At 62.6% G+C, this 53,876-nt stretch carries 60 protein-coding genes (1 of these 60 running past the window's edge); 22 read left to right on the top strand and 38 right to left on the bottom strand.

The window, feature by feature from the left end; all coding sequences use genetic code 11:
• The 12 genes from XB14_RS02750 to rfbC form a co-directional block, all read right to left on the bottom strand.
• Positions 1 to 419: the 5' portion of a phage major capsid protein gene (locus XB14_RS02750; RefSeq protein ID WP_077960088.1), read on the bottom strand. 748 nt of this gene lie to the left of the window's left edge; only the first 419 of its 1,167 coding nucleotides appear in the window; the start codon lies at positions 417 to 419; the stop codon falls past the left edge of the window.
• A 399-nt stretch (positions 420 to 818) separates the two neighbouring features.
• Positions 819 to 1,085 (bottom strand): hypothetical protein, encoded by a 267-nt coding sequence (locus XB14_RS32430; protein WP_143348200.1) that lies wholly within the window; start codon positions 1,083 to 1,085, stop codon positions 819 to 821.
• 510 nt (positions 1,086 to 1,595) lie between these two features.
• Positions 1,596 to 1,802, bottom strand: coding sequence for a hypothetical protein (locus XB14_RS02745; protein WP_077960087.1), 207 nt, complete (start codon positions 1,800 to 1,802; stop codon positions 1,596 to 1,598).
• Between the two features lie 14 nt (positions 1,803 to 1,816).
• Positions 1,817 to 3,463 (bottom strand): terminase large subunit, encoded by a 1,647-nt coding sequence (locus XB14_RS02740; protein WP_077960086.1) that lies wholly within the window; start codon positions 3,461 to 3,463, stop codon positions 1,817 to 1,819.
• Entirely contained in the window at positions 3,454 to 3,867 is a 414-nt protein-coding gene (locus XB14_RS02735; RefSeq protein WP_077960085.1) for an HNH endonuclease, read from the bottom strand. Before XB14_RS02735 ends, XB14_RS02740 begins: the two co-directional genes overlap by 10 nt.
• Positions 3,864 to 5,885 carry an AAA family ATPase gene (locus XB14_RS02730; protein ID WP_077960084.1) on the bottom strand — a complete coding sequence of 674 codons (2,022 nt, stop codon included), beginning with the start codon at positions 5,883 to 5,885 and terminating at the stop codon, positions 3,864 to 3,866. Before XB14_RS02730 ends, XB14_RS02735 begins: the two co-directional genes overlap by 4 nt.
• A gap of 470 nt (positions 5,886 to 6,355) precedes the next feature.
• Positions 6,356 to 6,988 carry a formyltransferase family protein gene (locus tag XB14_RS02725; RefSeq protein ID WP_179119513.1) on the bottom strand — a complete coding sequence of 211 codons (633 nt, stop codon included), beginning with the start codon at positions 6,986 to 6,988 and terminating at the stop codon, positions 6,356 to 6,358.
• Positions 6,989 to 7,339: 351 nt separating this feature from the next.
• A complete protein-coding gene (locus tag XB14_RS02720; protein ID WP_077960082.1) occupies positions 7,340 to 7,894 on the bottom strand; it encodes an OmpA family protein in 555 nt (184 codons plus the stop codon).
• A complete protein-coding gene (locus XB14_RS02715; RefSeq protein WP_077960081.1) occupies positions 7,891 to 8,580 on the bottom strand; it encodes a L,D-transpeptidase in 690 nt (229 codons plus the stop codon). The genes XB14_RS02720 and XB14_RS02715 overlap by 4 nt, the downstream gene beginning before the upstream one ends.
• Before the next feature lie 299 nt (positions 8,581 to 8,879).
• A complete protein-coding gene (locus XB14_RS02710; protein WP_077960080.1) occupies positions 8,880 to 9,194 on the bottom strand; it encodes a hypothetical protein in 315 nt (104 codons plus the stop codon).
• A gap of 227 nt (positions 9,195 to 9,421) precedes the next feature.
• On the bottom strand, positions 9,422 to 9,892 hold the full coding sequence (locus tag XB14_RS02705) for an aminoacyl-tRNA deacylase (protein WP_077960259.1): 471 nt from the start codon (positions 9,890 to 9,892) through the stop codon (positions 9,422 to 9,424).
• A gap of 82 nt (positions 9,893 to 9,974) precedes the next feature.
• Positions 9,975 to 10,520 (bottom strand): dTDP-4-dehydrorhamnose 3,5-epimerase, encoded by a 546-nt coding sequence (gene rfbC / locus XB14_RS02700; protein ID WP_077960079.1) that lies wholly within the window; start codon positions 10,518 to 10,520, stop codon positions 9,975 to 9,977.
• A gap of 189 nt (positions 10,521 to 10,709) precedes the next feature.
• Between rfbC and XB14_RS02695 the strand changes: the two genes are divergently transcribed.
• From XB14_RS02695 to XB14_RS02655, 9 genes are all read left to right on the top strand, one after another.
• Positions 10,710 to 11,462 carry a cephalosporin hydroxylase family protein gene (locus tag XB14_RS02695; RefSeq protein ID WP_077960078.1) on the top strand — a complete coding sequence of 251 codons (753 nt, stop codon included), beginning with the start codon at positions 10,710 to 10,712 and terminating at the stop codon, positions 11,460 to 11,462.
• Positions 11,463 to 11,496: 34 nt separating this feature from the next.
• Positions 11,497 to 12,222 carry a WbqC family protein gene (locus XB14_RS02690; protein ID WP_077960077.1) on the top strand — a complete coding sequence of 242 codons (726 nt, stop codon included), beginning with the start codon at positions 11,497 to 11,499 and terminating at the stop codon, positions 12,220 to 12,222.
• Positions 12,219 to 13,076, top strand: a complete 858-nt coding sequence (locus XB14_RS02685) for a phytanoyl-CoA dioxygenase family protein (RefSeq protein WP_077960076.1) — start codon at positions 12,219 to 12,221, stop codon at positions 13,074 to 13,076. The genes XB14_RS02690 and XB14_RS02685 overlap by 4 nt, the downstream gene beginning before the upstream one ends.
• Positions 13,073 to 14,224, top strand: a complete 1,152-nt coding sequence (locus XB14_RS02680; protein WP_077960075.1) for a class I SAM-dependent methyltransferase — start codon at positions 13,073 to 13,075, stop codon at positions 14,222 to 14,224. Before XB14_RS02685 ends, XB14_RS02680 begins: the two co-directional genes overlap by 4 nt.
• Positions 14,225 to 14,328: 104 nt before the next feature.
• Positions 14,329 to 15,438 carry a DegT/DnrJ/EryC1/StrS family aminotransferase gene (locus tag XB14_RS02675; protein WP_077960074.1) on the top strand — a complete coding sequence of 370 codons (1,110 nt, stop codon included), beginning with the start codon at positions 14,329 to 14,331 and terminating at the stop codon, positions 15,436 to 15,438.
• Positions 15,439 to 15,538: 100 nt separating this feature from the next.
• Positions 15,539 to 16,306 (top strand): glucose-1-phosphate cytidylyltransferase, encoded by a 768-nt coding sequence (gene rfbF, locus XB14_RS02670; protein ID WP_077960073.1) that lies wholly within the window; start codon positions 15,539 to 15,541, stop codon positions 16,304 to 16,306.
• On the top strand, positions 16,303 to 17,370 hold the full coding sequence (rfbG, locus tag XB14_RS02665) for a CDP-glucose 4,6-dehydratase (protein WP_077960072.1): 1,068 nt from the start codon (positions 16,303 to 16,305) through the stop codon (positions 17,368 to 17,370). The genes rfbF and rfbG overlap by 4 nt, the downstream gene beginning before the upstream one ends.
• Positions 17,371 to 17,378: 8 nt before the next feature.
• Positions 17,379 to 18,611 carry a class I SAM-dependent methyltransferase gene (locus tag XB14_RS02660; RefSeq protein ID WP_077960071.1) on the top strand — a complete coding sequence of 411 codons (1,233 nt, stop codon included), beginning with the start codon at positions 17,379 to 17,381 and terminating at the stop codon, positions 18,609 to 18,611.
• A gap of 192 nt (positions 18,612 to 18,803) precedes the next feature.
• Positions 18,804 to 19,541 carry a hypothetical protein gene (locus tag XB14_RS02655; RefSeq protein ID WP_234803934.1) on the top strand — a complete coding sequence of 246 codons (738 nt, stop codon included), beginning with the start codon at positions 18,804 to 18,806 and terminating at the stop codon, positions 19,539 to 19,541.
• Positions 19,542 to 19,616: 75 nt separating this feature from the next.
• On the opposite strand, the gene XB14_RS02650 is transcribed toward XB14_RS02655, so the two are convergent.
• The 6 genes from XB14_RS02650 to XB14_RS02625 are packed head-to-tail and all read right to left on the bottom strand — an operon-like array spanning position 19,617 to position 25,985.
• Positions 19,617 to 20,384 carry an ABC transporter ATP-binding protein gene (locus XB14_RS02650; protein ID WP_077960070.1) on the bottom strand — a complete coding sequence of 256 codons (768 nt, stop codon included), beginning with the start codon at positions 20,382 to 20,384 and terminating at the stop codon, positions 19,617 to 19,619.
• Entirely contained in the window at positions 20,381 to 21,214 is an 834-nt protein-coding gene (locus XB14_RS02645) for an ABC transporter ATP-binding protein (protein ID WP_034793982.1), read from the bottom strand. The genes XB14_RS02650 and XB14_RS02645 overlap by 4 nt, the downstream gene beginning before the upstream one ends.
• Positions 21,211 to 22,143 (bottom strand): ABC transporter permease, encoded by a 933-nt coding sequence (locus XB14_RS02640; protein WP_077960069.1) that lies wholly within the window; start codon positions 22,141 to 22,143, stop codon positions 21,211 to 21,213. The genes XB14_RS02645 and XB14_RS02640 overlap by 4 nt, the downstream gene beginning before the upstream one ends.
• Positions 22,140 to 23,201 carry an ABC transporter permease gene (locus tag XB14_RS02635; RefSeq protein ID WP_077960068.1) on the bottom strand — a complete coding sequence of 354 codons (1,062 nt, stop codon included), beginning with the start codon at positions 23,199 to 23,201 and terminating at the stop codon, positions 22,140 to 22,142. Before XB14_RS02635 ends, XB14_RS02640 begins: the two co-directional genes overlap by 4 nt.
• 42 nt (positions 23,202 to 23,243) lie before the next feature.
• The gene (locus XB14_RS02630; RefSeq protein WP_077960067.1) at positions 23,244 to 24,884 is read right to left on the bottom strand and encodes an ABC transporter substrate-binding protein; all 1,641 of its coding nucleotides are present in this window, start codon (positions 24,882 to 24,884) and stop codon (positions 23,244 to 23,246) included.
• A gap of 45 nt (positions 24,885 to 24,929) precedes the next feature.
• Positions 24,930 to 25,985, bottom strand: coding sequence for a dipeptidase (locus XB14_RS02625; RefSeq protein ID WP_077960066.1), 1,056 nt, complete (start codon positions 25,983 to 25,985; stop codon positions 24,930 to 24,932).
• Positions 25,986 to 26,322: 337 nt separating this feature from the next.
• Between XB14_RS02625 and XB14_RS02620 the strand changes: the two genes are divergently transcribed.
• Complete coding sequence (locus tag XB14_RS02620; protein WP_077960257.1) at positions 26,323 to 27,603, top strand: alpha/beta hydrolase; 1,281 nt, start codon at positions 26,323 to 26,325, stop codon at positions 27,601 to 27,603.
• A gap of 36 nt (positions 27,604 to 27,639) precedes the next feature.
• On the opposite strand, the gene XB14_RS02615 is transcribed toward XB14_RS02620, so the two are convergent.
• The 6 genes from XB14_RS02615 to XB14_RS02590 form a co-directional block, all read right to left on the bottom strand.
• On the bottom strand, positions 27,640 to 28,683 hold the full coding sequence (locus XB14_RS02615; protein ID WP_077960065.1) for a Gfo/Idh/MocA family protein: 1,044 nt from the start codon (positions 28,681 to 28,683) through the stop codon (positions 27,640 to 27,642).
• Positions 28,684 to 28,688: 5 nt separating this feature from the next.
• On the bottom strand, positions 28,689 to 29,480 hold the full coding sequence (locus tag XB14_RS02610; protein ID WP_419178558.1) for a ThuA domain-containing protein: 792 nt from the start codon (positions 29,478 to 29,480) through the stop codon (positions 28,689 to 28,691).
• Positions 29,481 to 29,587: 107 nt separating this feature from the next.
• A complete protein-coding gene (locus tag XB14_RS02605) occupies positions 29,588 to 30,616 on the bottom strand; it encodes an ABC transporter ATP-binding protein (protein WP_077960064.1) in 1,029 nt (342 codons plus the stop codon).
• Between the two features lie 11 nt (positions 30,617 to 30,627).
• Complete coding sequence (locus tag XB14_RS02600; protein ID WP_077960063.1) at positions 30,628 to 31,458, bottom strand: carbohydrate ABC transporter permease; 831 nt, start codon at positions 31,456 to 31,458, stop codon at positions 30,628 to 30,630.
• Positions 31,458 to 32,441 carry a carbohydrate ABC transporter permease gene (locus XB14_RS02595; RefSeq protein ID WP_077960062.1) on the bottom strand — a complete coding sequence of 328 codons (984 nt, stop codon included), beginning with the start codon at positions 32,439 to 32,441 and terminating at the stop codon, positions 31,458 to 31,460. The genes XB14_RS02600 and XB14_RS02595 overlap by 1 nt, the downstream gene beginning before the upstream one ends.
• Positions 32,442 to 32,556: 115 nt before the next feature.
• A complete protein-coding gene (locus tag XB14_RS02590; protein ID WP_077960061.1) occupies positions 32,557 to 33,819 on the bottom strand; it encodes an ABC transporter substrate-binding protein in 1,263 nt (420 codons plus the stop codon).
• Between the two features lie 178 nt (positions 33,820 to 33,997).
• On the opposite strand from XB14_RS02590, the gene XB14_RS02585 reads away from it, so the two are divergent.
• Positions 33,998 to 34,186, top strand: coding sequence for a hypothetical protein (locus XB14_RS02585; protein ID WP_077960060.1), 189 nt, complete (start codon positions 33,998 to 34,000; stop codon positions 34,184 to 34,186).
• Positions 34,183 to 35,202 (top strand): substrate-binding domain-containing protein, encoded by a 1,020-nt coding sequence (locus XB14_RS02580; protein WP_077960059.1) that lies wholly within the window; start codon positions 34,183 to 34,185, stop codon positions 35,200 to 35,202. The genes XB14_RS02585 and XB14_RS02580 overlap by 4 nt, the downstream gene beginning before the upstream one ends.
• 17 nt (positions 35,203 to 35,219) lie before the next feature.
• Here the strand turns inward: XB14_RS02580 and XB14_RS02575 are convergent, their stop codons facing one another.
• Together XB14_RS02575 and XB14_RS02570 are read right to left on the bottom strand one after the other, a co-directional pair.
• Positions 35,220 to 35,561 carry a DMT family transporter gene (locus tag XB14_RS02575; protein ID WP_077960058.1) on the bottom strand — a complete coding sequence of 114 codons (342 nt, stop codon included), beginning with the start codon at positions 35,559 to 35,561 and terminating at the stop codon, positions 35,220 to 35,222.
• A gap of 120 nt (positions 35,562 to 35,681) precedes the next feature.
• Entirely contained in the window at positions 35,682 to 36,242 is a 561-nt protein-coding gene (locus XB14_RS02570; protein WP_077960057.1) for a TetR/AcrR family transcriptional regulator, read from the bottom strand.
• Positions 36,243 to 36,371: 129 nt separating this feature from the next.
• Between XB14_RS02570 and XB14_RS02565 the strand changes: the two genes are divergently transcribed.
• The gene (locus tag XB14_RS02565; protein ID WP_077960254.1) at positions 36,372 to 36,761 is read left to right on the top strand and encodes a group II truncated hemoglobin; all 390 of its coding nucleotides are present in this window, start codon (positions 36,372 to 36,374) and stop codon (positions 36,759 to 36,761) included.
• Between the two features lie 2 nt (positions 36,762 to 36,763).
• A complete protein-coding gene (locus tag XB14_RS02560) occupies positions 36,764 to 37,132 on the top strand; it encodes a DUF423 domain-containing protein (protein ID WP_077960255.1) in 369 nt (122 codons plus the stop codon).
• A gap of 90 nt (positions 37,133 to 37,222) precedes the next feature.
• Here the strand turns inward: XB14_RS02560 and XB14_RS02555 are convergent, their stop codons facing one another.
• The 5 genes from XB14_RS02555 to XB14_RS02535 form a co-directional block, all read right to left on the bottom strand.
• Positions 37,223 to 37,537 (bottom strand): antibiotic biosynthesis monooxygenase family protein, encoded by a 315-nt coding sequence (locus XB14_RS02555; protein WP_077960056.1) that lies wholly within the window; start codon positions 37,535 to 37,537, stop codon positions 37,223 to 37,225.
• Positions 37,538 to 37,546: 9 nt separating this feature from the next.
• Entirely contained in the window at positions 37,547 to 37,816 is a 270-nt protein-coding gene (locus XB14_RS02550; RefSeq protein WP_077960055.1) for a hypothetical protein, read from the bottom strand.
• 29 nt (positions 37,817 to 37,845) lie between these two features.
• Positions 37,846 to 38,259 carry a DUF2325 domain-containing protein gene (locus XB14_RS02545; RefSeq protein WP_077960054.1) on the bottom strand — a complete coding sequence of 138 codons (414 nt, stop codon included), beginning with the start codon at positions 38,257 to 38,259 and terminating at the stop codon, positions 37,846 to 37,848.
• A 198-nt stretch (positions 38,260 to 38,457) separates the two neighbouring features.
• Positions 38,458 to 39,363: a cell envelope integrity protein TolA gene (locus tag XB14_RS02540; protein ID WP_077960053.1), complete on the bottom strand. Its 906-nt coding sequence runs from the start codon at positions 39,361 to 39,363 to the stop codon at positions 38,458 to 38,460.
• A gap of 78 nt (positions 39,364 to 39,441) precedes the next feature.
• Positions 39,442 to 39,879 (bottom strand): hypothetical protein, encoded by a 438-nt coding sequence (locus XB14_RS02535; RefSeq protein ID WP_077960052.1) that lies wholly within the window; start codon positions 39,877 to 39,879, stop codon positions 39,442 to 39,444.
• 161 nt (positions 39,880 to 40,040) lie between these two features.
• Here XB14_RS02535 and hemP point away from each other — a divergent pair, with 161 nt between their 5' ends.
• The 7 genes from hemP to XB14_RS02500 all read left to right on the top strand — a co-directional run bounded on the left by hemP (position 40,041) and on the right by XB14_RS02500 (position 45,293).
• Positions 40,041 to 40,268: a hemin uptake protein HemP gene (gene hemP / locus XB14_RS33895; RefSeq protein ID WP_143348197.1), complete on the top strand. Its 228-nt coding sequence runs from the start codon at positions 40,041 to 40,043 to the stop codon at positions 40,266 to 40,268.
• A 10-nt stretch (positions 40,269 to 40,278) separates the two neighbouring features.
• Positions 40,279 to 41,340 (top strand): hemin-degrading factor, encoded by a 1,062-nt coding sequence (locus XB14_RS02525; protein WP_077960252.1) that lies wholly within the window; start codon positions 40,279 to 40,281, stop codon positions 41,338 to 41,340.
• Positions 41,341 to 41,361: 21 nt separating this feature from the next.
• On the top strand, positions 41,362 to 42,312 hold the full coding sequence (locus XB14_RS02520; RefSeq protein ID WP_077960051.1) for a heme/hemin ABC transporter substrate-binding protein: 951 nt from the start codon (positions 41,362 to 41,364) through the stop codon (positions 42,310 to 42,312).
• Positions 42,299 to 43,417 carry a FecCD family ABC transporter permease gene (locus XB14_RS02515; protein ID WP_077960050.1) on the top strand — a complete coding sequence of 373 codons (1,119 nt, stop codon included), beginning with the start codon at positions 42,299 to 42,301 and terminating at the stop codon, positions 43,415 to 43,417. Before XB14_RS02520 ends, XB14_RS02515 begins: the two co-directional genes overlap by 14 nt.
• 8 nt (positions 43,418 to 43,425) lie before the next feature.
• The gene (locus tag XB14_RS02510; protein ID WP_077960251.1) at positions 43,426 to 44,217 is read left to right on the top strand and encodes a heme ABC transporter ATP-binding protein; all 792 of its coding nucleotides are present in this window, start codon (positions 43,426 to 43,428) and stop codon (positions 44,215 to 44,217) included.
• Between the two features lie 205 nt (positions 44,218 to 44,422).
• On the top strand, positions 44,423 to 44,788 hold the full coding sequence (locus XB14_RS02505; RefSeq protein WP_077960049.1) for a DUF883 family protein: 366 nt from the start codon (positions 44,423 to 44,425) through the stop codon (positions 44,786 to 44,788).
• A gap of 73 nt (positions 44,789 to 44,861) precedes the next feature.
• Positions 44,862 to 45,293: a hypothetical protein gene (locus XB14_RS02500; RefSeq protein ID WP_077960048.1), complete on the top strand. Its 432-nt coding sequence runs from the start codon at positions 44,862 to 44,864 to the stop codon at positions 45,291 to 45,293.
• 87 nt (positions 45,294 to 45,380) lie between these two features.
• On the opposite strand, the gene XB14_RS02495 is transcribed toward XB14_RS02500, so the two are convergent.
• The 3 genes from XB14_RS02495 to XB14_RS02485 form a co-directional block, all read right to left on the bottom strand.
• Complete coding sequence (locus XB14_RS02495; RefSeq protein WP_077960047.1) at positions 45,381 to 46,883, bottom strand: sensor histidine kinase; 1,503 nt, start codon at positions 46,881 to 46,883, stop codon at positions 45,381 to 45,383.
• A 188-nt stretch (positions 46,884 to 47,071) separates the two neighbouring features.
• Positions 47,072 to 47,626, bottom strand: a complete 555-nt coding sequence (locus XB14_RS02490; RefSeq protein ID WP_077960046.1) for an RNA polymerase sigma factor — start codon at positions 47,624 to 47,626, stop codon at positions 47,072 to 47,074.
• 8 nt (positions 47,627 to 47,634) lie between these two features.
• Entirely contained in the window at positions 47,635 to 47,820 is a 186-nt protein-coding gene (locus XB14_RS02485; protein WP_077960045.1) for a NepR family anti-sigma factor, read from the bottom strand.
• A gap of 154 nt (positions 47,821 to 47,974) precedes the next feature.
• On the opposite strand from XB14_RS02485, the gene XB14_RS02480 reads away from it, so the two are divergent.
• Complete coding sequence (locus tag XB14_RS02480) at positions 47,975 to 48,769, top strand: response regulator (protein ID WP_077960044.1); 795 nt, start codon at positions 47,975 to 47,977, stop codon at positions 48,767 to 48,769.
• Positions 48,770 to 49,234: 465 nt separating this feature from the next.
• Here XB14_RS02480 and XB14_RS02475 read toward each other — a convergent pair whose 3' ends face one another.
• The 4 genes from XB14_RS02475 to XB14_RS02460 all read right to left on the bottom strand — a co-directional run.
• Complete coding sequence (locus tag XB14_RS02475; RefSeq protein WP_077960043.1) at positions 49,235 to 50,818, bottom strand: FGGY-family carbohydrate kinase; 1,584 nt, start codon at positions 50,816 to 50,818, stop codon at positions 49,235 to 49,237.
• Between the two features lie 144 nt (positions 50,819 to 50,962).
• Entirely contained in the window at positions 50,963 to 51,631 is a 669-nt protein-coding gene (locus XB14_RS02470; RefSeq protein WP_077960042.1) for an HAD family hydrolase, read from the bottom strand.
• 99 nt (positions 51,632 to 51,730) lie between these two features.
• Entirely contained in the window at positions 51,731 to 53,215 is a 1,485-nt protein-coding gene (locus tag XB14_RS02465; protein ID WP_077960041.1) for a mannitol dehydrogenase family protein, read from the bottom strand.
• 40 nt (positions 53,216 to 53,255) lie between these two features.
• On the bottom strand, positions 53,256 to 53,876 hold a 621-nt coding region (locus tag XB14_RS02460; RefSeq protein WP_143348195.1), incomplete at its 5' end, for an L-iditol 2-dehydrogenase.

Here is a 53,876-nt window from a genome sequence, read left to right as displayed (position 1 = left end):
CGAAGGCGATCGATCAGACCACCGAGCTGCGTTGCCACGGTGTAGCCGCCGGCGGAAGGCGTGCCTACCGTCTGGTCGCGGGTTTCCAGCAGCATAGCCGTTGGGATCATCACACCGCGAGACTCGCGCCCCTTGGAAAGCTCCGCGTGCATTTCGGCTTCGACGCCGGTCAGCTTCCCGTTGAGAGACTCGGTCAGCGCCTTGGCAACGGAGTAAGAGCGAAGCTCACGCTCCTGCACGTGATCCGGCTGCGCCTCGGACTGACGTTCGAGCTCCGCGAGGCTGGCAGAGCGCTTGATGTCCTGATCAAGCTTACGCACTTCGGCCTCGATCTTGTCGAAGGCCTCGGGATTGTTGACAACGGCCTTCAGTTCTGCGAGTTTCGCGGCGCGCTGTTCTTGCATGTGAGCAATAGTCATGTTGTCTCCTTGGACAGTTGAGAATGGGGTCGGCTTCGTTTCCTAGGCGTGCGCCTTCCCCGTTATTTCCGTAGGTCGACCTACGGGTTTCCCGCATTTGCTGCGGAAACACGAAAAGCCCGGCTGCGAAAACGCGCCAGGCTAAAACTTTCAGATTGTATTCCCCCGTTCGGTAGCGGCCAATTCGGCGCTTTCCCTCATCATGCGCTTTAGCGCGTTCCCCGTGCCGGTCTTTGCCGGCGGCCTACCCATTGCCGAATCGCGGTTCGGCTTATTTTGGAATCCTAGCAAACGATCTTGTCTTTTTTATGGAAAGTGCTTGACTTTTCCAAAAAAATGTGAGCGACACCGTTCCGCAGATCTATATATAGTCTAATAACCGGGAAACGCCAGCGAGCGTCAAGATGTGGTATGCGAAAAAACTTTCGCCCTGGCTTGTCGCCTAAGCCATGCAGCCTCGTTACGGCGACCAGAAGGCCCCGACGGTGTAGCGGCAACTACTTGGCGAATAGTGCGATCAGTGAACGTGAAGTCTATGACGAGATGCTTGCCCTCGCGGACAAGCATCCAATCAATCGCGCCAGCTTCAGCGGCCAGTTGCTTGATTTCGAGGATGACGGCTCGCTTCATGAGAAGCATAACCAGCGCATCGGGCAGTCCCGGCATTCTTCGCTGCCTACGATTGTGGCCTTGAGGTAGTCACCCAGGAACCATCGCTCTCGGCTAGGCCCGGTGGGCTTGATGTCCCTAAGCCGGTAGTGCTCGCGCCCATTGGCTGTTGTCCCGCGGTCAATGACGATCGACGGCATGCCGCCCGACACGTGATTAACGCACTGGCCTGGATGGAAGGATTGCGGTGCTGTTTCTTTCTGCTGCATTACCATCACTCCACAAAATGGCCGAGCGAAGTCGGCCGGTTAAAACCGTTGCCATCTTCGTCTCCTCAGTGTGGTGGTATGCGTGCGCTGGTGAGGCGCTGCGAACTGGTGAAACCCGCATCTTGTAATTTCCATAGTTTCGGGCTCCCGTCAAGGTGGTAGCCCTCACTCAATGTGACGCTATGTGATACCCCTCTATATATACACCCGCCGAGAAGCCGGAAAATGGCACTTTTGGCGGGAAAAAGTTGCCCTGCCGCCAGATGATGACGGCAGGGTGTTGCTTTGATGTTACAGATCAGCGGTTGAGCCTGTAGCTTGGATCATTCCAAGGCGACTCTGCTGGATCCGGGCTCTCCGCCGCGCGAGCTTCGACCGCAGCGATTGCGCCCTGAATGGCGCTCAGCTTGGCAATCAACTCGTCAGTCTCCTCACGTTTCAGCATCTCAGAAATTACGGCGAAACGTCTGTATTTGAGCCGGGTCAGTAGTTCGTTCTGGTTCATTCCGCTCTCCCTTCCTATGCCGCCAGCATTGCGAGCATGCAGCCTGGCAGGCTTTCTTCCTCGTGGCCCTGCGCAGTCTTCAGCGCCATTGCAAGGCTAACGATACCATCAATGCGCCCACTCGCCTTAGACTTGTCAAGCTTGCGGGCGCCGGCCGGATCTTTCGTTACGACAGCATTCGCCGCGCACATCCGCATCAACACGTTGCCCGCGTGATTGAGCTTCTGCTGCGCGACTGCGACCTCCAGAACGTCCACCGCTGGCGACATGTCCTTGTACCCCTGCCCGAACGGCACAAGGGGCAACTCGACAGACAGCTTCTCCAGCTCGCGCTTCAGATCCTCGATGCGCCACCTATCATAGGCGATAGCCTTGATATCGAACCGCGCCGCCTCGTCGGCGATGTATTCCGCCACGAGGAGGGGATCGATCACTTTCCCCGGTAACAGGGTCAGCCTGGCGTCTGCCTGCCTTGCCCATACGTTGTAGGGAATACGATCCGCGTCCGACTTGCCGTCGATATCGAACTCAGGAAGGAAGAACCGCGGCAGGACCGTGTAGCGACCATCCCCTTCCGGGAACACAAGCAGGAAGCACGTAAGGTCGCGGGCAGCGGATAAGTCCAAAGCCCCGAAGCATTCGCGACCTTCGAGCTCCTTGTCGTCGATCGGCGCCAAGTTGCAGTCATTCCACTCCCTTGCCGCGATGAACCGCACTGTGCCGTCAATCCGCTGGTTCAGCACCTTATTCCGGAAGTCGGCTTCCTTCGACGGTATGCGCTGCGCCTGCATGGCCATGCGCTCGACCTGCTCCAGAGACAGGAAGTCACCGAGCGCCGGATTGGCCTTCGCCCACGTTGCTGGATCCCAAGGATCATCATCCATGCTGGCCGCAAACATCGCCAGGTGAAAGGATTCGTCCTCGACTTCGCCGTCCTTGATCTTGAGACCGTAGTCGATCATCTCAGAGAAGAAATGCGTGTCGTCCTTGGCTTGCGTCGAGATAGCAACGATCAGCGGCTCGTCACGTGCACCCAGTGCGGAGTCCATCGCGTCGAATAGATCACGCTTCGGCCAGTAGCCGATTTCGTCGCAGAGCACGAACGAGGGCGAGAGGCCGAGCTTGCTATCAGCATCGGCGGAAAGCGCCTTCAGGACCGAGCCCTTGCCCTGCCCCTCCAGCACCTCGATTTCCTTGCTGAAACGGATGATGTTCACGCGCTCCGAAAGCTCTGCATGCTGTTCCAGCATCGCCTTGCATTCGGCCCACGCCTTCGCCGCCTGGGCTTTATCCATCGCGCAAAAATAGACCTCGCCACGGTCTTCGGCTTCTGGTCCCACGAGGAAGCAAAGGGCCAGCGCGGCAGAGATGCCGGTCTTCCCGTTCTTGCGGCCCATCGATAGCGCAGCCGTGCGGACACGCCGCTTGCCCTCGTCATCTTCCGCGAAGATCGGCTCTAGGAATTGCTCGACCTGCCAAGGGCGTAGCTTCATCTTAGTGCCGGCGAGCTTGCCCTGCGTGACCGGCATATCTTCCATGAATGCGACGACACGCTCCAGCCGATCGAGGCCTTCAGCCTGCCACGGAAGCTCGTCACGACGGTTATCGTTGGCCGCTTTCCGCCCCTTTTTGGGCTTTGCGCCTGGTCCCCTTAGACCCATCGTTCGGCCTCCCGGTTAGGCAATTTCAAAACTAAGTCTTTGTTCGTCTCCCACGCCGGTACAGCGGCCGTCGATCCTCGTCTGTCGAAGGCCCCTGGCTCCCATCCTTCGCCGTCGATGGGGTTGCCGTCGACGTCAAAGCCCTTCAGAGCGCGACGGAAGCCCGATGCGTTCGGGTGGTCCTTCGCGTTCGTCTTCGCGTTGTGGCATGGCTCGCACATGGCCATGAGGCCAGAGAGCGGCGGGAAAGGATCACCGCCCTTGGCTATAGCAATGATGTGGTCAACGACGCTGGCAGGCTCGACCACCTCCCTGCGGATACATGCTTCGCAGAGAGGCGAAGCGGAGAGCTTGGCAGCGCGCAAACGCTGCCAGGTTGCTGTGGAGTACGGCCACTTGCTCATGCTGCATCTCCACGAAGGAAGACAGGTGGAGTGAACTCACCTCCATCTTTCATCTGTTGATAGGGGTTCTGGACTGAAACCGTCACATCGTCACATTCTTCTTCTTTTCCCGGCACATTACCCGTCACATCGTCACACTCTAAAGAGTGTGTGACGTGACGTGACGGTATGTTGATGCCCAAATCGATATCGTCACACGTCACATCGGCGTCACATGTGACGGCTTGTGACGGTCGGAACGTGCCGTGTGCTTCTGTGACTGTGCCGCTTGCGATAAGCTGTTCCTTCGCTCGCAGGTATCGCGTCTTGAGTGTGTGCGGCTTGGTTCCTGCCTCTGCCTTCGCATAATAGGCCTTGCGCCACTCTTCATCGGTTGCCATGCCTTCCTCGTGGCAGACGCCTTCCAGCGCTTCCAGAACGGCCGCAGCGTGGCCCTTCACGCTTGCCACCAGCTTCTCGCCGGCAGTCTTGCCATCCGTCGGGATAACGACAGGGGCCATCGTCGGCTGGCCATCCTCGTCAATGCCTACCTGCACGCCTTCCATGCGGAAATGCGTGATAACGCCTTCGTCGCCGTCGTTGGTGCCGTCACATTCCAGCAGATAGCCGCCAGCCTCTTTCTTAACGAGGAAGGAAGCATCAACCGCGCCGTCCAGATCGATCGCGCCCTTGCCTCGATCGCCAGCCCAGCCGGTGTGATGAATGACGGTGACGTGCGAGCCGGTGACGGATTCGCGGATCGTGTCGCAGGACTGAATGAACCGCGTCATGTCCTTAGATTGGTTCTGGTCGGCAGGGCCAAAGGTGCGGGTCAGGGTGTCCACGATGATCCAGACACACGACATGCCGCAATCTTCCTCGGCTCGCTTGATTGTGGCCGCGATGTCTTCAGCGTCTTTCAGCCCGGTGGTCAGGTCCATGCGGCCGCCCATAACGAGCAGCGGAATAGCGCCCTTGATGCCGTGCCGCTTACGGAAAGCCAGCATTCGGCGCTTGGTCAGATCCTTGCGCTCTGCAGCGATGTAGACCACGAGGCCCTGTTTCACCTTGCGGCCGTGCCAGTCCATCCCGGCAGCGACGTGGCAAGCCATGTCGGTCGTGATCACTGACTTGCCTGATCCTGGTTTGCCCGAGAGCATGGTGAACTCGTTCACGCCGAAGACGCCCTTGATGAATGTCTCCTTCGGCATGGAGTCTTCGATCTCGTGGAACCAATCGAGGGTGAAGCGTTCGCGCTGTGCCGGTTCCGGTGTCGCCTGTGCATCGATGTAGGCCAGCAAGTCGGCCTTCGTCTTGCCGGTGTCGAGCCAGTCCGAAACGTCGCCCTTATCCGGCAGCATCGGGAAATGCACTTGCTTGATGCTGGCAGCAACGCCAGTCAGTTCCCGCTCGACCTGATCGGCATGCTTTCGTCCGGGCTCGTCATTATCAGCGAGGATGATTATGTGCTTGCCGTCGAACCAATGGTTAAGCTCCGAACGCCACTTGCCGGCGCCCTCCGGTGCAGTCGTTGCGACAATATCCTGGCCGAGATCCATCAGGTTGTCGGCGTCTTTCTCGCCTTCGCAGACGTAGACCGTATCGGCCGCGATGACTGCGGGAAGGTGATACGGGATCCGGCGATTCTGCGCGCCCTTCACCCATTCGCGACCGTTCCAACTGTGCTGGTAGAAGCTCTTGCCGCTGCCCTTGTGCACTTTCGTCACGCGCAGATAGGGCTGGCCGTGCTCGTCACGATAGACGAACTGCGGATCGGTCGGCCGATCGGCGCGAGGCGTCGGCTTCCATTCCGGCAAGCCAGCAAGGCGGCGCACGTGATCGCGGCACGCTGCAGCGTCGTCGTCGGCAAACGAGTTGACGACAAAGCCGTCGGGGTTGCCGGCGTCGTTCTTGACGGACAAGCTACGGTCATCCTTGCCATGACCGGGACCGGGAATGCGGCACGAATTACCGCCGATGTCCATGTCGGCGAAGCGCTTGCCGCCCATGGCATCAAAGACAGTCTGCGCAATGTTCATACGTGCACCTCTTGAGCCGAGGCGCTGGAACCGCTATAAACATTTTGTGTGGAAATACCGAAGCCGTTCGCGACTGCAATCGCGGCGGCTTTTCCATTTGGCGAGATCTCTCCGAGGTTAGGAGAAATCGGAAAAACGCATTGAGTTTCAACGAGACGTTTTGAACAGGTTAGTAGCTGTAACTCATTGATTCGGAACGCATATTGCATTCCTGTCGGGTGCGCCATCTATAAGCCCTTCATTCCATCGATCCGGGTCCGTCAGTTCACCCGGCGCAGAAGGCCGCCTATGGATTGGCGCGAACGCTGTCCCAATCATTCGCGGCAAGCTACCAGCTCAAAGATTGAATGCCAGACTTGGATGGCCGCGGTTATGACGACCATCAGAGGTACGGCGCCGATGCCGTAGGAACCTGGCTCGGCAACGGCCCGCTCCTGCGAACCCACATCACTGCACATTGCCGATATTTCCTAGACGACCGTTTCGCCCTCAAGGGCCTGCAATTCCCTGAAGGACGCCATCCATTTTTCGGGAAGTCCGTGTGACGCATTGACCGGCGTGCGAGGGATCTCGATGCGGAGCGCTTGGCTCACCCAGACGAGGCCGCAATAGACCTTCATGAGATAGGCTCGCTTCTGCCACCGCGAAAGCGACCACTGCGGATCGACCCCGCAGGCGATCTGTGACACCAACTCGCCACCATCCATGCTCTGATCGACGCGGTGGAGCGAACAGCCGAGCAAGCGAACTTTCGCTTGGTACGCGTCCTCCACGCCCCTCAACCCCTTGAATGCCGGCAATGCCGCCGGATGGATGTTGAACGTGTCAACGTGATCGAAAAGTTCTTTTGAAACAAGACGATCAAAGAACAACAGGAGATTGTCGATACGTAGGTCTCCAAGGGATGCCGCCACCTTGGCGGAAAAGAGCCTTCTGTCTCTCTCTTCTATCCGGATGTGATTTGCATCGACACGGCTCGCGACCGCTTCCGCCCCACACGGCCTGTCGGTAATCACCGTAAAATCGATCCCGTCGTGTCGCACAATGCGGGCCACCTGCTCAAACGCGGCTCCGCCGGACGATACAAGGATGGCGAGTTTCATGTCTTGCGCTCCGTTCAAGGTCCCATCGCCCGCCTGTCGCAGTTCGAATTGCTGCTTGTCCCTCATTGGAATGCGAGCAAAGGAAGCGGGCAGCAACGATTGTCGGGCCGGAAATACCAGATCACCCCCGGCCTTGAGAAGGCCCGGGCCGCACGCTCTAACCAGTTGATGCAGTTGCTGAAGACCATTGCGTTTCCGGCTTGGGGCAGCACGGCGCGTGCGTTGACCCATCACCAGAACGAGACGAATACCCACGGGCGACGCGCGTCATCAAAAGACAGCAGAAGTCCCCCGCATGTTCCCTGCCGAACTGCGCACGAGAACCGCAGGCATGTTCCCGCGGCCCCGCGATCAGATCGCGTCGCGTTCGGTCCTCAGATTGGAGACCACGCGGCGGTTCTGCACCTTGCAGGAGCGCTCGGTGCAGTCGCGGACTTCACGGTCGTTGCCGTAGCCCTTGGCCCACATGCGATTGGGGTTCACCCCCTTGGAAGCAAGATAGGCCATCGCCGCATCGGCACGCTGTTGCGAGAGCGTCGCCATCTTGGAAGCCGAACCGCTGTCGTCGGAGAAGCCCTGCAGCTTGACCAGCCAGCGCGGATTGCTGTTGAGCCAGATCGCCTGCTTGTCGAGCGTCGCCTTGGCGACGCTGTCGAGCGTGGAGGAATCCTGGTTGAAATAGGTCCGGCGGCCGACATTGAGGATGAAATCTTCCTCGCTGCCGGTCGACACGGTCTCGAATCCGGGCGCCGGGTCGTCGGTCTTGCCGGTCATCGGCACCACGCTCGGTTCCTCGACCGCGGCGATCTCGGTGGTATTGCAAGCGGTCAACGTCAGAAGAATGGCCGCGGCGGAGAGCAGCCTGGTCAGTCCGGGCATAGCAGGCATCAGGGTGATTTTCCTCATTCGACCGGAGTTGCGACCGGAGTTGCGATCGGGGTTGCTTGGCTGACCTCGGGGGCCTTGTCGGCTATGTGCGGCAGGACCTGCACGGCAGTGCCGATCGGGCAGCGCTGATAGAGATCGATCGCATCTTCGTTGAACATGCGGATGCAGCCACTCGAGGCGTCCTTGCCGATGCTGCCCGGCTCCAGCGTGCCATGGAAGCGGTAGCCGGTATCGACGCCGTCACGCAGCAGATACATCGCGCGAGGACCGAGCGGGTTTTTCGGCGACCCCCCCTCGACAAATTCCGGCAGTTCCGGGTGGCGCTCGCGCATTTCCGGCGGCGGCGTCCAGCGCGGCCAGAGCGATTTGCGGTCGATCGTGGCGCGGCCATACCACTTGAAACCGTCACGCCCGACACCGACGCCGTAGCGGATAGCGGTCTTGTTCTCCATGATCAGGTAGAGGAAATGGTGCCTGGTATCGACGACGACAGTGCCGATCGGCTCGCTGCTGAAGTATTTGACGACCTGGCGCTGCCATTTCCTGTCGATGTTGGCGAAGTTGGTGCTCCGGTAAGTCACGCCGTTATCGACCGCAGGACCGGAAAAATAGGATGTCGCTTTTGCGAAGGCCGGGTTCTGAACCGCGTCGGCGCCCAGCAACGCCAGACCACCAAGCATAACATTCCTGCGGGTCAACTCCATCGGCAATATCCCCCGAAAGCCAATAAGCGAGATCGCAGTAAATCAGATTTTTTATCTGCTACAACAGAAAATTCTCAAGCAGCAGTTCTTTCATGGAGCTTCAGGAAAGTAGCCTTCTTTCGTAGACTTCAGGATTGAGCGCGGCTTTGCCATCGCAGCCGTCACAGCGAAGGCGCTTTACAATCATCACGCCTTGTTGGTGGCCCGCGGCATTTTACCGTGTCCCGACAATAGCTTGGCTATTCTCGCCACGAACGATAGTTCGGTGCAAGTCCATTGAGGCCGGACATAAGGGCGAACTACTTGATATCGCGCGCCTGTCCTGATGCCCGCAGTTCAGCGAGCGTTTTTCCGAGGCAGCTTCCCCCGGCGTCGGAACCAACCGCCTTGGCCTCGCCGTGCAGCGTGATCGTGCCGGCGAAGTTGTCGGAGGCGATGTAGGTTGCGGTGCCGTCCGCCGTCACCTTCGAGATATAGAAGGCGTGCTGGGTGCCCTTGTATTCGCAGGCGACCGCAAACGGAAATTGATCAAACAGGACGCCTTCGGCAAGCGCCGCAGAACCGAAGACCTGAGTGCTGGTCGCAACCAGCAGTACCGCCAGAGACTTGGACATATTCGCAGAGCATATGCGCACCATCGATCCCCCAACCCGGTTTAGACAAGGTGTCCGTGGAGAGCGATGGTGCCGCCAAGTGCACGCGTTGACAAGCCCGGCAGACCAGATTCCAACGCGCCTATTCTCCACCGGCGGTTGGTCGCTACCTGCCGCTTCAAGCGAATGGCACACGCAACCGCCTGCCGACGGCGAGGCCGGCAGGAACGGATCGTTCTGAGCGGCCCTCACGCCGGATGGCTGAAGCGGGCAATCTGCGCGCCCTGCATCAGATTACGAAAGTTCGCTCCGCTCATGTGCACGAGCGTCCTGTGGTCGCCGCCCTCGAAATAGACGTCACTCACGTCGCCGAGGCTTTCGTCGAGCAATACCGGCAGGTCATAGGCCGAGCCGACCGGCGGCACGGCGCCGATATCGCAATCGGCAAAGAGATTGCAGACCTCTTCTTCCGAGGCGAGGCCGAGGCGGCGGTCCATCACGTCCTGCAGCGTCGAGAGCTCGACCCGGTGGGTACTGGGAACGACGGCGAGCACGTAACCCATCTCATGGTGGACGACCACGGACTTTGCCAGCCGGCTGCCGGGTACATGGGCTGCTCGTGCGGTTTGGCTGGTGGTCGCAGTGCGGTGATGGTCAACGGTGTCGTAAGCGACCCCCGCACCATCGATATAATCCTGAAGTTTTCTGGCGATCGTCATCGTCGACACCCCTTCTCTCGTGGTGGCGCGGAAACACCATTGTCCTCCCATCCGCCGCGAAGTCAACGACGGACGGCGGCGGTCAGCTTGCGGTGGCGAGCACCGGCAGGGCCTGATCGCGCGCCGACATCTGCGCCACCGGCAGCGGCCAGACGATTGCCAGCCTCGGATCGAGGGGATTGAGACCGCCCTCGGCCTCGGGCGCATAGGGCTTGTCGTGCAGGTAGATCAGTTCGCAATCGTCTTCGAGCGTCTGAAAGCCGTGTGCGAAACCGCCGGGGATCATCATCGAGCGCCCGTTTTCCGCGCTCAACACCTCTCCGTGCCAGTGCAGATAAGTCGGTGAACCGGGCCTGAGGTCGACGGCCACGTCGAAGACGGCGCCGGAAAGGCACGAAACGAATTTCGCCTCGTCGTGCGGCGCACGCTGGAAATGCAGCCCGCGGATCGTGCCGGCCGCCTGCGTCAGCGTATGGTTGATCTGCGCGATCGTGCCGCCGCCACCGAAATCGGCCAGCGCCTCACGGCAGAAGAACCGCGAGAAGAAGCCGCGGTCGTCGCCCCTGCGTTGCCGTTCGACAACCGTGAGACCCGCTATGGATGTAGAAATTCGTTCGAATCGCGACATGAAACCTTCCGCCAGAACCAAGATCTACCCGTCTTTTCGCCCTTAAGAAACCGGCCTTGACCGTATTTGCAATTGCCGACATGAAAGCGTTCACAGGAAAGCGTTACGAATCGGTCAAAGCGCCAGAGATCGCTGTTCGCGGTCGAAGGCGCATCCGTAGATTGCATTCAGATAGGATGTCAGGCAGCCATGACAGTAGCAGACGATCGTCTCGCATTCGAAGCCCACAAGACCGAAATGGCGCTCGCGCTCGGCAAGGATCAGGCCGCATTCCAGCAAGCGCACGACACCGTGGTGGCGCTCGACAAATACGACTATTCCTATCTCTGGTCCTTCATGGGCGTACCGATCATCCAGATGCCCGCCGACGTGATGGCGACCCAGGAAGTCATCTGGAACACCAAGCCCGACATCATCATCGAGACCGGCGTCGCCCGCGGCGGCTCCGTGATCTTCATGGCTGCGATGCTGCAGCTCATTGGCAAGGGCAACGTCATCGGCGTCGACATCGACATCCGCGCCCACAACCGCGACTCGATCGAGAAGCATCCGATGTCTTCGCGCATCAGCTTGATCGAGGGACCGTCGACCACGGCCGAAACGCTTGCCAAGGTAAAGGCGGAAATCCCTGAGGGCGCTTCTGTGATGGTCGTGCTCGACAGCGACCACAGCCGCGACCACGTGCTGGACGAACTGCGCACCTACGGGCCTCTGGTGACCGAGGGCCAGTACATTGTCGTCGCGGATACCCTGCTCGGTTTCGGCGATGTATCGCAGACGCCAACGAAGCGCTCGAAGATCTGGCACCCCGGCGACGAGCCCTACGCCGCACTCAACACCTACCTGGGAGAGACGGACCGCTTCGAAACCGACCGCGTGCTCAACGGCAAGCTCGTGCTTTCGAGCTCTCCCGGAGGTTATCTGAAGTGCGTGCGCAGCTAGGAACTGCGGTCTTGGCCGCCGCCGAGCCTGACCTATGACAGCCGTCGTCATTTCCCAGCCGATGCTCTTTCCCTGGCCCGGTTTCTTCGAGCAGCTGATGCTGGCCGACGGCTATATCTATCTTGACGATGCACAGTTCTCGAAGGGTAGCTTTACCAACCGCATCCAGCTCCTGGGCGGCGAGGACCGAAGCTGGATGACGGTACCGCTTGCCGGCAAGGGAAGCTTCCAGAAGATCCGGGACCTCTCCGGCACCGCCGACAATTGGCGCGCCAGCCATCGTTCGCTGCTGCGCCAATCGCTTGGCGGAGCGCCCTATATCGACGATGCACTGGCGATATTCGACGAAGTCTATGCCGCAGAATGCCTCTGCGACCTGCTCATCGCCAGCATCGAGGCCCCTGCCCGCTACATGGGCATCGGCATTGAACGCCTCGTCCAGCGCTCCAGTGACATGGCGGTGGAGGGAACGTCGTGGCAGCGGGTCCTCGATCTGGTGCTGCAAGCGGGAGGAACGCGCTACCTGACCGGGCATGGCGCGGCCAAGTACCTCGATCACCAGGCATTCGAAGCCAGCGGCGTCCACGTCGAGTATATGAATTACAGCTGCACGCCGTGGCCCCAGCCCCGCGAAACCTTCACGCCCTATGTTTCCGTCCTGGACCTCATTGCGCGCACCGGTCCCGATGCGCGCAAGTATTTGATACCGAAGACCATTTCGTGGCGGGAATTCCTGAAGGAGGAAGCAAGCGTATCATGAAGAACGGCACCATCATTTCCGAGAGCGCGCGCCAGGAATTCGAAACCAAGGGTTATCACGTCGTCCCCGGCTTCTACGACGTTCAGTCGCAGGTCGCGCCGATCCAGGAAGGCATCCGTCAGATCCTCGAGCTCCTTTGCAAGAAGTATGGGGTCGATGCGCCGACCGGCACGGCACACGAGGCGATGACGATCGCCTATCGCAAGCTGATTGCCGTCAATCGTTCCTGGGGCGGCGAGGTCTATGACGCGGTGAAACAGATCCCCGCCTTCATGCGGCTCGTCAGCTCCTCCGCCAATGACGATGTCTTCAGGGCGCTTCGCCCTGAGAGCCTCCCGGGGCTTGCCGCCGGCGGTTACGGCATCCGCATCGACAATCCCGGCGAAGAGAAGTTCCGCGCGCAGTGGCACCAGGAATTTCCCTCGCAACTGCGCAGCGTCGACGGCGTCGTCTTCTGGACGCCCTTGCTGCCGGTCACCGCAGACATGGGTCCCGTCCAGATTGCCGAAGGCTCGCAGGCTGAAGGGTTCGTTCCGGTCTATGAGGACGACGCCGGCGCTGGAAAGACCGGTGCCTATGCACTGCATCTCCACAAGGGCGAGGAGCGCCTGGCCCGCTACAAGCACGTTGCCCCGCTGAGCAAGCCCGGCGACCTGATCCTGATGGATTTCCTGACCCTGCACCAGTCCGGCCACAACGTCTCGCAGACACCGCGCTGGAGCATCCAGTTCCGCTACTTCAATTACGCCGAACCGGTCGGCATTCGCATCGGCTGGAAGGGCTCGTTTGCCGCCGGCGTAAAGTTTGCCGACGTTCTGCCCGAACTGGTCGCACCGCAGGGAGAACCGGCATGACCGCCTGCCGGGTTTGCAACGAACATATCGCGGCTCCGACCTACGAGGTGCCGGCGCCGTCGCTGACGTCTATCATGACTTTGCTCGACGTGCCGACGCGTGTCTTCGTTTGCGGGGCCTGCGGACATGCCCAGAGCGACGACGTTCCCGATGTTCAGGCCTTCTACGACACCGGCTACCGAATCTCGCTCAGCAGCGAGAACCATGACCAGATATTCTCGGTCGCGGCCGATGGTGCGATCACCTACCGCACCGACCACCAGGCAGCGCTGGCGCTGCAGTTGCTCGACTTGCCGGAGGGCGCGTCGATCCTCGACTACGGCGCGGCCAAGGCCGATACGCTGCGAAAGATGACCGTCGCCCGCAGCGACCTGCGCCCTCATGTCTTCGACGTCAGCTCCGATTATGCGCCGGCCTGGCAAGGGTGGGTGCCGGAGCAGGCGCAAGCGGTCTATTCGGCTCCCGCGACCTGGCGTGGGACGTTCGACGCCGTCATGAGCCACTTCGTGATCGAACATGTGGAAGACCCGGTCGGGTTCATGCGCGCCGTGCGAGAGCTTCTGCGTCCGGACGGCACGTTCCTGTTCTCGATCCCTGATGTAGCCGGCAACCCCGGCGACATGGCGGTGGTCGACCACCTCAACCATTTCAGCGACGCGTCAATTGCGCATGCGCTTGCAAGCGCCGGCTTGCAGTTGCAGGTCATCGACAAGACGTCTTTCCCCGGCGCATTCTTCGTCGTGGCGAAGCGTGTTGGGGAGCCGGCGAAAACGGCCGTCTCCTCAAAATCCGCCAGCGACGCGGCCACCGAAGCTCGCGACATCTGCGCCTTCTGGGAACGGGCGTCGGCAACGCTTGAGGGTGGAGTGGAACGCTACTCCAAGCGCAAGGTCGCGATTTACGGCGCTGGGTTCTACGGTAGCTGGATCTATTGCCGGATCGGCCAGGCCGTCGACGTCGTGGCGTTCCTCGACCGCAACGAAAACATGAAGGGCGCCATGCATTTCGGCATCCCGGTCCTTCCGCCCGAGGAACTGCCCGAGGACGCCGAGGCGCTGTTCATCGGCCTCAATCCGCTGAAAGCCCGCGCTGCCATCGCCGCGCAACCCTGGCTGCAGCGCGCTGGGCTCGACCACGTCTGGCTCTGACGGGAAGAGATCGCAGGAGCCGGGGCGGGACGGACACGTCCGACATCCCGCCCGGCATTCAGACTTCAAAGAACGTCACAGTTTTGATCGAACGGCCCTCCTCCATGAAACCCCGCATCCTCTACACCAAGCCCTCAATCACCGACCGCGAGGTGGCCTACGCCACCGATGCGGCGGCCAATGGCTGGGGCGAGCGCTGCTACGACTACATCAACCGCTTCGAGGCGACCTTTGCCGCGCATCTCGGTTCGACCCACGCGATCTCGACATCGAGCTGCACCGGCGCGCTGCACATGGGCCTTGCCGCACTCGGCGTCGGACCCGGCGACGAAGTAATCCTTGCGGACACCAACTGGACGGCGTCTGCCGCGCCGATCGTTCACCTCGGGGCAAAGCCGGTATTCGTCGACGTGCTTGCCGACAGCTGGTGCATCGACCCGGAGAAGGCGGAAGCGGCAATCACCCCAAGGACCAGGGCGATCGTCGCCGTCCATATCTATGGCAATCTCTGCGACATGGACCGGCTGCTGGAAATCGGCGCGCGGCACGGCATCCCTGTCGTCGAGGACGCCGCCGAAGCGCTCGGCTCGGAGTGGCGCGGACGCAGGGCCGGATCGCTCGGCGCCTTTGGCGCCTTTTCCTTCCACGGCACCAAGACGGTGACCACGGGCGAAGGCGGCATGTTCGTCACCAGCGACCTGAAGCTTTACGAGAAGGTGCTGACGCTCTCCAATCACGGCCGGGCGCGCGGGCAGAAAAAGCAGTTCTGGCCGGACGAAATCGGCTTCAAGTACAAGATGTCGAACCTGCAGGCTGCGGTCGGTCTGGCGCAGATCGAACGCGTCGGCGAGCTGGTCGATCGCAAGCGCGCGATCTTTTATGCCTATCGGGACCAACTTGCCGGCGTCAACGCGATCGCGTTGAACCCGGAGCCGGAGGGAACGAAGAACGGCTTCTGGATGCCGACGGTCGTCTTCGCGCCGGAAACCGGCGTGACCCGGGAGACACTCCAGGACGCCTTTGCGGTCGAGAACATCGACGCCCGCGTCTTCTTCTGGCCGCTGAGCTCGCTGCCGCCTTTCGAAGAGATGCCGGCCAACACCAATGCCTACGACCTGCCCGGCCGGGCAATCAACCTGCCGAGCTATCACGACATGACGTCCGACGAGATCGGCCGCGTGGTAGAGGTCCTGCGCGGCTGCCTGGCAGCCTGACGGCAAGCACTGATGGGAGACCACCTCCGCGCAAGGTCACCAGGATATTAGAACCTTGCAATGCGCCGTGCCGAGGGCAGGCGCAAATACGGGGCGCCGCATGAAAATCGTCATTCTCGCAGGTGGTTACGGCACGCGCATCTCGGAGGAGAGCCACCTCCGGCCGAAACCGATGATCGAAATCGGCGGCCGGCCGATCCTGTGGCACATCATGAAGATCTACAGCCACTACGGCTTCTCGGACTTCGTCATCTGCCTTGGCTACCGCGGCTACATGATCAAGGAATATTTCGCCAACTACGTCCTGCATTCTTCCGACGTCACCTATTGCATGGCGACGGGCGAAACCCTGTTTCATTCGAACAAGGCCGAGCCCTGGCGCGTGACACTGGTAGACACGGGAACGGACTCCATGACCGGCGGACGCCTGAAGCGCGTGGCCGACCATCTCGGCGATACGTTCTGCCTCACCTATGGTGACGGCGTTGCCGACATCGACATCAAGGCGCTGACCGACTTCCACCGCCATCATGGCCGCCAGGCGACGGTCACCAGCGTGGTCCCGCCTGGCCGCTATGGCGCGCTTGCCGTCAGCGACGGACGGGTCAGAAGCTTCATCGAGAAGCCGGCCGGCGACAACGGCCACATCAATGGCGGCTTCTTCGTTCTCAACCGTTCGGTGCTCGATCGCATCGAAGGCGATCACACGCCGTTCGAAGCGGAACCTCTGGAGGGTCTCGCCGCCGAAGGCCAGCTGATGGCCTTCGAGCATGCGGGCTTCTGGCGGCCGATGGATACGCTGCGCGACAAGAACCAGCTTGAAGAGCTGTGGCAAAGCGGAACGGCCCCCTGGAAAGTCTGGGCATGAGCAGGCTTGCAGACCCGTCCTTCTGGGCCGGAAAACGGGTGATGCTGACGGGTCACTCCGGCTTCAAGGGAAGCTGGGCCCGCCTGTGGCTCACGCAGATGGGCGCCGAGGTGACCGGCTACGGCCTGTCGCCGGCGACCGCCCCCTCGCTGCACGCACTGCTCGGATCTGAAACGGCCACGAACGAACATTTCGCCGACATCCGCGACGGCGAGACGCTCGCATCCGCCGTCCGCGCTTGCGACCCGGAAATCGTCCTTCACATGGCGGCCCAGCCCCTGGTTCGGGAGAGCTACCGGACGCCGGTCGAAACCTTCGACGTCAACGTCATGGGTACGGTTCGCCTGCTGGAAGCGGCGCGCGCGGCCCCTGCCCTCAAGGCCATTCTCGTCGTCACCACTGACAAGGTCTACCGCAACGACGAAAGCGGCCGGCATTTTCCGGAAGACGCCGTGCTTGGCGGCCACGATCCCTATTCCGGTTCGAAGGCTGCCAGCGAGCTCGTCGTCTCGACCTGGCGGGATTCCTATCTGCGTGAACGCGGCATAAGGGTGGCCACCGCCCGCGGCGGCAACGTGCTCGGCGGCGGGGACTTTTCCACCGACCGGCTGGTTCCCGATATCGTCCGCGCCGCCCTTTCGGGCGAGACGCTGGACATCCGCAGTCCGATGGCGACGCGGCCCTGGCAGCACGTGCTCGACTGCCTCAACGGCTACTTCGTCTATGCCGAGGCGCTTCATGGCGGAAAGACCGATGTGGCGGCGCTGAATTTCGGCCCGGCTCCCGACGAGCGACAGATCCCGGTTCGGGACGTTGCCGCCGCCATCCAGACCGCAATGGGCTTGCCCACGCAATGGCGTGACGCGTCATCCGAGGACCAGCCGCATGAAATGAAGACGCTCGGCCTCGATCCGGCACTTGCCGGACGGACGTTGTCATGGGCAACCCGTCTATCGCAGGACGAGGCGATCGCCTGGACCGCGCGCTGGTATGACGGCTGGCGCCGCGGCGCCCTCGCCCGTGATCTGACACTCAGCCAAATCGACGCATTCATGAGAGGCTAACGACTTCGATGTCCCACAACTGCCGTTTCTGCTCGACACCGCTCAAGACCGTCGTTGCCGACCTGGGCTCCACGCCCTGGTCCAATTCCTTTCTCGAACCGACGAAGGAAGCCATCGCCCGCGAGCGATCGTTTCCGCTGAAGGCGATGGTCTGCTCCGAGTGCTTGCTGGTGCAGACGACGGAAAACGTGCCGGCCGACGAAATCTTCACCGACGGCTACGCCTACCTCTCTTCCTTCTCGACAAGCTGGCTCGAACACGCACGCCGCTATGCCGAGAGCATGACCGAGCGCTTCGCGCTCGATGACAATTCGCAGGTCGTCGAGATCGCCTCGAACGACGGCTATCTGCTGCAGTATTTCGTCGCCAAGGGCATCCCGGCGCTCGGGATCGAACCGGCCGCCAACGCGGCAAGGCTCGCCGAGGAGCGGAAGGTTCCGACCGAGGTCGCCTTCTTCGGACGGGAGACGGCAACCGAACTCGTCAAGCGCGGCATTCGCGCCGATCTCACGGCGGCCAACAACGTGCTCGCCCATGTGCCCGATATCGCCGACTTCGTCGGCGGCTTCGCCATCCTGCTGAAGCCCGATGGCGTTGCGACGTTCGAGTTCCCTCATCTGCTGCGCCTCATGGAAGGCGTGCAATTCGACACGATCTACCACGAGCACTATTCCTATCTGTCGCTGGCGGCGGTCGAACGGATCTTCGAAAGCTCCGGCCTCAAGGTCTTCGACGTCGAGGAACTGCCAACCCATGGCGGCTCCTTGCGCGTCTACGCTCAGCTGAGATCCGGCGTGCGCGAGACCACGCTGGAGCTCGAGAGGCTCAGGGCGACAGAGGCGCTTGCCGGGTTGATGCGCATGGAAACCTACAAGGCATTCGACGACCGCATCGCCGCCGTCTGCAAGGATTTTCAGAACTTCCTGGCAAACGCCAAGGCCGAGGGAAAAACCGTAGCCGCCTATGGCGCCGCAGCAAAAGGCAACACATTCCTCAATGTCTGCGGCCTGTCGCCCAGCGAAATCGCCTTCGCGGTCGATCGCAACGACCTGAAGCAGGGCAAGCTCCTGCCGGGCACACATATTCCGGTGCACGCGCCGGCGGTCATCGAGGATGCAAAGCCCGATTATCTCGTTATTCTGCCCTGGAACCTGAAGACCGAAATCGTCGCCGATAACGAGGCGATCCGCGACTGGGGCGGCCGCTTCGTCGTCGCCATTCCGAAGCTGAGCGTCTTCTGATCTTCGACGCCGGGAAGTGTGGACAATTCTTCAACCGGACCGCGTTGAACCGCCTGAAATCGACTTTATTGATCGCCTTAGGTCGCTTTGCCGTAAATTCGGTGACTTTGCCGTAAATTCGGCACGATTTAAGTGAACGTCGGGGGTGGCGTGGGTATTGACGGTTGAAAAAAATGCACCCAAGGAGGTGCTATGTCCACTATTGACCTATGCCTCGTCGCCACCCGGCGTCCGGACCTGCTTGCGCAGACGCTTGCGAGCTTCCGGGACAAAATCTTTTCCAGGCTCGACCTGCGCGGCGCCTATCTCAATCTCGATCCGATTTTCGGGTCTGAGGAGGATCATCGCGCCTGCGTCGAGATATTCCGCAACCATTTCCCCGACGGTACCGTGTTCCAGCCCGAAAGCCCGGGCTTCTGCGCAGCCGTCGCGAAACTCTGGTCTGCCACCAGCGCCGACTACGTCTTCCACCTGGAGGACGACTGGATCTCGCTGAGGGACATGGGCGAGGAACTCCTGGCGCCCTTCGCCGATCCGGCGATAAGCCAGGTATCGTTCCACACGGCGGACCAGAATTGGGACATCCGCCGCAAGGGCCATTTCCATCGGCGCAACGAATACGCGTATCTCTTCGGGATCAAGGTCCCGCTGTTTCGCACGTTCCCGAAATTCACGACGTCGCCGTCCGTCCTTCGCGGTGATTTCGCGCGGCATTGTGCCGGTCTGATGGACCTCTCGCGCGATCCGGAAAAGCAGTTCTATTCGGGCGTCAACCCGGCAATGGAGGCCTATGTCGCCAGCCGTCGCAACTACATCTTCTCGCCCGAGGCGCAGCCGGTCATCAAGGATATGGGCCGGGAATGGCGCGAGCAGCGGCGCATCCAGAAGGTGATCACCGACTCGACCTCGGTCTGGCGGCAAAGCGCGTAAGCGGCCGGGCCTAGCCCGGATGCTTCGAAACGAAGCGATACAAGCGGGACGACGGCCCCGCTTGTATCGGTACCGTCACGCAGTCACGGCAGCGTCCTTGCGCTGAAAGCCCTTGCTCGCGACCATGAGGCTGCGCGTGTAATCCTCACCGATACGCCCGGCGACGAGGTCCGCCGAGGACAGGCGCTCGACGACGCGTCCGCCCTGCATCACCGCCAACCGATCGCACATATGGGTGACAACGCCGAGATCGTGGCTGACCATGATGAAGGTCAACTTATGGTCGCGCCGGACCTGTTCCAGGAGGTTCAACACTTCGGCCTGCACCGAGGCGTCGAGCGCCGAGGTTGGCTCGTCGAGAAGCAGGATCGATGGTTCGAGAATCAGAGCGCGCGCGATCGCGACGCGCTGCCGTTGACCGCCCGAAAGCTGGTGCGGATAACGGAAGCGGAAGCCCGACCCGAGGCCGACCTCATCGAGCGCTTTCAGAATGCGCCGCTCGCCATCGGCCACGCCATGGATGGCCAACGGTTCCAGCAATTGCCGGTCGATGGTCTGGCGTGGGTGCAGCGAGCCGTAAGGATCCTGGAAGACCATCTGCACGGCGCGATAGAAGGCCTTGTCGCGCTTGGCGCCCTGGAGAACGCGATCGTGCACGCGAATGGTGCCACCCGTGACGGGCGCGAGGCCAGCAATCGCCCTAAGCAAGGTCGACTTGCCCGACCCGGACTCGCCGACGAGCCCGAAGGATTCGCCCGGCGCGATCTCGACGCTGACGTCGTTCAGCGCCTTGAACGCGTCATAGGTGACGGAAAGGTTCGAAACGGAAACGGCTGAGGTCATTGGGCCCACTCCGGCTTGCGGTCGAGAACCGGCAGGGGATGACGATCGGATCCGATCGCCGGCATGCAGTTCAGCAAACCTTGGGTATAGGGATGCTTGGCATTGGCAAGCTCGGACGCCGCCAGTTCCTCGACGATCCGGCCGGCATACATGACGATCACGCGGTCACAGAAGGACGACACGAGCCGCAGATCGTGCGACACGAAGACCAGACCCATGCCTCGATCGGCGACGAGCTTGTCGAGGATGCCAAGCACTTCGAGCTGTACCGTCACGTCGAGCGCCGAGGTCGGCTCGTCGGCGATCAAGAGTTCCGGTCCGGCAACCAGCATCATCGCGATCATCGCGCGCTGCCCCATGCCGCCCGAAACTTCGTGCGGATAGAGATCGTAGACGCGCTTCGGATCGCGAATCTGGACGGCAGCGAGCATGTCGAGCGCCCTTTCCCGGGCTTCGCCGCGGCTGACGTTCTCATGCTGCCGCAGCGTCTCGACGATCTGCCGGCCGATGCTCATGACCGGGTTCAGCGAATACTTCGGGTCCTGCAGGATCATGGCGATGCGCTTGCCCCGGAGATCCCGGCGGACCTTCGGAGATGCCGAAAGCAGGTCGATGCCATCGAAGTTCAACTGCTTTGCCGTCACCTGCGCATGACCAGGCGTCAGCCCCATGATCGCCCGGCCGGTCTGCGACTTGCCGGAGCCGCTTTCGCCGACGATGCCGAGGCGTTCGCGGCCGAGCGTGAAGGAGACGCCGCGCACGGCCTCGACGAGTCCGGTGCGGGTCGGGAACGAGACCTTGAGGTCTTCTACCGTCAGAAGCGCGCTCATTGGCCGCTCTCCCGCGGATCGAGCGCATCGCGCAGGCCGTCGCCGAGCAGGTTGAAGCCGAGGCTGACGATCAGGATCGCGATGCCGGGCATGGTTGCCACCCACCATTGATCGAGGATGAAGCGACGGCCAGACGCGATCATTGCGCCCCATTCCGGCAGCGGCGGCTGTGCGCCAAGCCCGAGGAAGCCCAAGCCCGCGGCCGTCAGGATGATGCCGGCCATGTCGAGCGTGACGCGCACGATCAGCGAGGACATGCACATCGGCATGACGTGACGGAAAACGATGCGGATCGGCGACGCGCCCATGAGCTGCACGGCGGCGATGTAATCGGAATTACGCACCGTCAGCGTCTCGGCGCGGGCGATGCGCGCGTAGGGCGGCCACGACGTAATGGCAATCGCGATAACGGCGTTCTCGATGCCCGGTCCAAGAGCGGCGACGAAGGCGAGCGCCAGAACCAGCTTCGGGAAGGCGAGGAAGATATCAGTGATGCGCATCAGCACCGCATCGACCCAGCCGCCGGCATAGCCGGCGACAGCGCCGACGATGAGCCCGACAGGTGCGGCGATGACCGCGACCAACAGCACGACGGCGAGCGTCAGCCGCGAGCCGTGGATCAGCCGCGAAAGGATGTCGCGACCAAGATCGTCGGTGCCGAGCAGATAGCCGGGGGTTCCCGGCGCCATCAGCCGCGCATTGGCGAGATCACCGATATAAGGCGAATGCGGCGCCAGGAAGTCGGCGAAAGCGGCAACGAAGACCAGCGCCAGCAGGATGAGCAAGCCGAGAACGGCGAGCTTGTTGGCGGCAAAGCGCTGCCAGGTCATGTAGGCGCGACCGAGGCGGGCCTGGGTGCGTGACTGCGGTCGGTCGGACAAGAGCCACTCGCGGCGCGTCATCGGACGTGTCTGGGTAACGGTACTCATCGCTGGCGCGTCCTCGGGTCGAGCGTCCGGTAGAGAAGATCGGACAGGAGATTGATGCCGATGAAGACCGAACCGATAATGATGGTGCCACCAAGCACGGCGTTCATGTCGGCATTCTGCAGCGAGTTGGTGATGTAAAGACCAAGACCCGGCCAGGCGAAGACGGTTTCCGTCAAGACCGAGCCCTCGAGCAGGCCCGCATAGGAGAGCGCAATCACGGTCACCAGCGGCACGGCCGCGTTCCGCAGCGCATGGCCCCAGATGATCCGGGTCTCGGACAGGCCCTTGGCGCGCGCCGCGACGATATACTCCTGCTGCAACTCGTTGAGCATGAAGCTGCGCGTCATCCGGCTGATATAGGCGAGCGAGAAATAACCGAGCAGCGAGGCCGGCAGGATGATGTGGCGGAACACGTCCCAAAGCACATCCCATTGCCTCTGCCACAGCGCATCGAACAGGTAAAAGCCGGTGATCGGCGTGAACGTATATTCGAACACGATGTCGATACGGCCGGGATAGGCGACCCACTTCAGCCGCGCGTAGAAGACGAGCAGCGACAGGAGCGCCAGCCAGAAGATCGGCACGGAATAGCCGACGAGGCCGATCACGCGCACGATCTGGTCGGCGATGCTGCCGCGCTTGACCGCGGCAAGCACGCCGAGCGGCACGCCGAACAAGGCGCCGATCAGCGTGCCGAGCGTTGCGAGCTCCATGGTCGCCGGGAAGACGCGGCGGATGTCGGTCATGACGGGATTGGTGGTCAGCACCGAGACGCCGAAGTCACCGGTCAGCGCCTGGCGGACATAGATGAAGAACTGTTGGTAGAGGGGCAGGTTCAGCCCCATCGCCTCGCGCGTCCTTTCGACGACGTGCGTGGGCGCCCGGTCGCCGAGAACGGCCAGAACCGGGTCGATCGGGATCACCCGGCCGATGAAGAAGGTAACGGCCAGAAGGCCGAGATAGGTGGTGACGACAACGACAAGAAAGCGCAGCACCGCTGCCACGATCTTACCGGGACGGGCGCGTTTGCGCCCGTCCACTGTCCCTGTTGCGCTCATGCTCAAGGGAACGATCCTTTCGGTTTATTCCTTCGAGACGGCTTACTCTTTGGTGATGCCGGCGACGAAGTTGGTGTCGAAGCTCGGACCAAGCTTCAGGCCCTTGACGTTGCCGCGATAGCCGGCGACTTCGGTCTGCTGGAAGATGATGACGAACGGGCTTTCGCCAAGCACCGTCTTCTGCAGTTCCTTGTAGGTCTCCGCACGCTTGGCGCTGTCGCGCTCGAGCAGTGCGTCCTTGGTCTTCTTCGTCAGCTCCGGAACGTCCCAGGCATTGCGCCAGGCAAGGGTCTTGTTCTTGCCTTCGTCGGAATTGTCAGGGTTGCTGGTGAAGGTTTCCGCGTTGGAGTTCGGATCGAAATAATCCATGCCCCACTGACCGATATACATGTCGTGGTTGCGCGCACGGTACTTCGTCAGCGTCTGCTTGCCGTCGCCCGGAATGATTTCGAGCTTCACGCCGGCCTGGCCGAGCGTCTGCTGGAAGGATTCGGCAATGCCGGTGACCGGCTGGCCGTTGCGAACGTCCATGGTCACGGTGAAGCCGTCGGCGAGGCCGGCCTTGGCCAGCAGTTCCTTCGCCTTGGCGACGTCGAGCTTGTAGGGGTTCTCGTCGAGAGCACCCAGAACACCCTTCGGCAGGAAGCTCTGGTGGACCTCGCCGATGCCCTTGATGAGGGTCGAACCGATGGCATCATAGTCGACCAGATACTTGAACGCTTCGCGCACTTCGGGCTTGGCAAGGTTGGCGTTCTTCTGGTTGAGGCTGATGTAGTAGACCGTGCCCTTCGGCGCGTTCGTCGTGGCGAGGTCGGCATTCTTCGAGACGGCGTCGTAATCACCCGGCTCCAGATTGCGGGCGACATCGATATCGCCGGCTTCAAGCGCCAGGCGCTGGCCCGAGCTTTCCTTCATGTGGCGATAGATGACGCGGGCGAGCTTGGCCTGTTCGCCGTAGAAGTTGTCGTTGCGCTCCAGCACGATGACTTCGTTGGCGCGCCATTCGCGCAGCTTGAACGGGCCGGAGCCGGCATAACCGGTCTTCAGCCATTCATTGCCGAAGTCGTTGTCGTACTTGTACTCGTCCGTCGGCGTGACCGGCTTGACGTTTTCGAGCACGAGCTTCTTGTCGAGGACGGCACCCACGGTCGCCGTCAGGCAGTTCAAGACGAAGCTCGGGGCATAGGGCTGGTCGACGGTGAAGACGAAGGTCTGTGCGTCCGCAGCCTTGGCCTTTTCCGTCACGTTGTCGCCGGTAAGGCCGAACTGGGTGAGGATGAAGGCCGGGCTCTTGTCGAGCTTCACGGCGCGTTCGAACGACCAGGCCACGTCCTCGGCGGTCACCGGATTGCCCGAGGCGAACTTCAGGTCGGGCTTCAGCTTGAACGTATAGGTCAGGCCGTCGTCGGACACGGTCCAGCTCTCGGCGAGATCGCCGACAACCTTGGTCGTGTCGTTGATGTCGAGGCGCACCAGCATGCTGTAGGTGTTGCCGGTGATTTCGGCCGCGGTCAGCTCGAAGGCTTCGCCCGGATCCATGGTGATGACATCGTCGATCGCGAAAGCCTCGACCAGCGTATCCTTCGGCGTCTCGGCAAAGGCCGGTGCAGTCGTGGCCATGACCATGGCCAGCGCCGCCGAAGCGGTCAGAAGACGCAGACGTCCGTTGAGCTTGTGCATCATTTTGCAGTTCCCTCGTTTGTGCCCTTACGGGCTCTTCTTCATGGTTCAGGCGGCCTCGTGCCAAGCCTGCCCCAGAACTCTCCACCAGTTCTCCCGGCATATCTTTGCCAGTTCGGCGTCACCATATCCGGCGCCCCTGAGCGCCGCAACGAGCGCCTGGCTGCCGGCCGCATCAGCAATCTCCTCGGGGATCGTCGCCCCGTCGAAGTCCGATCCGAGCGCGACGCAGCCGATGCCCATGCGCTCGACGAGATAATCGACATGGCGAACCATGTCGGAAAGCGGCGTTGCGGCATTCTCCTGGCCATCGGCGCGCAGCATCGTCGTCGCATAGTTGAGCCCGACGAGACCCTTGCTTTCCCTGACGGCATCGAGCTGCCTGTCGGTCAGATTGCGGGCGACCGGCGTCAGCGCATGCGCGTTCGAGTGGCTGGCGACCAGCGGCTGGTCGGTCGTCTTTGCGACGTCCCAGAAGCCTTTCTCGGTGATGTGCGCAAGGTCGATCAGGATGCCCAGGCGGTTGCAGGCACGCACGAGCTCGAAGCCCGCGTCCGTCAGTCCGGGCGCCGTGTCCGGAGACATCGGATAGGAAAACGGCACGCCATGGCCGAAGACATTGTGCCGGCTCCAGACAGGTCCGAGCGAGCGCAGGCCCGCGGCATGGAAGGTTTCAAGCGCCGAAAGATCGGCACCGATCGCCTCGCAGCCCTCCATGTGCAGCACGGACGCAAAGACGCCCTTCTCCACGGCGCGGCGGATCTCGGCGGTCGAGCGGCAGAGTTTCCACGCCCCTGCCCGGTCGAGCCGGACGGCGATGTCGGCGAGCTCCATGGCGACAGCAAGCGACGGCAGGTGCTCGAGCGGCGCCGAAAGCGGTGTTTCGTAGTGGCCGTTCTCGTCCGGCGGCTGCAGGACCAGATCACCCGAGGGCACGTAGATCGCCGAAAGGCCGCCGACGAGACCGCCCGCCTTGGCGCGCGGCGCATCGATATGGCCCTCACCGATGCCGTCGACGAACTCGCGCACCGGATCCTGGCCCTTACGGGCGTTCTGCCACAGACGCAGAAGCACGTCGTTATGGCCATCGAAAACCGCCTGCATTCCTGAATTTCCTTCATCATTTCAGGGAGATCGGACGGGCCGTTCGGGTCGCGTCCAAGGGAAAGTCGACGCGATGCTAGTGAAAGCCCAAAGCCTTTTCAATGAATATCAGGGGGTTTTACCCAGCCCTGCCTGTAGCGAAATGTTGCATGATTGCCGCATGCTCGACGGCAAACGCAGCGCCGATAGGCGCCCGAGGCCGGTCGAGGGGTGAAAATCCTGGCTTTCTCATGCATGGAGTGGCCGGCCCGAATGTTCGGGCTGTCGCGCCGCATGAGGCGGCATTGGGGGTTGCTTGCTGCGTTCGTCTTCTCTCGCGGGCTCGAAGGGATACTGGATCCATATCGCGGCGACTTTCGTCCTCGCCGTCGCACTCGTCGCCTGCGCCGGCCGTCCTGTGGGCGTGCTCGTCCCGTCGGGCACCACAGGCGACGCCTCCCAGGTTGACCTGATGGTCGCGACCACGCGCGCCCCCGCAGCAGAACCGGGCGTGCTTTTCAGCGGCGAACGGTCGGAACAGCTTTCCCTGACGGAGATCGTCGTTTCCATCCCGCCCGAGAAGAACCGCGCAGTCGGCCAGGTGCAGTGGCCGAAGAAGCTTCCAGCCAATCCGGAGCGTGATTTCTCGACCGTCAGCGTCACGCCGCTCAATGAGGGCAACGACGTCCAGAGCTGGCTGAAGGGCAACATGCCGAAGACCCGCCGCGTGCTGATCTTCGTGCACGGCTTCAACAACCGCTACGAGGACGCCGTCTACCGTTTTGCCCAAATCGTGCATGACAGCGGCACGGACGTCGCCCCTGTTATCTTCACCTGGCCCTCGCGCGCCAGCATCTTCGACTATAACTACGACAAGGAAAGCACCAACTATTCGCGCGACGCGCTGGAGGAACTGCTCAGGCGCGCATCGAGCAATCCCGCGGTCGGCGAAATCACCGTCATGGCCCACTCCATGGGCTCGTGGCTGACGGTCGAGGCGCTACGTCAGATGGCGATCCGCGATAAACGCATCGCGCCCAAGATCACCGACGTCATCCTGGCATCGCCCGATCTCGACGTCGACGTCTTCGGCCAGCAGATCCGGGCCATGGGCGACAAGCGGCCAAAGTTCACGCTGTTCGTGTCGCGCGACGACCGGGCGCTGACCTTGTCCAGGCGCATTTCCGGCAACGTCGACCGCCTCGGCCAGATCGATCCGACCGCCGAACCGTATCGCACGCAACTGGAGCAGGCCGGCATCAGCGTCATCGATCTGACCGCGCTGAAGGGCGGCGACAAGCTCAACCACGGCAAGTTCGCCGAAAGCCCCGAAGTCGTGCGCCTGCTCGGCAACCGGCTGATTGCCGGCCAGACCGTGACCGATTCCGATGTCGGGCTCGGCGAGCGCCTGGGCGCTGTCACGCTCGGCGCCACGCAGACGGTCGGCAGTGCAGCCAGCCTTGCGGTATCGACGCCGATCATGATCTTCGACCCCAACACCCGCAAGAATTACGACGCGCAGGTGCGCCGTCTGGGTCAATCGATGGAAAACACGGTCGGCTCGGCAGTGACCCCTTGGACACCGCCGCAAAGTGGGGGAGCCGCGAAAAGCACCTCCCCCGACCGTCACTCTCGTTAGAGCGCCGTGCGTTCATACGAACGCACAAAGGACCCTTTAGACGGGCAGCTCGCGCCGCTCGGCTTCCGTCTCCATGGCGAGGTCGAGCACCTTCTGCAGGTTCGCGGCGTGACGGAAGCCCGGCTCCTCGGTCTTGCCCTTACGGACGGCCGCCACGAAGCGCTCATAGTTCGTCGCAACGGTGCCGGCATCGACATCGCGCCAGGTCGCGGTTTCGACGTCCGCCCCGAGGCAGGCGCGCAGCGTCGATCCATCCGGCGTGTGCACCACTTCTAGCGCACCCTTGTCGCCGTGTAGCCTCAGCCGGAGCTCATTGAGATGCCCGGTCGCCCAGCGGCTGGCATGCACGACGCCCATGGCGCCATTGCCGAACTCCGCCGTCATGACGAAGCTGTCATTGGCGTCGAGATCATACTCGCCGATGCGGTTATCAGGCGCCTTGTCGAAGGTTTTCAGCCGCGCGAAGATCCGGGCGGCGTCGGTGCCCGCGCCATAGCCCGCAAAGTCGAGGATGTGGATGCCTACATCGCCAAGCACGCCGTTCGAGCCGTGCTTGGTCGAGAGCCGCCACAGCCATTGCGATTCCGTTGCCCAGTCGCCCCAGGCCTTGGAAACGAGCCAGCTCTGCAGATAGGACGCCTCGAGATGACGCAGCTTGCCAACCTCGCCGGCAAGCACCATCGCGCGTGCCTTCTGCAGCGGCGCGACATTGCGGTAGGTGAGGTTGACCATGGTCACAAGGTCGGAACGCTCGGCGGCGTCGGCCATCTCAGCCGCCTTGGCGTAGTTCTCGGCAAGTGGCTTCTCGCACAGCACATGCTTGCCGGCGGCAATCAGCGCCAGCGTCGTCGGGTAGTGCGCCTTGTCCGGCGTCACGTTCGTCGCCGCATCGAACTTGCCCCAGGCGATCGCCTCGTCGAGCGAGGTGAAGGTCTTGGCAATCCCGTGCTTGTCGGCAAAGGCCTCTGCGCGCTTCGGGTCGACATCGACGGCGCCGACCATTTCGACGCCTTCGATCTTGGCAAAGGCCTGGGCATGGCTGTTTGCCATGCCACCGGTTCCAACTACAAGAAGACGCATGGTGCTCACCTGTATCCTGCTTCGCCGGCCTGGTGCAGCCGTGGGCCGCGCTCGACGATCGGCTCCAGCGCCTTTTCGACCGGCACGTTCGGCGCGTCGTGGATCGCCGTGTAGCGGTTGTCGGCGTTGTAGGCCCACTTCACCGAATTGCGCAGCACCTTCTGCACATTGGCGTCGTGATAGGTCGGGTAGGTCTCGTGGCCCGGACGGAAGTAGAAGATGTTACCCGCGCCGCGGCGCCAGGTGAGGCCCGAGCGGAACACTTCGCCGCCGGCAAACCACGAGATGAACACGGTTTCGAGCGGCTCCGGCACCGAAAACTGCTCGCCATACATCTCCTCGTTCTCAAGCACGAAGTTTTCGTCGATACCCTCGGCGATCGGATGGCGCGGGTTGATCGCCCAAACGCGTTCGCGTTCGCCGGCCTCGCGCCATTTCAGCGCGCAGGGCGTTCCCATCAGGCGCTTGAAGATCTTGGAGAAGTGACCGGAATGCAGCACGATCAGGCCCATGCCTTCCCAAACGCGCTTGGCGACCCGCTCGACGATCTCGTCGCTGACGGCACCATGGTCCTTGTGGCCCCACCACAAAAGCACATCGGTGTTGGCAAGACGCTCGACGCTGAGGCCATGCTCCGGTTCCTGCAACGTCGCCGTCGTCGCCTCGATGCCGCCTTCGGTGTTCAGCGCCGCCGCGATCGTATTGTGCATCCCGTTCGGATAGATGCTGCGGACGATCTCGTTGGTCTGCTCGTGGATATTCTCGCCCCAAACAACTGTTCTGATAGGCACGTTCATTCTCCTTGGGTGTTCGCCCGTCTCGGGCATGCCGTCTTACGATGTATGGGCCGCCACGCATTGGCGACCCAGGAGCTAGAAACCGTTCGATTGGGGGATATAGCCGGTCAGGCTGCCCCTCTCATCGGGGCGCGGCCAAGCGCCTGCCCCGACGCATCGAAGCGGTGGATGTTGTCGCCGACCGGTGAGATCTGCACTGTCTCACCCGGCCGGTGAAGCGACGTGCCGCCCTCCCGGACAATGACCGGTTCGCCGACGCCGATATCGAGATAGATGTAGCTGTCGGAACCGAGCATTTCGGAATGCACCACCGCTCCCGACCACCTGCCGTCGCCCACCCGGATCTCCAGATGCTCAGCCCTGATGCCGATCGTATGGGCATCGTAGGGCGCAGCGAGCGCGCCGGATAGGAGGTTCATCTTCGGCGAACCGATGAACCCTGCGACGAAGACCGAATTCGGGTTCTCATAAAGCTCCAGCGGCGTGCCGATCTGTTCGACCACACCATCCCGTAGCACGCAAATGCGATCAGCCAGTGTCATCGCCTCGACCTGGTCGTGGGTGACATAGATCATCGTCGTCTTGTGCATGCTGCGATGCAGCTTGGCGATCTCGATGCGGGTCGCAACGCGCAGCGCCGCGTCGAGATTGGAGAGCGGCTCGTCGAAGAGAAAGACCTTCGGATCGCGCACGATTGCCCGGCCGATCGCCACGCGCTGGCGCTGGCCGCCCGAAAGCTGCCGCGGCAGGCGCTGGAGATAGGGCGTGAGCTGCAGCATCTCGGCTGCGGCCTCCACCCTCTTCCTGCACTGCTCCTTGTCCTTTCCCGCAAGCTGCATGCCGAAGGACATGTTCTCGAACACCGTCATGTGCGGGTAGAGCGCATAGGACTGGAACACCATCGCGATGCCGCGCTTCGACGGCGTCAGCTGGTTGACCACCTGCCCGTCGAAGGACAGCGTGCCCGACGTGATCTCCTCCAGCCCGGCGATCAGGCGAAGGAGCGTGGACTTGCCGCAGCCCGACGGTCCGACAAAAACCATGAATTCGCCGGCCCGGATATCCATGCTGACGCCCTTGATCACCTCGAAGGCGCCGAAGGACTTGCGGATGTTGCGCAATTGAAGTTCTGCCATGATTTATCCCCTTATCCTTTGACGCCGCCGGCGGTGAGCCCGGAGATGATCCGTCGCTGAAAGATCAGGACGAGGATCACGAGCGGCACGGTGACGATGATCGATGCGGCCATGATGTTGCCCCACGGGATCTCGTACTCGCTGTTGCCCGAAAGAAGCGCGATCGCGACCGGCACCGTGCGCTGGCTGTCGGACGAGGTGAAGGTCAGCGCGAACAGGAACTCGTTCCAGGCGGCGATGAAGGCGAGCAGCCCGGTTGTCACCAATGCCGGCCACATCAGCGGCATGAACACTCGGGTAATGATGACCCAGGGCGTGGCGCCGTCGACGATCGCCGCTTCCTCGATCTCGACCGGCAGGTCGCGCATGAAGGTGGTGAGCACCCACACCGTGAACGGCAGCGTGAAGATCATGTAGGAGAAGATCAGCGCGAGCGGCGTGTTGAAGATCCCGACCGCGCGGATCAACTCGAACAGACCCGCAAGCACGGCGATCTGCGGAAACATCGACACCGACAGGATTGTCAGAAGCAGAAGTCCGCGACCGCGAAAGCGCACCCGCGCCAGCGCATAAGCCGCGGTGACCGCAAGCAGCAGCGACACGGCGACGACAATGGTCGCAACCATCAGCGAGTTGGCAAGATTGCGCAGGAAGCCGCTGCTCGTGACGATGCCGGCGTAGTTGTCAAAGGAGATCTCGGTCGGCCAGTAATCGACCCGGAAGAGTGCGGTTCCGGATTTGAAGCTCGTCAGTACCGCGTAGTAGAACGGGAAGACGGCCATGAGGATGATCGCAGCGACGAGGGCATAGAACGCCGAGCGCTTGGCAAGGGTGGCAACCATCAGCGATCTCCCTCAAGATTGACCCGGCCGAACCACATGTAGGCGACAGTGATCGCCGCGATGATCAGGAACAGCATCGTCGAGGCTGCAGCCCCATAGGCAAACTTGTCGAAATCGAACAGGTTCTCGCGCGCCAGCACCGACATGGTCTTGGTCTGGGCGTTGTTGGGTGTCAGCACATAGATGAGATCGAAGATGCGCAGCGCGTCGAGCATGCGGAAGATCACCGCGACCATCAGCGCCGGGCGGATCAAGGGCAGCGTCAGCCGCCAGAAGACTTTCAGCGGATGCACGCCATCGATCTTGGCCGCCTCATAGATATCCGACGGCACCATCTGCAGCCCGGCGAGGATGAGCAGCGCCATGAATGGCGTCGTCTTCCAGACGTCGACGATCAAGACCGCGATCATCGCCGTCTCCGGATTGGCCGTCCAGGCGATCTTGTGGGTGATCAGACCGAGGCCGAGCAGAAGGTCGTTCAAAATGCCGAACTGGTCGTTGAGCATCCAGGCCCACATCTTGGCCGAAACGATGGTCGGGATCGCCCAGGGGATGAGGATCGCGGCGCGCACCAGCCCGCGGCCCGGAAAATGGGCGTTGAGCACCAGCGCGACGACGAGACCGAGCACCGTCTCGATGGTGACGGAAAGGGCCGAAAACTTGAGCGTGTTCCAGACCGCATTCCACCATGCCGGATCGGCAAGCAGGCCGTTATAGACCGTGCGCCCGCTCTTCAGCGTGATCCAGGTAAAGTAGTTCTTGAAGCCGACGAACTCGGCGCCTTCGAGGTTGGTCAGCGACGCATTGGTGAAGCTGAAATAGACGGTGCGCAGCAGCGGCCAGCCGGCGACGAGTGCCAGCACCAGCAGCGTCGGTGCGAGAAAGATCCAGGCGGAGCGGACACGCTCGGCGTTGAGGTCGGAGCGGATCCGCGCCTGCTGCCCGAGGGCGGAAGGCGGATCTGCGAGGGAAAGGTCGGTCATGTCTATACTCACCCTTGCCATTCGGCACACGGCCGAGCGGTTGATCGGAGAGGAATGGCGGTGCTCGGTGGAGCGAAGGGAGGCTTGACAAGCACTCCCCTCGCCCCCGGGAGGATCACCAGTTGTCGCCCTTCATCTCGGTGAGTTCGATTTCGAGCAGCTCGAGGTTTTCCGCTGCCGTGCCGTTGCCGGAAAGCGAGTTGTGAACCGCACCCCAGAACTTCGCGGAGACTTCGTTGTATTTGACCTTGGTGACGGCCGACGGGCGCGGAACGGCGCTTTCGAAGATCGGCTTCCAGGCCGGCATGAACGGTTGGGCCTTTGCGACTTCCGCATCGTCGTAGAGCGCGGCGATCGTCGGAAGCTGGGAGAGCTGAAGCGCACGCTCTTTCTGCACGTCCGGCGAGGCGAGAAACTTGACGAGCGCGATTGCCGCTTCCTGCTCGTCGGAATACTTGGAAACGGCAAGGTTCCAGCCGCCGAGCGCCGAGGACGGCTGGTCGCCATCGGTGGCCGTCGGCAGCGGCGCCACGGCAAACTTGCCCTTGACTGCGCTGTCGTCGCCATTGCCGAGCGCATAGGCATAGGGCCAGTTGCGCATGAAGACGGAATTGCCGGTCTGCCAGACGCCGCGCGATTCTTCTTCCTGGTAGGCAAGCACGCCCTGCGGTGAGATCGTGCCGATCCAGCCCTTGATGCGATCGATGGCGGCAGCCGCCTTCTCGTTGTTGATCGAGATCGTGCCGTCGGGCTCGACGATCTGGCCGCCGCCCGACGACTTGATCCATTCAAGCGCATTGCACGTCAGCCCTTCATAGGCGTTGCCCTGGAAGACGTAACCCCAGAGATCACTTTGACCGGCGGCCCGTTCCTTCTCCTGGATCTCCTTGGCGATATCAGCCAGTTCGTCCCAGGTCTTCGGCGGCGTCTTGTCGTACTTGTCCAGCAAATCCTTGCGATAGAAGAGCGCCGGCGCGTCGGTGAAGATCGGGAGCGCCACCAGGTGCCCATTGACGGTCTGTGAGGCGATGATCGAGGGGAAGTGTTGTCCGACAACATCCTTGGCCGCATCCGTCAGATCGACGAACTGGTCGGCAAGCTGCGGCGCCCAGATGACATCAGTCTGGTAGACATCGACATCCTTGTTTCCGGCCGCAAGCCACAGCCGGTACTGGCTGAATTGCTCGCTGCTGGATGACGGCATGGTGACCAGGCTCACCTTGTGACCTGTCTCCTTTTCGAAGATGTCGAGCTGCTCGCGAATGAAGTTGATGTTCTTGCCGGTGGTGTTGGCAGCGAGCGAAAGCTCGGCGGCGCTGGCCGTTCCGGCTGCAACGATTGCTGCACAAAAAGTCAGGGCATTGAGCATGGTTGCCATTGGGTCGACTCCTCCTGTTCCCCCTCCACCGCACGAAAGCTCCTCGGCAAATTCGAAAGCGGTTTGGATCGAAAAAAGTTGGCAGAAGACTGAAAAACTGTCAATCCATACGTCAGAAAAAGTCGCCTGACCGTGAATTACTCGAAATACCTTCATTATTTCAATGAAATAACGAACCATGGGGATCTACACCTTCATCTGGCAGAACCCCATAAAATCAAAGGGGAACCGCACAAATTTAAAACGGTTTGGTAAAATCTTGCGGCGACCTGAGACGCTGGAAGCCACCGACAAACCGATTGTTACCGGCAGCGAAGGTGTATATTTCTGGGACGGGCCAGGGCTTGAGGAAACGCATACCGAATGAAACTGAGGGAGTTCGCACAACAGCTGGGCCTTTCGCCGACCACCGTCAGCCGGGCGCTGAGCGGCTATCCGGAGGTCAGCGAAAAGACGCGCAAGCGCGTCGCGGAAGAGGCGGCGCGTCTCGGTTATCGCCCGAACATCAATGCCGTCAGGCTTGCCACCGGGCGCGCCGGCGCCATCGGCGTCGTCATGGGACGAACCGGCGAGTTCCACTTTTCCGAATTCATGGGCGGCCTGGCCGAAAGGCTCAGCGACGATGACATCGACATCCTTGTCAGCCCCTTGGACGAGAAGGATCCCGAGAGCGAAATTCAGCTTTACAGCCGGCTTGCCGACAGCGGTCGCGTCGATGCCATAATCGTGCACTCGGCAACACCAAACGACGAGCGCATCGCCCTGCTGCACCGGCTCGGCATGCCTTTCCTTGTGCATGGGCGGTCGGAAACCGACGTACCGCACGCATGGCTCGATATCGACAACGAAGGCGCGATCCGTCGGGCGACGTCTCATTTGCTTGACCTTGGCCATCGCCGCATCGCCATGATCAACGGCCGGCAGGGCCGGACCTTCTCGCTCCACCGCGACAAGGGTTATCGCGACGCACTGGAGGCGCGCGGCATCCCCTTCGATCCGCGACTGGTTGCCCACGGCAATTTCACCGACGAGCTCGGTTTTCGCTTCGCGCGCTCCTTCCTCGAACAGACCCCGCGCCCGACCGCCTTCGTCGCCGGCTCGATGATGACGGCACTCGGTATCTACCGGGCAGCGCGTTCGATGGGGCTGGAGATTGGCCGCGAGGTCTCAGTCATCGCCCATGACGACGTGTTCCCTTACCTGACCGCTGAGAACATGGTGCCGTCCCTCTCAGCGACGCGCTCGTCCATTCGAGCCGCCGGCGCGCGCTCGGCAGATCTCTTGCTGCAGCTTCTGGCAGGCAGGCCGACCAGCGAGATCCACGAATTATGGCCGGTGGAACTGATCCTGCGCGAATCGACGACGCCGCCGCAGGACGCGTGACGGAGCGCTTGCCCGTCTCAGTGGAAGGTCGACTTCGAAAACAGGTTGAGGACCACCACGCCGGCAATGATCAGGCCCAGCCCCAGGATGGCGGCCAGGTCGAGCTTCTGCCCGAAGGCGAAGTAGCCGACGAGCGAGATCAGGACGATGCCGAGCCCGCTCCAGACCGCATAGGCGATGCCGACCGGGATGAAGCGCAGCGTATAGGACAGGAAGAAGAAGGCGATCGCGTAGCAGACCACCATCAGCACCGTCGGCCCCAGGCGGGTGAAATGCTGCGCTGCCTGCATCGCCGAGGTGCCGAGCACTTCGAATACGATTGCCGCAACCAGGACGGTATAGAGCATGGCGGGGTTCATGGGGGACTCCATTCCGGACCAGAGCAGTTCCAGGAAAAGTGCAAAGCGGTTTTCCGTCCGGACCTGCGTGATTTCAAAGACTTAGATCAGTTCAGTGTTTCGATGAAACGATGAAGTGATCTATTGCGCCGAAAGCGCCTTGAGATTGTCAACGAGACCGGCGCGCGCCTCGGCATCGAGGTCGTGGCTCTGCATCAGATCCGCGAGCCACACCCCGTCGCAGGCAAAACGCGCGAGCACGCAACCGGTCGAACCGTCCGTCTCCGCAAACTCCGCCGATCGCCGGCCGACCCAGTCGCGCCAGCGGCTCTTCAGATGCGGCTCGGCAATGAGCGCGATCGTCAGCATGCGCCAGCCCGGCACGTCGGTCGCCGGATCGAGCGCGAAGCAGACGTCGATATAGGCGCGCGTAAAGCGCCCCTTTGCCACCGGATCGCGCGCCATCGCCGCCTCGATCGCGTGGTCGAACCGCGTCACCAGGTCGTCGAACAGCCCGTCGAGCAGCGCGAGCTTGTTCGGAAAATGATGCAGCAGCCCGCCCTTGCTGACGCCGGCCGCCTGCGACACGGCATCGAGCGTGATGCCGGCCACCCCCTGCTCGTGCGAAAGGCGTGCGGCGACCTCCAGCAATTGCTGGCGCACCTGTTCCGGCTGTTTCTTGCGGCGATGAGCTTCGGTCATGGCACTATAAAGATACCGTCTGGACGGTTTGTCAAGAGAAGCGCGATGAAACGCCGCAAATCCGCATTCTGAAAATCGTTGTTCGCCCCGCCGCCGCGCGCTAGGACCGATGGAACGAAGGACGCGAACATGGCGGAACAGGAAACCACGACCCTCTACCAAGCCATCGGCGGCGATCCGACGGTTCGCGCGCTGACGCGCCGTTTCTACGAGCTGATGGACACGTTGCCGGAAGCGGCGCGCTGCCGCGCGGTGCATCCGCCCGACCTGTCCGGAAGCGAAGAGAAATTCTACGAGTACCTGACCGGCTGGCTCGGCGGACCGCCCATCTACGTCGAAAAGCGCGGCCACCCGATGCTGCGCCGCCATTTCGTCGCCGAGATCGGGCCCGAGGAACGGGACGAGTGGCTGCTTTGCTTTACCCGCGCGCTTGAGGAAACGATCGACCATCCCAAGCTCCGGCAGATCATTCTCGACCCGATCACCCGTCTCGCCCTTCATATGCAGAACAAGGAATGACCATGTCGCACAGCGGATTTCGCGCAACGACGCTTTTTGTTGCCGGATTGATGGGCCTGACCGGCGTCGTCAGCGCAGCCGCCGCTTCGCACGGCGACGACCCGCGCCTGCTCGCCGGCATTTCCGCCATGTGCCTCGCCCATGCGCCGGCATTGGTGGCGCTCTATGCAGCCTGGCCGCACTTTCGCACGGCAGCCATCGCTGCCCTCTTGATCGCGGCCGGCACGGCGATCTTCTCGGCCGATCTCGCTATGCGCCATGTGACAGGCCACGGCCTGTTCCCGATGTCCGCGCCGCTCGGCGGCACGACCATCATGGCGGGCTGGCTCGCCGTTTCGCTCGGCGCCTTCCTGCCGCGAAAGACAGCCTGAAAAACAATCACCTCCCGGATGACCCATCGGGAGGTGAATGACATGTAAAATCAAACTATTGTGCGGCCTCCGCCGCGCGAGGCTGCCGGATCAGGCGCCCACGACGGCGGAAAAACCTTCGAATTTCGGCGGGCCGAGATACATCGCCTTGTTGTCGCCGGCGTTCCGGTGCGCCGCGCGAAAGTTCTCCGACTTCGTCCAGGCCGAAAACGAATCCTTGTCCTTCCAGATCGAGTTCGAAACGAAGAGCGTGTAGCCTTCCTCCGGCACGCTGTCGCCGCGCAACAGGTGGAAGGAAACGAAGCCGGGCATTTCGGAAAGACTGGAATCGCGCCCCTTCCAAACGGCCTCGAAAGCCTCTTCATGGCCGATGGCGATGCGGAAACGGTTCATGGCAACAAACATCTGGAACTCCTATGCGCTTTCTTTTTTTCGGGCGGCGTCGTTCGCGGCCCGCGGAAAGGCGAGGATAGTTCCTTCCTTCGGCTCTGCAAGGCCGAGCGGATCGCGAACCGGCGGGCGGGCTTGCCAGGCGGGGAACTCGGCGACATTGGCATTGTCGTCCAGCATGCGCGCCCGTCGCGTCAGGATCTCGTAGAGCTCGGGCACGAGGCCGTCGCCCTGCTGTGCCGCCAGCTTGTGCAGACCGATCATCATGGCGAGGTCAGGACGTTCTTCGTTCATTGCAAACTCTCGTCTTGTCTTTCAGAGGATTACCGCTCGTTGCGGCTGGTGGTCAGGTCCTGAAGCGCGCGCTCCAGGCTCGACTTCGAGCCGTTGCGCAGCGGCACGAAGGCCTTGCCCCACTTCTTGCAGCCGGTCTTCACGCGAAGACATGCGTCATGGCTGATGCAGTCGATCGGGCAGAAGACACAGTCGACGGACGGCAGCACCCGGTCGATACGCGAAACCGCCTCACGCAGGCCGCCATCGTGGTGCAGCAGCTCGGCGCCGAAGGAGCTGGCGATTTCGCGCAAGTGCGCCACCTGGCAATCGCGGCCACCGACATAAAGGAAGCTGCGCCCTTCGAGCGTCGCCTTGCCGGCCTCCTGGCGGGCCTCGGCCGGTTCCGAAGCCGAGCGACCCTTGCCGTTCTTCGCCGCATTCTGGTGACGCTTGCCGCGCATGCAATCTTCTCCGTCTGGTCGTGCGACAAGGGCCATGAAGCAGCCGGTCGCATCGGGACATCCTCTCGACACACACCCTTTGGCTGCGTGATGGGGCAACCTATTAAACTTGATAATCAGAGTAAAGTATAAACATGAGTTTTCTATTCATATTTTTTCTTGCAACTTCTGCGAGACGCTGGTCCGCGTGGACGAATGTCAGCGAACGGTCGCAACCATCGGCACGATGAAGGATTTGGAGCTTGGCGCTCCAGCCGGAAACTCCGGGAATGGGGCAGCGCGGCGAACCGCATCGACGGCTGCCTCGTCGATCGCCGGCGAGCCGGAACTGCCCGCGACGCTGACCCGCGTCAGGTTTCCGTCCGACGTCAGGGTGAAGCGGACGGTCGCCGTGCCGGATACACCGTCGCGTCTTGCGGCGGCCGGAACCTTGAACCGGCGCGTGATCCTCTTGCGGATCTTGCCGCCATAGTTCTCCATGTCGGCGTTCCCGACCTCGGACGCGCGGCTGTTGCCATTCGCGGCGGAGGAATTGCCGTTCTCCTGGCCGTCCTGCTTGCCCTTGACCTGGTTCTGCGCCTGCTCGCCCTGGTCGCCGGCCTTCTTGCGGGTCACTTTCTTCTTTTTCACCGGCTCCTTCTTCGGCTCCGGCTTTTCGACCTTTTCCTTCTTCGGCTCCTCGGGCTTTTCTTCCGGCACAACAGTCTCGACCGGTGCAACGCTCGCCGTCACCACCGCTTCGGCGACCTGCAGGGTCGGCATTTGCTCAGCCGGCAGAATGACGTCCGCTTCCGTCGCCGTCAGGTCGTGAGGCTCCTCTGCAGCGATCTCCTGCGTCGGGGCAACGTCCTCGACCGGCTGGATCTCGGCAGGCTGAACTTCCTCGGGCAGCTCTTCCGTGGGCTCGACGACATCGGACACCGCGCCCGACTGAAGCGTTTCCTCGAAAGCGTCGCCGAGAAGCGCCACCTCGACGCTTTCGCCGCCCTGGATCAGATCCAGCTGTGTCTCGGGCGGGTTGCCGCCAAACAGGGTGGCGAGCACGACGCCGTGCGTTGCAAGCGAGAAGACCGCGGCCCCGGTCCAGATGACGATACGCTTCATTGCAGCCTTACCTTCGTCGCACCAGGGCGACGCAAACCTCATGCTCGGATTGCCGGACGCGCCCAGCCCCAATCCCGCTCAGCCCTTGAGTTCGACCGCCGACTTCGAGCCGGTCTTGATCCCGCTCATGCACGCGCCCGGCTGAACGCCGTCGCCGACACAGGCCGGCGCATCGTTGATCAGCAGGCTCTTGACCGCATCGCAATTGGTGCCTGGAAGATCGAACTGGCGAACCTTGGTCTTGCCGGCGGGAAGATCGCGGAAATCGAGCACGGCCATGCGCTCGACCAGGCCCCTCTGGTCGAAGATCACGAACTCGAAGGAAACCTTGCTCAGCGACTGCGCGAATTCGTTGCCGGCGACGAAGGTCAGCTTGCAGCCCTTCTGCGAAGGCGCCACCTCGTTGAGCTCGATCGTCAGGCCTCCGACCGTTGCGGTCTCCTGCGCCTTGGCAGCGGTTGCGGCGACGAGAGCCGCAAGAGCAACGGAAACAATCGGAAGGCTGGAAAACTTCATAACGACACCACTCCAAAGGATCGAGCACACCACCGAGCGCCGTCCGCACGCCCTTGTCCACAAGCCGGTGGCAACTAACTTGAGTTTGTAAGTCCGGTATTGCGTCCATAAATAAATATGAGTAATGAAGTCAAGATAGTAAACGAATTGCACGGCAGGAAATGCTGGAAAAACAGCGCGGCCTGCCCCTCTCGAAACGGCCAGGCGCAGTGACCAACGACAACAATCTCGTACGCCCATCCGAGCCGCCGATGCCGGCAGGGCGGGCGCAACGGATCATCGAAAGTCGCGAGCTCTTCGGCACCGAAAACGAGATCCTCATTTCCCACGACGGCGCGATCTACCGCATGAAGATCACCCGCCAAGGCAAGCTGATCCTGAACAAATAGGCAGATGAAAATGACTGAGAGCCTCCGCCCCACTCCTTCCGAAATCCGCGCCTACCGCGCCGAAAACCCGAAGATGCGCGAGCGCGACATCGCAGCCCAGCTCGGCGTTTCCGAAGCCGCGCTCGTCGCTGCCGAATGTGGGCTGAGCGCCGTGCGCATCGATGCCGACGCCAACCGCTTCCTGTCGCGGGTCGAAGAGCTGGGTGAAGTGATGGCGCTGACCCGCAACGAAAGCGCGGTGCACGAGAAGATCGGCGTCTACGAGAAGATCACCACCGGCGAGATGGCGAGCATCGTGCTCGGCGAGCAGATCGACCTTCGCGTTTTCCCGAGCGCCTGGGCCCACGCCTTCGCCGTGACGAAGACGGACGACAAGGGCGAAGTCCGCAAGAGCCTGCAGTTCTTCGACAAGTGGGGCAACGCCGTGCACAAGGTGCACATGCGCGCCGCATCGAACGACGAGGCTTATGAAAAGATCGTCGCGGATTTCCGCCTTGACGAGCAGACGCAGGAATTTGTCGCCGACGCCAGCGTTCAGCCGACCGACGACAAGCCGGAAACCGTCGTCGACGTCGCCGACCTGCGCGACCGCTGGACGAAGATGACGGACACCCACCAGTTCCACGGCATGCTGCGCAAGCTGAAGATCGGCCGCCGCCAGGCGCTGAGCAACATCGGCGAAGATTTCGCCTGGCAGCTCGACCCGCAGAGCATCGAGGCGATGATGCAGGCAAGCGCCGAAGTCGAACTGCCGATCATGTGCTTCGTCGGCAACCGTGGCATGATCCAGATCCACTCCGGCCCGATCGCCAAGATCGCGACGATGGGACCCTGGCTGAACATCATGGATCCGACCTTCCACCTGCACCTGCGCACCGACCACATCGCCGAGCTCTGGGCCGTGCGCAAGCCGACAGCCGACGGCCATGTCACCTCGATCGAAGCGCTCGACGCCAAGGGCGAAATGATCATACAGTTCTTCGGCAAGCGCAAAGAGGGCCTTGCGGAACGTCCGGAATGGCGTTCGATCGCCGAGGGCCTGCCGCGCCTCGATACGACCGTCGCCGCCTGAGACAAAGGATAGGACACGCAGATGATCAACCGTCTCGATTCCCGTCGCCTTCGCCGCTCAGGACTGGCGCTCGCCGCCTTCGCCCTTTCGGCCCCCTTCCTGCTGCCGGCGGTGGCACCCGGTGCCCCCTCCCTCATCCGTCCGGCAATGGCTGAGGACACGAAGAAGGCCGACGTCTCGCGCGTCGTTTCGGTTGGCGGCGCCGTGACCGAGATCATCTATGCGCTTGGCGAGGAAGGTCGCCTCGTCGGGCGTGATTCCACCAGCACCTATCCGGAAGCGGCAAAGACGCTTCCGGATGTCGGCTACATGCGTCAATTGGCGCCGGAAGGCATCATCGCCGTCAACCCGAGCGCCATCGTCGCCGTCGAAGGCAGCGGCCCGCCGGAGGCGCTGGCCGTGCTGAAGGAGGCCGATATCGCTTTCACCAGCGTGCCCGAGACCTTTGACAAGGCCGGCATTCCCGCCAAGATCCGTGCCGTTGGCGCCTTTCTCGGTGTCAAGGACAAGGCCGAAACGCTCGCTAAGAGCGTCGAGGCCGATCTCGATGCGGCTGTCGCCGAGGGTGCGGCGCGCCCGGTAGCCGAGCGCAAGCGCGTCCTCTTCATCCTCAGCACCCAGGGCGGCAAGGTCATGGCCTCCGGCCTGGGCACGGCGGCCAACGGCATCATCGAACTTTCCGGCGCAGTGAACGCGGTCGGCAACTTCCCCGGCTACAAGGCGCTGACCGACGAAGCAATCATCGAAGCCAAGCCCGACGTCGTTCTGATGATGGATCGCGGCGGCGAGCATTCCGCCAAGGCGGACGAACTTTTCACCCTGCCGGCGCTGAGCCTTACGCCCGCCGCCAAGGACAAGGTGCTCGTCCGCATGGACGGCCTGCACCTGCTCGGCTTCGGCCCGCGCACGGCAAGCGCCATTCGTGAACTGAATGCGGCCATCTACGGGAAGAAGGCCAATGCCTCGCAGTGAGGCATTGGGCCGCGGCATGCGCCTGACCGGATTGGCCGCCGACATCCGCAGCGAATGGCGTGCCGGCAACCGCGCGCGGTTGGCGCGGCTCGTCGTCGCCGCCTTGACGGCGGTTGCCATCGCCACTTTCGTCGGCTCGATCATGACCGGCGCGGCAGACGCATCGCTGGCCAATGTCTGGCGCTGGCTGATCGGCGAGGCGGACCAGGCCCTGAGCATCCGCGACCGCATCATCATTCTCGATATCCGCCTGCCCCGCGCCGTGCTCGGCATGCTTGTCGGCGCATCGCTCGCGGTTTCCGGCGTCGTCATGCAGGGGCTTTTCCGCAACCCGTTGGCCGATCCTGGCCTCGTCGGCGTCTCCTCGGGCGCAAGCCTCGGCGCGGTCCTGCTGATCGTGCTTGGAACCGCCGCCTTCGGGCCGCTGTTTGCCCTGCTTGGTTTCTATGCGCTGCCGGTGGCCGCCTTCTTCGGCGGCCTCGTCACGACGCTTTTGCTCTACCGCATCGCCACGCGCGGCGGGCAGACATCGATTGCCACCCTGCTTCTGGCGGGCATTGCGCTCGGGGCGCTGACCGGCGCCGTCACCGGCGTGCTCGTGTTCATGGCCGACGACAAACAACTGCGCGACCTCACCTTCTGGGGCCTCGGGTCGCTCGCCGGCGCCAACTGGACGAAGATCCTGGCGTCGGCGCCGATCATCCTGCTTTCGCTCGCCGTCACGCCGTTCCTTGCCCGCGGCCTGAACGCGATAACGCTTGGCGAGGCGGCGGCCTTCCATATGGGCATCCCCGTGCAGCGGCTGAAGAACGTCGCCATCGTCAGCGTCGCGGCGGCGACCGGCGCGTCCGTTGCCGTCAGCGGCGGCATCGGCTTTGTCGGCATCGTCGTTCCGCATCTGCTGCGCCTCGTCATCGGCCCCGATCACCGCTACCTGCTGCCGGCCTCGGCCCTGCTCGGCGGCACGTTGTTGATCCTTGCCGACATGATCGCCCGCACCATCGTTTCCCCGGCGGAGCTGCCGATAGGCATCGTCACCGCCTTTATCGGCGCACCATTCTTCCTCTGGATCCTGCTGCGCGGCCGTTCGAACATGGGACTGTGAACGAAGCCATGATCAACGTTTCCAATCTCTCCGTCCGCCTCGGCGGGCGACCGGTCCTTCACGGGATTTCGCTCGAGGCCCGGCCCGGCGCGCTGACGGCGATCGTCGGGCCGAACGGCTGCGGCAAGACCACGACGCTGAAGGCCATTTCCGGAGAGCTTCAGCCATCGGGCGGGACGATTCGCATCAACGGCCGCGACTTGCGCGGCCTGAAGCCCTGGGAACTTGCGTCGATGCGCGGCGTGCTGCCGCAATCGACCGTCATCTCTTTCCCGTTCACCGTGCGCGAGGTGGTACGGCTCGGCCTTGCCGCAGGCGCAAACGCCGATGCAGCCCTGCACGACCGGATCGCAGCGGAGGCGCTCGAAGCGGTCGATCTCGGCGGCTTCGCCGGCCGTTTCTACCAGGAACTGTCCGGTGGCGAGCAGCAGCGCGTGCAGCTTGCCCGCGTGCTTTGCCAGATCTCTGACCCCATCATCGACGGCGAGCCGCGTTATCTTCTGCTCGACGAGCCCGTCTCCAGCCTCGACATCCGCCACCAACTTGGGATCATGCAGCTCGCACGCAGCTTCTGCGAACGCGGCGGCGGCGTCGTCGCCGTCATGCACGACCTCAATCTGACCGCCATGTTTGCCGACCATATGGTGATGATGAAGGCCGGCAAGGTCCGCGCCAGCGGCGCGCCTGCCGAGGTCCTGACGGACGAGACGATGGAGGCGGTCTTCGGCTGCCGCATGCGCGTGGGCGTCGCCCCGGCCGCGCCTGTGCCATTCGTGCTGCCGCAGACGGCGTCGCTCTGACGATGAGGCCACGCGGACCGGGCACCGCCGGTTCGCCTTCACCTTTTGATCCTTCCGAGGCGCAACACCAAGATCTATCGAAACAATTTCCGCACTTGCGCGTTGTTCTCCCAAAGCGCCGGCGCAGGCCTACAGTTGTGCGCCGGTTTGATCAGGAAGCGCCGACCGTTCGCGGCCGGCGCATGTGTGAAAGGGAGTATTCGTCATGGCATCAGGCCTCTTCTCCGGTTCGAGCTCGCGTTCGACAAAAAACGGCAAGCTTGCCGATATCTCCGTCGAGGAACAACTGAGCGAGCTTCGCGACGACGTCGCGACGCTGGTTGCCTTGCTAGCCGACCGCGGATCGGCCGCGTCGAAGCAGGCGCGCAGCAAGGCTCATGACGCCCGCGAGCAGGCCGAAGCGAGCGTCAGCGAACTTCTGGCGAGCGGCGAAGAACTGCTTGCCGAACTTCGCGGCCGCTACTCCGGAACGGAGAAGCAGGTCCGCCAGGCCGTGCGCGAGCACCCGTTTGCGACACTCGGCGCTGCCGCCCTAATTGGCCTCGCCGTCGCGGCACTTCTTCGTCGCTGAACATCATGTGGGCCGTTGAAGCGGATGGGCGGTACCCGCCCCGCCTGTCCGTACTGACGATCGGGGGAAATGAATGGGACCATTGACGGCAGCCCTGACCGCACTCATGACCGCCGACATCGGCGCCACAGCCGCGCGCGTGAAACGCAACGCGATCTTATGGGGCATCATAGGATTGCTGCTTGCCACGACCTATGTCTTCGGCCTCGCAGCCACATTCCTGTATCTCAGCGCACTTTACGGTCCAGTCGCGGCCGCCGCCGCGATCGCGATCGCGTTTTTCGTGACCGCGCTGGTGCTGTTCGGCATCATGTCCATGCTGCAAGGTCGCGACCGCCGCCTGGCCGAAGAGCGTCGCCGCCGCAGACAGATGCAAACCAACCTGACTCTGCTTGCCGCGGCGGGCATCTTGCGCAAACAGCCGCTGCTCGCTGTGGCCACGGCACTTGCGATCGGGGCACTCGTCGGAACCGGCAAGCGGCGCAAGCGCCGACGCGACGACTGACAATTAAGCAAGGACCTCCCAACCGGTTGCCGCCCTTCCCGCTGGGGGACGTCGGTGCCTGGCCGGAGAGCCTTGCGCGCTTGCGCCCTAAAGCGGCAGGCGGATGAGCGCGGTGACGCCGGCAGGCAGATACTCCACCTTGACCGAGCTGCCGAGCACCTTGTCGAGGCTGCGCTCGATCAGGATCGAGCCGAAGCCGCGCCGCTTCGGCTCGCGCACTGGCGGTCCGCCGACTTCGGTCCAGGTGAGATGGAGAACGTCGTCGCCGTCCTCGACCACGTTGCGCGCCGTCAGCACCACCTTCCCCTTCGGCACCGACAGCGACCCGTATTTGACGGCATTGGTCGCAAGCTCGTGCAGCACCAGACCGAGGCCGACCGCTTGGTCGGGACCGAGCGAGATCTCGTCCTTGTGGATCTCGATCTGCTCGGCATAGCAGTTGACATGCGGCAGCAACTGCTTGGCGATCAGGTCGGCGAGCCGGATGGTACCCCATTCGTGATCCGAAAGCAGGCCATGCGCTTCGGAGATCGCCTGCAATCGCCCGGCAAAGGCGGTCATGAACTCGGCCGGATCGCTCGTCTGGCGCAAAGTCTGGCGGGCCAGCGATTGCAGCATCGCGAGCGTGTTCTTGACCCGATGGTTGAGCTCCTTCAGCAACAGGCGCGTACGCTGCACCGAAGCCTGCTGGTCGGTGACATCGATCGTGACACCGATGAACGTCAACGGATTGCCCTTGGCGTCGCGGTCGTGCACGCGTCCGCGCCCAAGCAGCCAACGGCCGGTATCGCCGACACGGAACATGCCGTCGTATTCCTCGTCGGCCTTCATCGCCTGGCGCAGCTTGGCAAAGGTCGCGCCGCGGTCGTCGAGATGGATCGCACCGAAAATCTCGCGCGCGCCGACGAAACTGTCGGCCGGCAACCCAAACATGCGTTTCATCGCGCTGTTGCCCGCAATTGCTCCCGAGCGGATATCCCACAGCCAGCTGCCGATGTTCGCCGCTTCGAGCGCCATGGCGTGGCGCTGCTCCTCGCGCGAAAGCGCCGCCTCTTTCAGCGCGCGCCGGCGCGCCTCGTCCTTGATCTTGAAGAGGGAAGCAGCAAGCCCGGCAAGCCGGGCCAGTTGGTCCATCAGCGCCTGGGGCACGTCGGCGCGCGGCTTGTCATCGAGAACGCAGACCGTTCCGACGGCCTGCCCATCGAGCACGATCGGCGCTCCGGCATAAAAGCGCAGGAACGGCGGCCCCACGACCCGTGGGCGCCGCATGAACCGCGGATCAGCCGATGCGTCGAGCACGACGAGAGCGGCATCGGCCTCGCCCGCCACCTGCACGCAGAAGGATTCCTCCGATGAAGCCCGGGTCTCCGTGGTTCCAACGGCCGCCTTGAACCATTGCCATTCACGGTCAATCAGCGTCACCAGCGCAATCGGCGCATCGAAGAGGCCGGCAGCGATTTCAACGATTCCGTCGAAGTCCCGGTCCGGCACCGCCATATCGGGCACGGTCGCGTGCAAGACGCTCAGGCGCTCGGGCGCGTCGAGCAGCCTCGTCACGGGCGGGTCTGTCGTTTCTGTCCTCATGCGCATTCGGTCTCAATTCCCATCTGAGCGGGCCGGGGCACCCCTTGCGGGCTGCCCCCGCATCTCGCTCGGTTCTGGGCGTATCGACCCAAAATCGTCATGCCACCACCAGCCGCCGGTCCCCTCTCGGGGTCAAGCCGTCAGTGAAAGCAGGACGCCGCTGCTTTTGCAACGGTGCCCGGTCGAAAGTTTCCTCAGGAAACAAAGGCGCGCGACGTGATCGGGGCCGACGTCTCGTCCGGGCCGTAGTCGTTTTCGCCCTTCACCTGAAGAATGTCCTGCAAGCGCTGGCGCGCGCGGTTGACGCGGCTCTTGATCGTTCCGAGCGCGCAGCCGCAGATCGTTGCCGCTTCCTCGTAGGAAAAACCGGAGGCGCCGACGAGGATGATCGCTTCCCGCTGGTCGGGCGGCAGCATCTCCAGCGCCTTGCGGAAATCCTGCAGGTCCAGCGAGCCGTATTGCTCGGGGTGATGGGCCAGGGACTCGGTGAAATGTCCGTCACTGTCCTGCACCTCGCGCCCGCGTTTGCGCATCTGGCTGTAGAGTTCGTTGCGCAGGATGGTGAAGAGCCAGGCCTTCATGTTGGTGCCCAGCTCGAAGTGGTCCTGCTTCGCCCAGGCCTTCATGATCGTGTCCTGAACCAGGTCGTCGGCACGGTCGTGACGGCCGATCAGCGACATGGCGAAGGCGCGAAGGCTCGGCAACGCGGCCAGCATCTCACGCTTGAAATCATTCTTTTCGGATGACATTCCGGTACTTACTCCCTGCCCTGCAGCGCCGATTGCTGCTCGGCCGCGTCGAGTTTTTCCAGAAGATCGAGAAAACGCGCGGGTATCGCCTCTTCCTGCACGGACTGATAGAGCGCCTTCAGCTTCGCTGCAATTTGCGCATTCGGATCTAAGGTCGTGCCGGAGTTCCGCCCTGCCCCTGTTTTATGTTTCATTTTCAATCTGTCGCCTTCAACTGTCCATCATCGCCAAAACTGTCCATAGCCGCCATAACGCCGCTGAAAATTGAAATGTTCCCTCGCGGAACCTTTTTTTACGACGAGCGTTCTCGCAACGTCACCGTAAAACGATTTTCGAGGGAGTTCCTCTATGACATTGTCCACGCGGATCGCACCGCTCCTGCCGTATCTGCGCCGCTACTCGCGCGCACTGACCGGCTCGCAGACATCAGGCGACGCCTATGTGGCCGCCGTTCTCGAAGCGCTGATCGCCGACACGTCGATTTTCCCCGAAGCAAGCAATGATCGCGTTGGTCTGTTCCGCCTGTTCACCTCGCTCTTCGGCTCTTCGTCCGTGCTCGTCCCGGAACCGGTTTCTCCCTTTGCCTGGGAGCAGCGCGCGTCGATCAACCTCGCCACCGTCTCTCCCCTTGCCCGCCAGGCTTTCCTGCTGGTCTCGGTCGAAGGGTTCCGGCCGGAGGAAGCGGCCGAAGTTCTCGATCTCAGCACCGACAAGGTCGGCGGCCTCCTGGACCGCGCTTCGCAGGAAATCTCGCGCCAGGTCGCGACCGATATCATGATCATCGAGGACGAGCCGCTGATCGCCATCGACATCGAACAGATGGTCGAAAGCCTCGGCCATCGCGTTACCGGCATCGCCCGTACGCGTGACGAAGCGATCGCGCTCTACAAGAAGACGCGGCCGAGCATGGTGCTCGCCGATATCCAGCTTGCCGACGGCAGTTCCGGCATCGACGCGGTCAACGACATCCTGAAGACGAGCGCCATTCCGGTGATCTTCATCACCGCCTTCCCGGAACGGCTCTTGACCGGCGAACGGCCGGAACCGACCTTCCTGGTCACCAAACCGTTCAACCCGGACATGGTCAAGGCACTGATCAGCCAGGCCCTGTTCTTCAACGAATCCACCAAGGCGGCGGCCTGAGAGCGACTGCATGTCTCCTTTGCGGTAACCAGTCGAAGGACAGGACCTGCAGTCATTTGAAGTCCGGCAGCGGCGCGCGTCAGAAAGGGCGTTCGCCGCTGCCGGTCGTTTCAGGCCCTGAGCAAAAGATAGATGCCGGGGCTAGGTCAGATAGATGCCGGGGCTAGGTCATTCCGAAAAACGAGGTCCCGCGCGTCTGCGCCGACCCGACGCCGTTTGCAGTCGGCAGGCTACCCACAGCCATCTCTCCGGATCACACCTGAAAGCTTAGCCCAGAAACACAACAGCCAGTGCCGAGGGAAGGCACTGGCTGGTATGTGCAACTCACTCGGGGAGTGTGAGTTGTAGGCCGGCGGTCTGCCTCCGGCGCGGCATTGGGGGCTATGCGCGCCACCGTCCGGTCAGAGGCAGAATGCGCGACACGGCAAAAGGTTCCATGGCCCGCAACAACCTTTTCGGCAGTCGTCACACCATCTTGTCGAGTTCGTCGCGGTGGCGATAGAGCGCCAGGAAGCGGCGGTAATCGCGATCATAGGCGTCGCGAACCGCCGTGTTCGGCAAGCGTTCGTGCCCATCCGATGCCATTTCGGCACCGGCTGCGGCAAGATCCGGATGCATGCCGCCTGCAACCGCCGCCGCCATCGCAGTTCCGAGCAGCACCGCATCGGACGCGTCCGGCGCAACGACACGGCAGCCGGTGACGTCGCAATAGAGTTCCATCAGCAGCGCGTTGCGCACATGGCCGCCGGTGACGTGCAGCGTGTCGAGCTGATAGCCGACCTCCCGCATCATCTCCAGGATATGGCGGATGCCGAGCGCAATCGCGACGCAGGTGCGCCAATAGAGCCGGCAGAGCGCGTCGAAGGAGGAATCGAGCGGCAGGCCGCTGATGACGCCGAGGCCATGGGGATCGGCGAGCGGCGAACGGTTGCCATGGAAATCGGGCAGCACATGCAGCCGGTCGGCAAAGGCCACCCCCTGTTCGGCGCGCAGTTCCTGCACCCGCGCAATGATCCGGCCATGGGTTTCAGCCGTTGGCTCCAGGCCGCCGCCATGCAGCCTGACGATATGGTCGAGCAGGGCGCCGGTTGCCGACTGCCCGCCCTCGATCAGCCAGGCACCGGGAAGGACCGCCTCGTAATAGGGGCCCCACATGCCGAAGCCCGGCTTCATGTCCTTGGAGAAGGCGACGATGCAGCTCGACGTACCAGCAATCAGCGCCAGCTGCTTTTCGAGTTTCTCCGGCTTGCCGATGAACCCACCGACGACGCCGAGCGCGCCGGCATAGGCGTCGATCAGGCCGGGCGCCACCTGGCAGGCCTCGTCAAGCCCGAGTTCGGCTGCAGCCGCAGCGCTCAGACGGCCGACCGAGCCTCCGATCGGCAGGGTCTCTTCCGGCAGCCCGCCGCGCTCGATGAGATCCTCAAGGCCGATCTTTTCGAGATAGTCGGGCTGCCAGCCGCGCTTCTCATGCGCGAGATAATTCCATTTGGCCGTCAGCGTGCAGCGCGAGCGTGCAGCACTGCCGGTTGCCCGCCAGGAAAGATAGTCGGCGAGATCGAAGAAGAAACCTGCCTTCTGCCATTGCTCAGGCAGGTTGCGCTTCAGCCACATGAGCTTCGGCATTTCCATTTCCGGCGACATCACGCGTCCGGAAAAATCGAGCACCGGATGGCCGGTCGACGTCGCGAAATCCGCCTCGGCGAGCGCCCGGTGGTCGAGCCAGACGATCGTGTCCCAGCGCGCCTCACCCTTGCGGTTGACCGAGAGCGGCTTGCCCTCGCGGTCGCGCACCACCAGCGAGCAGGTGGCATCGAACCCGATCGCCGCAACGTTTTCCGCGGCGATCCCGGCCTTGTCCTTTGCCGCCTTGACCGCGCCGCAGACGGCGCGCCAGATATCTTCGGAATCGTGCTCGGCGTGGTTTTCTTCCGGACGGTTCATGGCGATCGGCAGGTCGGCACGCGCCAGCAGCCTGCCCTTGCCGTCAAAAATACCGGCGCGCGCACTGCCGGTACCGACATCGACCGCAACGACGAATTCACGCATCAAAGAAAGTCTCCGCCCCCAAGATCACGATGATTTAGGGTCCATTCGACCCAATCACAACCGCAACCGATTGTCCTGAAGGAGAGCGGAATACGGGCGGAAAACCGCGCACATGTTCCTCATCCCGCTCTCTTTTCGTCCCTGCTATCGGCCGACAAACTGTAACAATTCGCCCATGTCGTCAAACAGCACGTCGGGACTGAGAGCGGCGAGACTTTGCCGGTGCTTGTCGGTGCGCGCATGGCTGCCGCCGGCAAAGGCAAAGACCCGCATGCCCGCGGCCTTCGCCGCTTCGATGCCCGCCGGACTGTCTTCGACCACGATGCACTCGTGAGGTTCGAAGCCCATCTGGCGGCTCGCGTGGAGAAAGAGATCCGGTGCCGGCTTGCCATGCTTCACCATCGTGGCGGAGAAGATGTTTGGCTCGAAGAGATCGATGAGCCCCGTGACGGTCAGCGACAGGCGGATGCGTTCGGGCTGGCTCGAAGAGGCGACACAGCAGGCGCCCTTCAGGCCCTCGACCGCTCCCCGTATGCCGGCGATCGGCTGGAGTTCGGTGCGAAAGCGCTGATAGAGGCGGAGGCGCATGCCTTCGAGGAAGGCGTCGTCGGTCGCAAGCCCGTATTCATCATGCAGGGTCGCCGACATGCTTTTCAGGCTGCGCCCGAGAAAGCGTTCGGTCGCCTCCTCGGTGGTCATCGAGACGCCGGCGGCCGAAAGCACGTCCACCAGCACCTCCAGCGAAATCGGTTCGCTATCGACGAGCACGCCGTCGCAGTCGAAGATCACCAGCCCGGACGCCGCATCCGCCATAACACCCTACCCCTTACAGCGACGCGCGTTGCGCCAAGGCCACCGTAACGCTTTGAATTGGCGCATAATTCGTCCTCGCATCGAATCCGATCCAAGCAATTATGCGGTAAGCTTGCCGTCCAGATAAAGCTGGAGCGTAGCGCGCGTACCCTTTTCCCAGAGGGTTTTCAATGCATGAGCGAAGCGCCGGCGGAAGAGGTCGGAGCGCGCGACGTCGCCGAAGATATCGCCGAGCGCCAGAAAGGCCATCGGATCGTCCTTGGCGGCAAGGGCCGCCTTGTTCAGCCGGTCCGCGCTTTGGTCGTTGAAGGCGATCGTCCTGCCGCTGTCCGACGTACCGGCGAAGTAACGGCACCACAGCGCCGAGACGAGCGACAGGCCGACGACGTCCTCGCCGCGTGCGAGCCGGTCGGCGGTGGACGGCAGGATGAACTTGGGCTGCCGGTTCGAGCCGTCCTGGGCGAGCCGCGGAATGGTGTCGCCGATCTTCGGGTTGGAGAAGCGGGTCTCGATCAGCCTGTAATAGTCGCCGAGATTGGTGTTCGGAACCGGCGGGATGACCGGGATGATCTCGTCATGTTCGAGCTTGGCGAGAAAGGCGCGGATCAGCGGCTCCTCCATCGCCTCGTGCACGAAATGAATGTCGAGTAATGCGGCAGGGTAAGCGATCGCCGCGTGGCCGCCATTGAGGATGCGGATCTTCATGTGCTCATAGGGTGCAACGTCGGGCACGAACTGAACGCCGACCTTTTCCAGCGCCGGCCGGCCGAGCGGAAAATGATCCTCGAGCACCCACTGCTTGAATTCCTCGCAGAACACCGGCCAGGCATCCTCGATGCCGTAGTCGTCGGCGACGATGCCGATCTCGCGCGCGCCGGTTGCCGGCGTGATCCGGTCGACCATGCCGTTCGGGAAAGCGACATTGGCGTCGATCCAGTCGGCAAAGGCGGGCTCATGGAGGCGGGCAAGCCCCGAAACCGCCGCGTGGGTAACCTCGCCATTGCCCGGAATGTTGTCGCAGGACATCACCGTGAACGGCGGCATGTTCTTGTCGCGGCGCGCCTTGAGGCCGGCGACGATCAGGCCGAACACCGTCTTCGGCGCTGCAGGATCCTGCGCATCGGCGACGATATCAGGATGGGTCGGATTGAACACGCCCGAGGCCGGATCGATGAAGTAGCCCCCTTCAGTAATCGTCAGCGACACGATGCGGATCGCCGGATCGGCGAGCTTGCCGACGATCGCGGCGACGTCACCGGGCTCCAGATAGTCGATCATCGCGCCGGTGATATGAGCGCCGGTGCGGTTGTTGTCCTGCTCGACGACGGTCGTCAGGAAATCCTGCGCCGCGAGCTTGGCGCGCATCGTCGCGTCGGAGGGAAGCACGCCGGCACCGATGATGGCCCAGTCGCGGTCATGGCCGGCGTTGAAGAGATCGTCGAGATAGACGGCCTGGTGCGCCCGATGGAAGTTGCCGACGCCGAAATGCACGATGCCCGCCGTCAGTTGCGACCGGTCGTAGGCAGGCACGCCGGCTCTGGCCTTGATCGTGTCGAGGGCGGCAAGTGAGAGTTTGGTCGTCATGATCCCTTGTCCTTTCGAGGCTTCACCGGCCGGCGCCGGCTCAGCTCATCCAGTTGCCGCCGTCGACGTTGTAGGTCTGCGAAACGACGTAGTCGCTCTCCGAGGAGGCAAGGAAGATCGCCATGCCCGTCAGGTCCTCGGCGGTTCCCATGCGGCCGAACGGCACTTCGGCGCCGACGAGCTTCTTCTTTTCGCCGCGCGGACGGTTCTCGTATTTGGCAAACAGCGCGTCGACACCGTCCCAGTGCTCGCCGTCGACCACGCCGGGCGCGATCGCGTTGACGTTGATGCCGTGCTTGATGAGGCCGAGGCCTGCCGACTGGGTCAGGCTGATGACCGCCGCCTTGGTGGCGCAATAGACCGCAACCAGCGCCTCGCCGCGGCGCCCCGCCTGGCTTGCCATGTTGATGATCTTGCCGCCCCTGCCCTGATCGATCATCTGCCTGGCTGCGGCCTGCATGGTGAACAGCGTTCCGGAAACGTTGATCTGAAACAGCCGGTCATAGCTCGCACGGCTGATTTCGACGATCGGCGCGAGGTCAAAGAGCGCGGCATTGTTGACGAGGATATCGAGCCCGCCCGCTTGCCGGACGACAGCTGCAATCGCCTCGTCGATCGAAGCCTGTTGCGTCACATCCATCTCGACCGCATAGGCGCCAGC

The organism is Ensifer adhaerens, from assembly GCF_002007205.1.
GTDB classification, from domain to species: Bacteria; Pseudomonadota; Alphaproteobacteria; order Rhizobiales; family Rhizobiaceae; genus Ensifer; species Ensifer adhaerens_D.
The sequence above is the reverse complement of the archived record's forward strand: the minus strand, read 5'-3'. Positions and strand labels throughout refer to the sequence as shown.

What these genes read in the sequence shown, in the direction of transcription:
- XB14_RS32430 (WP_143348200.1), bottom strand. Translation starts at nt 1,085, where the DNA reads ATGCCGGGACTGCCCGATGCGCTGGTTATGCTTCTCATGAAGCGAGCC.
- XB14_RS02745 (WP_077960087.1), bottom strand. Translation starts at nt 1,802, where the DNA reads ATGAACCAGAACGAACTACTGACCCGGCTCAAATACAGACGTTTCGCC.
- XB14_RS02740 (WP_077960086.1), bottom strand. Translation starts at nt 3,463, where the DNA reads ATGGGTCTAAGGGGACCAGGCGCAAAGCCCAAAAAGGGGCGGAAAGCG.
- XB14_RS02735 (WP_077960085.1), bottom strand. Translation starts at nt 3,867, where the DNA reads ATGAGCAAGTGGCCGTACTCCACAGCAACCTGGCAGCGTTTGCGCGCT.
- XB14_RS02730 (WP_077960084.1), bottom strand. Translation starts at nt 5,885, where the DNA reads ATGAACATTGCGCAGACTGTCTTTGATGCCATGGGCGGCAAGCGCTTC.
- XB14_RS02725 (WP_179119513.1), bottom strand. Translation starts at nt 6,988, where the DNA reads ATGAAACTCGCCATCCTTGTATCGTCCGGCGGAGCCGCGTTTGAGCAG.
- XB14_RS02720 (WP_077960082.1), bottom strand. Translation starts at nt 7,894, where the DNA reads ATGAGGAAAATCACCCTGATGCCTGCTATGCCCGGACTGACCAGGCTG.
- XB14_RS02715 (WP_077960081.1), bottom strand. Translation starts at nt 8,580, where the DNA reads ATGGAGTTGACCCGCAGGAATGTTATGCTTGGTGGTCTGGCGTTGCTG.
- XB14_RS02710 (WP_077960080.1), bottom strand. Translation starts at nt 9,194, where the DNA reads ATGTCCAAGTCTCTGGCGGTACTGCTGGTTGCGACCAGCACTCAGGTC.
- XB14_RS02705 (WP_077960259.1), bottom strand. Translation starts at nt 9,892, where the DNA reads ATGACGATCGCCAGAAAACTTCAGGATTATATCGATGGTGCGGGGGTC.
- rfbC (WP_077960079.1), bottom strand. Translation starts at nt 10,520, where the DNA reads ATGTCGCGATTCGAACGAATTTCTACATCCATAGCGGGTCTCACGGTT.
- XB14_RS02695 (WP_077960078.1), top strand. Translation starts at nt 10,710, where the DNA reads ATGACAGTAGCAGACGATCGTCTCGCATTCGAAGCCCACAAGACCGAA.
- XB14_RS02690 (WP_077960077.1), top strand. Translation starts at nt 11,497, where the DNA reads ATGACAGCCGTCGTCATTTCCCAGCCGATGCTCTTTCCCTGGCCCGGT.
- XB14_RS02685 (WP_077960076.1), top strand. Translation starts at nt 12,219, where the DNA reads ATGAAGAACGGCACCATCATTTCCGAGAGCGCGCGCCAGGAATTCGAA.
- XB14_RS02680 (WP_077960075.1), top strand. Translation starts at nt 13,073, where the DNA reads ATGACCGCCTGCCGGGTTTGCAACGAACATATCGCGGCTCCGACCTAC.
- XB14_RS02675 (WP_077960074.1), top strand. Translation starts at nt 14,329, where the DNA reads ATGAAACCCCGCATCCTCTACACCAAGCCCTCAATCACCGACCGCGAG.
- rfbF (WP_077960073.1), top strand. Translation starts at nt 15,539, where the DNA reads ATGAAAATCGTCATTCTCGCAGGTGGTTACGGCACGCGCATCTCGGAG.
- rfbG (WP_077960072.1), top strand. Translation starts at nt 16,303, where the DNA reads ATGAGCAGGCTTGCAGACCCGTCCTTCTGGGCCGGAAAACGGGTGATG.
- XB14_RS02660 (WP_077960071.1), top strand. Translation starts at nt 17,379, where the DNA reads ATGTCCCACAACTGCCGTTTCTGCTCGACACCGCTCAAGACCGTCGTT.
- XB14_RS02655 (WP_234803934.1), top strand. Translation starts at nt 18,804, where the DNA reads ATGTCCACTATTGACCTATGCCTCGTCGCCACCCGGCGTCCGGACCTG.
- XB14_RS02650 (WP_077960070.1), bottom strand. Translation starts at nt 20,384, where the DNA reads ATGACCTCAGCCGTTTCCGTTTCGAACCTTTCCGTCACCTATGACGCG.
- XB14_RS02645 (WP_034793982.1), bottom strand. Translation starts at nt 21,214, where the DNA reads ATGAGCGCGCTTCTGACGGTAGAAGACCTCAAGGTCTCGTTCCCGACC.
- XB14_RS02640 (WP_077960069.1), bottom strand. Translation starts at nt 22,143, where the DNA reads ATGAGTACCGTTACCCAGACACGTCCGATGACGCGCCGCGAGTGGCTC.
- XB14_RS02635 (WP_077960068.1), bottom strand. Translation starts at nt 23,201, where the DNA reads ATGAGCGCAACAGGGACAGTGGACGGGCGCAAACGCGCCCGTCCCGGT.
- XB14_RS02630 (WP_077960067.1), bottom strand. Translation starts at nt 24,884, where the DNA reads ATGATGCACAAGCTCAACGGACGTCTGCGTCTTCTGACCGCTTCGGCG.
- XB14_RS02625 (WP_077960066.1), bottom strand. Translation starts at nt 25,985, where the DNA reads ATGCAGGCGGTTTTCGATGGCCATAACGACGTGCTTCTGCGTCTGTGG.
- XB14_RS02615 (WP_077960065.1), bottom strand. Translation starts at nt 28,683, where the DNA reads ATGCGTCTTCTTGTAGTTGGAACCGGTGGCATGGCAAACAGCCATGCC.
- XB14_RS02610 (WP_419178558.1), bottom strand. Translation starts at nt 29,480, where the DNA reads ATGAACGTGCCTATCAGAACAGTTGTTTGGGGCGAGAATATCCACGAG.
- XB14_RS02605 (WP_077960064.1), bottom strand. Translation starts at nt 30,616, where the DNA reads ATGGCAGAACTTCAATTGCGCAACATCCGCAAGTCCTTCGGCGCCTTC.
- XB14_RS02600 (WP_077960063.1), bottom strand. Translation starts at nt 31,458, where the DNA reads ATGGTTGCCACCCTTGCCAAGCGCTCGGCGTTCTATGCCCTCGTCGCT.
- XB14_RS02595 (WP_077960062.1), bottom strand. Translation starts at nt 32,441, where the DNA reads ATGACCGACCTTTCCCTCGCAGATCCGCCTTCCGCCCTCGGGCAGCAG.
- XB14_RS02590 (WP_077960061.1), bottom strand. Translation starts at nt 33,819, where the DNA reads ATGGCAACCATGCTCAATGCCCTGACTTTTTGTGCAGCAATCGTTGCA.
- XB14_RS02585 (WP_077960060.1), top strand. Translation starts at nt 33,998, where the DNA reads ATGGGGATCTACACCTTCATCTGGCAGAACCCCATAAAATCAAAGGGG.
- XB14_RS02580 (WP_077960059.1), top strand. Translation starts at nt 34,183, where the DNA reads ATGAAACTGAGGGAGTTCGCACAACAGCTGGGCCTTTCGCCGACCACC.
- XB14_RS02575 (WP_077960058.1), bottom strand. Translation starts at nt 35,561, where the DNA reads ATGAACCCCGCCATGCTCTATACCGTCCTGGTTGCGGCAATCGTATTC.
- XB14_RS02570 (WP_077960057.1), bottom strand. Translation starts at nt 36,242, where the DNA reads ATGACCGAAGCTCATCGCCGCAAGAAACAGCCGGAACAGGTGCGCCAG.
- XB14_RS02565 (WP_077960254.1), top strand. Translation starts at nt 36,372, where the DNA reads ATGGCGGAACAGGAAACCACGACCCTCTACCAAGCCATCGGCGGCGAT.
- XB14_RS02560 (WP_077960255.1), top strand. Translation starts at nt 36,764, where the DNA reads ATGTCGCACAGCGGATTTCGCGCAACGACGCTTTTTGTTGCCGGATTG.
- XB14_RS02555 (WP_077960056.1), bottom strand. Translation starts at nt 37,537, where the DNA reads ATGTTTGTTGCCATGAACCGTTTCCGCATCGCCATCGGCCATGAAGAG.
- XB14_RS02550 (WP_077960055.1), bottom strand. Translation starts at nt 37,816, where the DNA reads ATGAACGAAGAACGTCCTGACCTCGCCATGATGATCGGTCTGCACAAG.
- XB14_RS02545 (WP_077960054.1), bottom strand. Translation starts at nt 38,259, where the DNA reads ATGCGCGGCAAGCGTCACCAGAATGCGGCGAAGAACGGCAAGGGTCGC.
- XB14_RS02540 (WP_077960053.1), bottom strand. Translation starts at nt 39,363, where the DNA reads ATGAAGCGTATCGTCATCTGGACCGGGGCCGCGGTCTTCTCGCTTGCA.
- XB14_RS02535 (WP_077960052.1), bottom strand. Translation starts at nt 39,879, where the DNA reads ATGAAGTTTTCCAGCCTTCCGATTGTTTCCGTTGCTCTTGCGGCTCTC.
- hemP (WP_143348197.1), top strand. Translation starts at nt 40,041, where the DNA reads ATGCTGGAAAAACAGCGCGGCCTGCCCCTCTCGAAACGGCCAGGCGCA.
- XB14_RS02525 (WP_077960252.1), top strand. Translation starts at nt 40,279, where the DNA reads ATGACTGAGAGCCTCCGCCCCACTCCTTCCGAAATCCGCGCCTACCGC.
- XB14_RS02520 (WP_077960051.1), top strand. Translation starts at nt 41,362, where the DNA reads ATGATCAACCGTCTCGATTCCCGTCGCCTTCGCCGCTCAGGACTGGCG.
- XB14_RS02515 (WP_077960050.1), top strand. Translation starts at nt 42,299, where the DNA reads ATGCCTCGCAGTGAGGCATTGGGCCGCGGCATGCGCCTGACCGGATTG.
- XB14_RS02510 (WP_077960251.1), top strand. Translation starts at nt 43,426, where the DNA reads ATGATCAACGTTTCCAATCTCTCCGTCCGCCTCGGCGGGCGACCGGTC.
- XB14_RS02505 (WP_077960049.1), top strand. Translation starts at nt 44,423, where the DNA reads ATGGCATCAGGCCTCTTCTCCGGTTCGAGCTCGCGTTCGACAAAAAAC.
- XB14_RS02500 (WP_077960048.1), top strand. Translation starts at nt 44,862, where the DNA reads ATGGGACCATTGACGGCAGCCCTGACCGCACTCATGACCGCCGACATC.
- XB14_RS02495 (WP_077960047.1), bottom strand. Translation starts at nt 46,883, where the DNA reads ATGCGCATGAGGACAGAAACGACAGACCCGCCCGTGACGAGGCTGCTC.
- XB14_RS02490 (WP_077960046.1), bottom strand. Translation starts at nt 47,626, where the DNA reads ATGTCATCCGAAAAGAATGATTTCAAGCGTGAGATGCTGGCCGCGTTG.
- XB14_RS02485 (WP_077960045.1), bottom strand. Translation starts at nt 47,820, where the DNA reads ATGAAACATAAAACAGGGGCAGGGCGGAACTCCGGCACGACCTTAGAT.
- XB14_RS02480 (WP_077960044.1), top strand. Translation starts at nt 47,975, where the DNA reads ATGACATTGTCCACGCGGATCGCACCGCTCCTGCCGTATCTGCGCCGC.
- XB14_RS02475 (WP_077960043.1), bottom strand. Translation starts at nt 50,818, where the DNA reads ATGCGTGAATTCGTCGTTGCGGTCGATGTCGGTACCGGCAGTGCGCGC.
- XB14_RS02470 (WP_077960042.1), bottom strand. Translation starts at nt 51,631, where the DNA reads ATGGCGGATGCGGCGTCCGGGCTGGTGATCTTCGACTGCGACGGCGTG.
- XB14_RS02465 (WP_077960041.1), bottom strand. Translation starts at nt 53,215, where the DNA reads ATGACGACCAAACTCTCACTTGCCGCCCTCGACACGATCAAGGCCAGA.